The organism is Vibrio aquaticus (assembly GCF_003970385.1).
Lineage (GTDB): Bacteria > Pseudomonadota > Gammaproteobacteria > Enterobacterales > Vibrionaceae > Vibrio > Vibrio aquaticus.
Map to the genome: position 1 here is coordinate 1 of NZ_RXZH01000003.1, position 57,671 is coordinate 57,671.

51 protein-coding genes, 1 tRNA gene, 2 rRNA genes and 1 other RNA gene (1 of these 55 running past the window's edge) are annotated in these 57,671 nt (G+C 45.4%); 36 read left to right on the forward strand and 19 right to left on the reverse strand.

Features of this window, described 5'->3' with window-relative positions:
- The first annotated feature begins 23 nt into the window (after positions 1 to 23).
- The 3 genes from rrf (EJ063_RS09000) (at position 24) to rrf (EJ063_RS09010) (ending at position 452) form a co-directional block, all read left to right on the forward strand.
- Positions 24 to 139 (forward strand): 5S ribosomal RNA (rrf, locus tag EJ063_RS09000).
- 65 nt (positions 140 to 204) lie between these two features.
- Positions 205 to 280, forward strand: a tRNA-Thr gene (locus EJ063_RS09005).
- Between the two features lie 56 nt (positions 281 to 336).
- Positions 337 to 452 (forward strand): 5S ribosomal RNA (gene rrf, locus EJ063_RS09010).
- Positions 453 to 677: 225 nt separating this feature from the next.
- Here the strand turns inward: rrf (EJ063_RS09010) and EJ063_RS09015 are convergent.
- The 5 genes from EJ063_RS09015 to leuA form a co-directional block, all read right to left on the reverse strand.
- Positions 678 to 1,460 (reverse strand): DUF547 domain-containing protein, encoded by a 783-nt coding sequence (locus EJ063_RS09015; protein WP_126573967.1) that lies wholly within the window; start codon positions 1,458 to 1,460, stop codon positions 678 to 680.
- 122 nt (positions 1,461 to 1,582) lie between these two features.
- Positions 1,583 to 2,185 (reverse strand): 3-isopropylmalate dehydratase small subunit, encoded by a 603-nt coding sequence (gene leuD, locus EJ063_RS09020; protein ID WP_126573968.1) that lies wholly within the window; start codon positions 2,183 to 2,185, stop codon positions 1,583 to 1,585.
- 11 nt (positions 2,186 to 2,196) lie between these two features.
- Positions 2,197 to 3,594 carry a 3-isopropylmalate dehydratase large subunit gene (gene leuC / locus EJ063_RS09025; protein ID WP_126573969.1) on the reverse strand — a complete coding sequence of 466 codons (1,398 nt, stop codon included), beginning with the start codon at positions 3,592 to 3,594 and terminating at the stop codon, positions 2,197 to 2,199.
- 71 nt (positions 3,595 to 3,665) lie between these two features.
- Positions 3,666 to 4,757, reverse strand: a complete 1,092-nt coding sequence (gene leuB / locus EJ063_RS09030; protein ID WP_126573970.1) for a 3-isopropylmalate dehydrogenase — start codon at positions 4,755 to 4,757, stop codon at positions 3,666 to 3,668.
- A gap of 56 nt (positions 4,758 to 4,813) precedes the next feature.
- Positions 4,814 to 6,361: a 2-isopropylmalate synthase gene (leuA, locus tag EJ063_RS09035; RefSeq protein WP_126573971.1), complete on the reverse strand. Its 1,548-nt coding sequence runs from the start codon at positions 6,359 to 6,361 to the stop codon at positions 4,814 to 4,816.
- Positions 6,362 to 6,859: 498 nt separating this feature from the next.
- On the opposite strand from leuA, the gene EJ063_RS09040 reads away from it, so the two are divergent.
- The 6 genes from EJ063_RS09040 to ilvN all read left to right on the forward strand — a co-directional run bounded on the left by EJ063_RS09040 (position 6,860) and on the right by ilvN (position 14,409).
- A complete protein-coding gene (locus EJ063_RS09040) occupies positions 6,860 to 7,387 on the forward strand; it encodes a phosphatase PAP2 family protein (RefSeq protein ID WP_126573972.1) in 528 nt (175 codons plus the stop codon).
- Positions 7,388 to 7,390: 3 nt separating this feature from the next.
- Positions 7,391 to 8,437 (forward strand): MJ1255/VC2487 family glycosyltransferase, encoded by a 1,047-nt coding sequence (locus EJ063_RS09045; RefSeq protein WP_126573973.1) that lies wholly within the window; start codon positions 7,391 to 7,393, stop codon positions 8,435 to 8,437.
- Between the two features lie 383 nt (positions 8,438 to 8,820).
- Positions 8,821 to 9,780 (forward strand): transcriptional regulator LeuO, encoded by a 960-nt coding sequence (gene leuO / locus EJ063_RS09050; protein ID WP_126573974.1) that lies wholly within the window; start codon positions 8,821 to 8,823, stop codon positions 9,778 to 9,780.
- A gap of 163 nt (positions 9,781 to 9,943) precedes the next feature.
- On the forward strand, positions 9,944 to 11,752 hold the full coding sequence (locus tag EJ063_RS09055) for an AMP-dependent synthetase/ligase (RefSeq protein ID WP_126573975.1): 1,809 nt from the start codon (positions 9,944 to 9,946) through the stop codon (positions 11,750 to 11,752).
- Positions 11,753 to 12,188: 436 nt separating this feature from the next.
- A complete protein-coding gene (locus EJ063_RS09060; RefSeq protein ID WP_126573976.1) occupies positions 12,189 to 13,913 on the forward strand; it encodes an acetolactate synthase 3 large subunit in 1,725 nt (574 codons plus the stop codon).
- Between the two features lies 1 nt (position 13,914).
- Entirely contained in the window at positions 13,915 to 14,409 is a 495-nt protein-coding gene (gene ilvN / locus EJ063_RS09065) for an acetolactate synthase small subunit (protein WP_126573977.1), read from the forward strand.
- Between the two features lie 64 nt (positions 14,410 to 14,473).
- Here the strand turns inward: ilvN and serA are convergent, their stop codons facing one another.
- The 5 genes from serA to EJ063_RS09090 all read right to left on the reverse strand — a co-directional run bounded on the left by serA (position 14,474) and on the right by EJ063_RS09090 (position 17,846).
- Positions 14,474 to 15,703 (reverse strand): phosphoglycerate dehydrogenase, encoded by a 1,230-nt coding sequence (gene serA, locus EJ063_RS09070; protein WP_126573978.1) that lies wholly within the window; start codon positions 15,701 to 15,703, stop codon positions 14,474 to 14,476.
- A gap of 265 nt (positions 15,704 to 15,968) precedes the next feature.
- Positions 15,969 to 16,625: a ribose-5-phosphate isomerase RpiA gene (gene rpiA, locus EJ063_RS09075; RefSeq protein WP_126573979.1), complete on the reverse strand. Its 657-nt coding sequence runs from the start codon at positions 16,623 to 16,625 to the stop codon at positions 15,969 to 15,971.
- Positions 16,626 to 16,715: 90 nt separating this feature from the next.
- Positions 16,716 to 17,300, reverse strand: a complete 585-nt coding sequence (locus tag EJ063_RS09080; RefSeq protein WP_126573980.1) for a 5-formyltetrahydrofolate cyclo-ligase — start codon at positions 17,298 to 17,300, stop codon at positions 16,716 to 16,718.
- Positions 17,301 to 17,332: 32 nt separating this feature from the next.
- Positions 17,333 to 17,516, reverse strand: a non-coding RNA gene (ssrS, locus tag EJ063_RS09085) — 6S RNA.
- Positions 17,517 to 17,537: 21 nt separating this feature from the next.
- Positions 17,538 to 17,846 carry a cell division protein ZapA gene (locus tag EJ063_RS09090; RefSeq protein WP_126573981.1) on the reverse strand — a complete coding sequence of 103 codons (309 nt, stop codon included), beginning with the start codon at positions 17,844 to 17,846 and terminating at the stop codon, positions 17,538 to 17,540.
- A gap of 236 nt (positions 17,847 to 18,082) precedes the next feature.
- Here EJ063_RS09090 and EJ063_RS09095 point away from each other — a divergent pair, with 236 nt between their 5' ends.
- The 3 genes from EJ063_RS09095 to EJ063_RS09105 are packed head-to-tail and all read left to right on the forward strand — an operon-like array spanning position 18,083 to position 21,097.
- Positions 18,083 to 18,658, forward strand: a complete 576-nt coding sequence (locus EJ063_RS09095; protein ID WP_126573982.1) for a YecA/YgfB family protein — start codon at positions 18,083 to 18,085, stop codon at positions 18,656 to 18,658.
- 12 nt (positions 18,659 to 18,670) lie between these two features.
- Complete coding sequence (gene ubiH / locus EJ063_RS09100; protein WP_126573983.1) at positions 18,671 to 19,846, forward strand: 2-octaprenyl-6-methoxyphenyl hydroxylase; 1,176 nt, start codon at positions 18,671 to 18,673, stop codon at positions 19,844 to 19,846.
- Positions 19,847 to 19,870: 24 nt separating this feature from the next.
- Positions 19,871 to 21,097 (forward strand): FAD-dependent 2-octaprenylphenol hydroxylase, encoded by a 1,227-nt coding sequence (locus EJ063_RS09105; protein WP_126573984.1) that lies wholly within the window; start codon positions 19,871 to 19,873, stop codon positions 21,095 to 21,097.
- A 66-nt stretch (positions 21,098 to 21,163) separates the two neighbouring features.
- Here the strand turns inward: EJ063_RS09105 and EJ063_RS09110 are convergent, their stop codons facing one another.
- The 3 genes from EJ063_RS09110 to ygfZ form a co-directional block, all read right to left on the reverse strand.
- The gene (locus EJ063_RS09110) at positions 21,164 to 21,370 is read right to left on the reverse strand and encodes a DUF1107 domain-containing protein (protein WP_126573985.1); all 207 of its coding nucleotides are present in this window, start codon (positions 21,368 to 21,370) and stop codon (positions 21,164 to 21,166) included.
- A gap of 634 nt (positions 21,371 to 22,004) precedes the next feature.
- Positions 22,005 to 22,481 (reverse strand): aminoacyl-tRNA deacylase, encoded by a 477-nt coding sequence (locus tag EJ063_RS09115; protein WP_126573986.1) that lies wholly within the window; start codon positions 22,479 to 22,481, stop codon positions 22,005 to 22,007.
- Positions 22,474 to 23,442, reverse strand: a complete 969-nt coding sequence (ygfZ, locus tag EJ063_RS09120) for a tRNA-modifying protein YgfZ (RefSeq protein ID WP_126573987.1) — start codon at positions 23,440 to 23,442, stop codon at positions 22,474 to 22,476. Before ygfZ ends, EJ063_RS09115 begins: the two co-directional genes overlap by 8 nt.
- A 201-nt stretch (positions 23,443 to 23,643) precedes the next feature.
- Between ygfZ and EJ063_RS09125 the strand changes: the two genes are divergently transcribed.
- Both EJ063_RS09125 and EJ063_RS09130 read left to right on the forward strand, forming a co-directional pair.
- On the forward strand, positions 23,644 to 23,904 hold the full coding sequence (locus EJ063_RS09125; protein WP_126573988.1) for an FAD assembly factor SdhE: 261 nt from the start codon (positions 23,644 to 23,646) through the stop codon (positions 23,902 to 23,904).
- Entirely contained in the window at positions 23,852 to 24,271 is a 420-nt protein-coding gene (locus EJ063_RS09130; RefSeq protein ID WP_126573989.1) for a protein YgfX, read from the forward strand. The genes EJ063_RS09125 and EJ063_RS09130 overlap by 53 nt, the downstream gene beginning before the upstream one ends.
- A gap of 31 nt (positions 24,272 to 24,302) precedes the next feature.
- On the opposite strand, the gene nadB is transcribed toward EJ063_RS09130, so the two are convergent.
- The gene (nadB, locus tag EJ063_RS09135) at positions 24,303 to 25,916 is read right to left on the reverse strand and encodes an L-aspartate oxidase (protein WP_126573990.1); all 1,614 of its coding nucleotides are present in this window, start codon (positions 25,914 to 25,916) and stop codon (positions 24,303 to 24,305) included.
- Between the two features lie 410 nt (positions 25,917 to 26,326).
- Here nadB and rpoE point away from each other — a divergent pair, with 410 nt between their 5' ends.
- The 14 genes from rpoE (at position 26,327) to EJ063_RS09205 (ending at position 38,707) form a co-directional block, all read left to right on the forward strand.
- Entirely contained in the window at positions 26,327 to 26,905 is a 579-nt protein-coding gene (gene rpoE / locus EJ063_RS09140; protein WP_004415624.1) for an RNA polymerase sigma factor RpoE, read from the forward strand.
- A 25-nt stretch (positions 26,906 to 26,930) separates the two neighbouring features.
- The gene (locus EJ063_RS09145) at positions 26,931 to 27,545 is read left to right on the forward strand and encodes an RseA family anti-sigma factor (RefSeq protein WP_126573991.1); all 615 of its coding nucleotides are present in this window, start codon (positions 26,931 to 26,933) and stop codon (positions 27,543 to 27,545) included.
- Positions 27,542 to 28,507 (forward strand): sigma-E factor regulatory protein RseB, encoded by a 966-nt coding sequence (gene rseB / locus EJ063_RS09150; protein ID WP_126573992.1) that lies wholly within the window; start codon positions 27,542 to 27,544, stop codon positions 28,505 to 28,507. The genes EJ063_RS09145 and rseB overlap by 4 nt, the downstream gene beginning before the upstream one ends.
- On the forward strand, positions 28,504 to 28,974 hold the full coding sequence (locus EJ063_RS09155) for a SoxR reducing system RseC family protein (protein WP_126573993.1): 471 nt from the start codon (positions 28,504 to 28,506) through the stop codon (positions 28,972 to 28,974). Before rseB ends, EJ063_RS09155 begins: the two co-directional genes overlap by 4 nt.
- Before the next feature lie 126 nt (positions 28,975 to 29,100).
- Positions 29,101 to 30,894, forward strand: coding sequence for a translation elongation factor 4 (gene lepA / locus EJ063_RS09160; protein WP_126573994.1), 1,794 nt, complete (start codon positions 29,101 to 29,103; stop codon positions 30,892 to 30,894).
- A gap of 104 nt (positions 30,895 to 30,998) precedes the next feature.
- Positions 30,999 to 31,895, forward strand: a complete 897-nt coding sequence (gene lepB, locus EJ063_RS09165; protein ID WP_126573995.1) for a signal peptidase I — start codon at positions 30,999 to 31,001, stop codon at positions 31,893 to 31,895.
- A 148-nt stretch (positions 31,896 to 32,043) separates the two neighbouring features.
- Positions 32,044 to 32,721, forward strand: a complete 678-nt coding sequence (gene rnc, locus EJ063_RS09170) for a ribonuclease III (RefSeq protein WP_126573996.1) — start codon at positions 32,044 to 32,046, stop codon at positions 32,719 to 32,721.
- Positions 32,714 to 33,691 (forward strand): GTPase Era, encoded by a 978-nt coding sequence (gene era, locus EJ063_RS09175; RefSeq protein WP_126573997.1) that lies wholly within the window; start codon positions 32,714 to 32,716, stop codon positions 33,689 to 33,691. Before rnc ends, era begins: the two co-directional genes overlap by 8 nt.
- A gap of 82 nt (positions 33,692 to 33,773) precedes the next feature.
- Positions 33,774 to 34,502, forward strand: coding sequence for a DNA repair protein RecO (recO, locus tag EJ063_RS09180; RefSeq protein ID WP_167469894.1), 729 nt, complete (start codon positions 33,774 to 33,776; stop codon positions 34,500 to 34,502).
- Positions 34,499 to 35,230, forward strand: a complete 732-nt coding sequence (gene pdxJ / locus EJ063_RS09185) for a pyridoxine 5'-phosphate synthase (RefSeq protein ID WP_126573999.1) — start codon at positions 34,499 to 34,501, stop codon at positions 35,228 to 35,230. The genes recO and pdxJ overlap by 4 nt, the downstream gene beginning before the upstream one ends.
- 4 nt (positions 35,231 to 35,234) lie before the next feature.
- Positions 35,235 to 35,615, forward strand: a complete 381-nt coding sequence (gene acpS / locus EJ063_RS09190) for a holo-ACP synthase (protein WP_126574000.1) — start codon at positions 35,235 to 35,237, stop codon at positions 35,613 to 35,615.
- 144 nt (positions 35,616 to 35,759) lie between these two features.
- On the forward strand, positions 35,760 to 37,049 hold the full coding sequence (locus tag EJ063_RS09195; protein ID WP_244225176.1) for a porin family protein: 1,290 nt from the start codon (positions 35,760 to 35,762) through the stop codon (positions 37,047 to 37,049).
- A 10-nt stretch (positions 37,050 to 37,059) separates the two neighbouring features.
- Complete coding sequence (locus EJ063_RS09200; RefSeq protein WP_126574001.1) at positions 37,060 to 37,470, forward strand: hypothetical protein; 411 nt, start codon at positions 37,060 to 37,062, stop codon at positions 37,468 to 37,470.
- Positions 37,463 to 38,707, forward strand: a complete 1,245-nt coding sequence (locus EJ063_RS09205; RefSeq protein WP_126574002.1) for a GGDEF domain-containing protein — start codon at positions 37,463 to 37,465, stop codon at positions 38,705 to 38,707. The genes EJ063_RS09200 and EJ063_RS09205 overlap by 8 nt, the downstream gene beginning before the upstream one ends.
- 52 nt (positions 38,708 to 38,759) lie before the next feature.
- On the opposite strand, the gene barA is transcribed toward EJ063_RS09205, so the two are convergent.
- A complete protein-coding gene (gene barA, locus EJ063_RS09210) occupies positions 38,760 to 41,552 on the reverse strand; it encodes a two-component sensor histidine kinase BarA (RefSeq protein ID WP_126574003.1) in 2,793 nt (930 codons plus the stop codon).
- 176 nt (positions 41,553 to 41,728) lie between these two features.
- Between barA and rlmD the strand changes: the two genes are divergently transcribed.
- From rlmD to eno, 5 genes are all read left to right on the forward strand, one after another.
- Positions 41,729 to 43,048, forward strand: coding sequence for a 23S rRNA (uracil(1939)-C(5))-methyltransferase RlmD (gene rlmD, locus EJ063_RS09215; protein WP_126574004.1), 1,320 nt, complete (start codon positions 41,729 to 41,731; stop codon positions 43,046 to 43,048).
- A gap of 72 nt (positions 43,049 to 43,120) precedes the next feature.
- The gene (relA, locus tag EJ063_RS09220) at positions 43,121 to 45,340 is read left to right on the forward strand and encodes a GTP diphosphokinase (RefSeq protein ID WP_126574005.1); all 2,220 of its coding nucleotides are present in this window, start codon (positions 43,121 to 43,123) and stop codon (positions 45,338 to 45,340) included.
- Between the two features lie 322 nt (positions 45,341 to 45,662).
- Complete coding sequence (mazG, locus tag EJ063_RS09225; RefSeq protein ID WP_126574006.1) at positions 45,663 to 46,475, forward strand: nucleoside triphosphate pyrophosphohydrolase; 813 nt, start codon at positions 45,663 to 45,665, stop codon at positions 46,473 to 46,475.
- Between the two features lie 146 nt (positions 46,476 to 46,621).
- Positions 46,622 to 48,262 carry a CTP synthase gene (gene pyrG / locus EJ063_RS09230; RefSeq protein ID WP_126574007.1) on the forward strand — a complete coding sequence of 547 codons (1,641 nt, stop codon included), beginning with the start codon at positions 46,622 to 46,624 and terminating at the stop codon, positions 48,260 to 48,262.
- Between the two features lie 77 nt (positions 48,263 to 48,339).
- Positions 48,340 to 49,638, forward strand: coding sequence for a phosphopyruvate hydratase (eno, locus tag EJ063_RS09235; protein WP_126574008.1), 1,299 nt, complete (start codon positions 48,340 to 48,342; stop codon positions 49,636 to 49,638).
- 299 nt (positions 49,639 to 49,937) lie between these two features.
- On the opposite strand, the gene EJ063_RS09240 is transcribed toward eno, so the two are convergent.
- Positions 49,938 to 51,149 carry a multifunctional CCA addition/repair protein gene (locus tag EJ063_RS09240; protein ID WP_126574009.1) on the reverse strand — a complete coding sequence of 404 codons (1,212 nt, stop codon included), beginning with the start codon at positions 51,147 to 51,149 and terminating at the stop codon, positions 49,938 to 49,940.
- Positions 51,150 to 51,237: 88 nt separating this feature from the next.
- Between EJ063_RS09240 and EJ063_RS09245 the strand changes: the two genes are divergently transcribed.
- Positions 51,238 to 52,857: an ExeA family protein gene (locus EJ063_RS09245; RefSeq protein WP_126574010.1), complete on the forward strand. Its 1,620-nt coding sequence runs from the start codon at positions 51,238 to 51,240 to the stop codon at positions 52,855 to 52,857.
- Positions 52,850 to 53,602 carry a general secretion pathway protein GspB gene (locus tag EJ063_RS09250; protein ID WP_126574011.1) on the forward strand — a complete coding sequence of 251 codons (753 nt, stop codon included), beginning with the start codon at positions 52,850 to 52,852 and terminating at the stop codon, positions 53,600 to 53,602. Before EJ063_RS09245 ends, EJ063_RS09250 begins: the two co-directional genes overlap by 8 nt.
- 52 nt (positions 53,603 to 53,654) lie before the next feature.
- Here the strand turns inward: EJ063_RS09250 and EJ063_RS09255 are convergent, their stop codons facing one another.
- From EJ063_RS09255 to EJ063_RS09265, 3 genes are all read right to left on the reverse strand, one after another.
- Positions 53,655 to 54,266, reverse strand: coding sequence for a TIGR04211 family SH3 domain-containing protein (locus EJ063_RS09255; protein WP_126574012.1), 612 nt, complete (start codon positions 54,264 to 54,266; stop codon positions 53,655 to 53,657).
- Positions 54,267 to 54,444: 178 nt separating this feature from the next.
- Positions 54,445 to 55,704 (reverse strand): inorganic phosphate transporter, encoded by a 1,260-nt coding sequence (locus EJ063_RS09260; protein ID WP_126574261.1) that lies wholly within the window; start codon positions 55,702 to 55,704, stop codon positions 54,445 to 54,447.
- Positions 55,705 to 55,834: 130 nt separating this feature from the next.
- Positions 55,835 to 56,515: a TIGR00153 family protein gene (locus EJ063_RS09265; protein ID WP_167469895.1), complete on the reverse strand. Its 681-nt coding sequence runs from the start codon at positions 56,513 to 56,515 to the stop codon at positions 55,835 to 55,837.
- A gap of 206 nt (positions 56,516 to 56,721) precedes the next feature.
- On the opposite strand from EJ063_RS09265, the gene EJ063_RS09270 reads away from it, so the two are divergent.
- Positions 56,722 to 57,671: the 5' portion of a CYTH and CHAD domain-containing protein gene (locus EJ063_RS09270; protein WP_126574014.1), read on the forward strand. It continues 568 nt past the right edge of the window; the window shows 950 of its 1,518 coding nt (coding positions 1–950); its start codon is at positions 56,722 to 56,724; its stop codon lies off the right edge, out of view.

Consider the following 57,671-nt stretch of genomic DNA (forward strand, 5'->3'; position numbering starts at 1 on the left):
TAGAAATAGAGAGAAAGAATTTGCTTGGCGACCATAGCGATTTGGACCCACCTGATTCCATGCCGAACTCAGAAGTGAAACGAATTAGCGCCGATGGTAGTGTGGGGTTTCCCCATGTGAGAGTAGGACATCGCCAGGCTTTAATTTTATAAAAGAGCCCGTTTGAAAAAGCGGGCTTTTTTAGTCCTTACGGGACATCTTGATGCTGATATAGCTCAGGTGGTAGAGCGCATCCTTGGTAAGGATGAGGTCCCCAGTTCGAGTCTGGGTATCAGCACCATTTACTGTTTGTTTTAAGCTTTTTTTAGAGTTTAAACCAAAATGTAAAGAATTTTACTTGGCGACCATAGCGATTTGGACCCACCTGATTCCATGCCGAACTCAGAAGTGAAACGAATTAGCGCCGATGGTAGTGTGGGGTTTCCCCATGTGAGAGTAGGACATCGCCAGGTTCATATTTTAAAACCCAGTCTTCGGACTGGGTTTTGTCGTTTTAGGGGTGAAAAACACCTAGGGCTATGGCTAAACTAACGGGCGCCGAAGGAAAGAGTGCCGTTCCTAACTGGGAACTCTACCTTATATAAATGTCGCCTTGGCTTTGTAGTCCTTATTATCATTCATTACCTTAGGGAAGGTTGAGCAACCACTATTAACCCTTCCAAGGCTCTTGTTACGCTCTATTTCTTGTCATTTAAATCCCAGCTATATTCGTAGCTAAATTCCCCAGTGAAAGTGCTTAATTCTGGGCGATACTTCGCTAAGTGCTGGATCAATTCTTGTTTGTTGCCAAAATCATCTGCAAACCAGTCGTAAATTGATGACAGCTGAGTGTTCTTACCTGAAAGTAAAACCCCCTTATCACTATTAACAAATTCTTTAGCCGCTTTTTCCAACAAAGCTTCAGTGTTATCTGCAGTAAAGGCCTGTTCTTGGAGGTTTGGACAGCCCAAGCTTGCACAGTTCACTGCATAATGAGTTCGAGGGTCATTCCAAATTGGCCGAAGAATTCGGTGCTCAATATCGTTGAGTGTTAAATCTTTCCCCGCAACTTTTACCACGTCGTTTCCCCAAGGCCCAAAGCTAAATAACCCACCTAACTTGGTTATTGATTTAACGGGGTAGTCATCAAGGATTAAATCGACGGTAATCGCATTGTATAGGTTGACCCAATACGCATATTGCTCGTTTAGCGAATATTCACGAGGATCAATGTTTTCAAGCGATTCGATATACCGATTTAGCTTCTGCTTATCTTGGCTTGAGACAGAGCCGTATTTTACTAACGTATAGTCTCCATCTTTAACTAAATAGTTATCAAGAAAGTTCTGCCAATCTTGATGAGAAATCGTGGTTGTGTTTTTTTGATTGGACTGCTGCCAAAAAGACCACAATTCAGACTTAGGTGCCGCGAATAGATGAAATGAAGTAAGAGTCAGTAATAGAGCAACGATGCGTATCATTAGCCAAATCCTTTAGTCGAAAGCGCTTTAACTACTAGACCTAACTAAGCGCGAATTTGTTTCGTTAGAAACAAAAAAGGTTAGCCCAAGCCAACCTTTTTAGTACAGATTTCTAGTCTAGTTTACTTCAAGAAGCTAGGAATATTCGATTCAAACTCCGCAATCTTACCTTCATGCTGAAGTGTTAAGCCGATATTATCTAAGCCGTTAAGTAGGCAGTGGCGACGGAACTCATCGATTTCAAACGAGTACTCTTTACCGTTTGCTCGAACCAAATTAGCTTCTAGGTCTACTTCAACTTGTGCGCCTTCATTCGCATCAACAAATTGGAAGATCTCATCAACTTCTTGCTCAGTTAGACGAACGGGAACCATCTGGTTATTGATTGAGTTACCGTAGAAGATGTCAGCGAAGCTAGGAGCGATCATCGCTTTGATGCCGTAATCCGCCAGTGCCCATGGTGCATGCTCACGAGAAGAGCCACAGCCGAAGTTTTCACGAGCTAGCAAGATAGAAGCACCTTGGTAACGAGGAGCATTCATTACAAACTCTGGGTTTGGCTGCTCGCCAGCATCATCTAGAAAGCGCCAATCATGGAATAGGTGCTTACCAAAGCCTAGGCGAGAAACCTTTTGTAGGAACTGCTTAGGGATGATTGCATCGGTATCAACGTTCGCTGCATCTAGAGGTACAACCAAGCCTGTGTGTTGTTTAAAACCTGACATGACTATTCTCCTTATAATTCACGAATATCAACAAAGTGACCAGCAATCGCTGCCGCCGCTGCCATTGCAGGGCTCACTAGGTGGGTACGACCATCACGGCCTTGGCGGCCTTCAAAGTTACGGTTTGAGGTAGAGGCACAACGCTCATGTGGACCTAGACGGTCATTGTTCATTGCTAGACACATAGAACAACCTGGTAGACGCCACTCAAAGCCTGCATCTTTAAAGATTACGTCTAGGCCTTCAGCCTCAGCTTGTGCTTTAACTTGCTCAGAGCCAGGAACGATAAGCGCTTGCACGTTATCTGCCACCTTGCGACCTTTTGCCACTTCAGCTGCTGCGCGCATGTCTTCGATACGTGAGTTAGTACAAGAACCAACGAACACCTTATCTACCTTGTAATCAGACAGCGCTTTGCCTGCTTCTAGACCCATGTAAGCTAACGCTTTTTCAGCGGATGCTTTCTCTACAGGGTCTGCAAAACTTTCTGGAGCAGGGATAGGTTGGTCAACCGCAATTACCTGACCTGGGTTAGTGCCCCAAGTTACCTGAGGTTTTATGTCTGCGGCATTAAGCGTTACGACCGCATCAAATTCAGCGTCATCGTCTGTTTTTAGGGATGACCAGTATTCAATTGCTGCTTCTAACTCTTCGCCTTGAGGAGAGAATTTACGGCCTTTAATGTATTCGAATGTAGTCTCATCCGGTGCAATTAGACCGGCTTTAGCACCTAACTCGATTGCCATGTTACATACTGTCATACGACCTTCCATCGTAAGATCAGTAATCGCTTCACCACAGAATTCTACAACGTAGCCAGTGCCGCCTGCTGCTGTGGTTTTACCAATGATTGCTAGTACGATGTCTTTAGCTGTGATGCCAGGTGCAACCTTGCCTTTCACTTCGATTTTCATCGTTTTTGCACGTGCTTGTTTTAGCGTTTGAGTCGCTAGAACGTGCTCAACTTCAGATGTACCGATGCCGAATGCTAGTGAGCCAAATGCGCCATGTGTTGCCGTGTGTGAGTCACCACAAACAATCGTCATACCCGGTAGCGTAATACCTAGCTCAGGCCCCATCACGTGTACAATACCTTGGTATTTGTGGTTGATGTCGTAAAGCGTTACACCAAACTCTTCACAGTTCTTCGATAGCGTTTCCATCTGGATGCGTGCCATCTCGCCTGAAGCATTGATGTCTTTAGTTTGCGTCGAAACGTTGTGGTCCATCGTTGCAAATGTTTTGCCTACCTGACGAACCTTACGACCTTTTTCACGTAGGCCATCGAACGCCTGTGGTGAAGTTACTTCATGAACCAAGTGACGGTCGATGTATAAAATTGGGTTTTCACCCTCAGCGGCTACGGCAACGTGTGCGTCATAAACCTTTTCGTATAATGTCTTGCCCATTATCACTATCCTGTGTGTAGCTCCTGACAACGGCTTATCAGGAGCGAATAATTATTATCTGTCTGCGTAAATTAAGAATTTAAGATGTACTCAGCGATCTTATCGCCCATCTCTGAAGTCGATAGCGCTGGTTTGTCACCTGATAGGTCGCCTGTTAGCTCGCCTGCTGATAATGCCTGAGATACTGCAGCTTCAATGTCTTGCGCTGCAGCTTCTTCACCTAGGCTGTAACGTAGCATTAATGCTGCTGATAGAATCTGCGCTACAGGGTTAGCAATGTTCTTACCTGCGATGTCTGGTGCACTGCCGCCTGCTGGTTCGTATAGACCGAATTTGCTCTCGTTTAGTGATGCAGATGGAAGCATGCCCATAGAGCCAGTGATCATTGCGCACTCATCAGAAATGATGTCACCAAAGATGTTTGAACATAGCATTACGTCGAACTGTGAAGGATCTTTGATGAGCTGCATTGTTGCGTTATCGATGTACATGTGTGACAGCTCAATATCTGGATAGTCTTTTGCGATCTCTTCAACCACTTCACGCCATAGGATAGAGCTTTGAAGCACGTTAGCTTTATCGATAGAACACACTTTCTTGTCACGCAGGCGTGCAGATTCAAAGGCGATCTTAGCGATACGTTCGATTTCGAAACGGTGGTATACCTCAGTATCAAACGCTTTTTCGTTAGGACCTTCGCCTTCACGGCCTTTAGGTTGACCGAAGTAGATGCCGCCAGTTAGTTCTCGAACCACAACGATGTCAAAACCGTTGCCTGAGATATCTGCGCGCAGAGGAGAGAAGCTTTCTAGACCTGTGTGGATCTGTGCTGGACGGAGGTTACAGAACAGTTGGAAATGTTTACGCAGAGGAAGTAGAGCGCCGCGCTCAGGTTGATCGTTTGGTGGAAGGTGTTCCCACTTAGGGCCGCCAACCGATCCGAATAGAACAGCATCTGATTCTTCACACGCTTTAACAGTACTTTCTGGAAGAGGGCTGCCGTGGTTATCAATAGCGATACCGCCAACATCGTGCTCGTCACGAGCAAAATGAATACCGTGCTTTTTCTCGATGGCATCTAGAACTTTGTGTGCTTGAGCCATTACTTCTGGGCCAATGCCGTCACCTGGTAAAACGGCAATGTTGTATGATTTGTCTGTCATGTTAATCCTTTAATTTTTATATCTTCCAGGGACGACTCGCATCCCTGGAGTCTTACTTATACTGTTTCGATTTTCTTCTGTTTGATCTCAGCGATCTTATCAGCACGGTGAATGCTATTGATTACGTGAAGTAGCGCTTGACCAGAAGCTTCAACGATATCGGTAGACACACCGGTACCGTGATACTTGCGGCCCTTGTAGTTGGCAATAATGTCTGCCTGACCTAGGCCATCTTCACCTTCGCCTTTGGCGGTTAAATCGAACTTGTCTAGAACAATATCATAACCCGTCACACGATAGATACACTGATATAGTGCATCGACTGGGCCATTACCAACGGCAGCTTCTGATTGCTCTTCATCACCACATTGCAGTTTGATACTGGTGGTTGCCATTACACTGCCTGATTGCACGCTTAGGTAGTTCAACTTGTAGAAATCATCTTCTTCACGCAAGTTAGAGAAATGCATCAACGCTTCTAAGTCGTAGTCGAATACTTGGCCTTTACGGTCTGCCAGTTTCAAGAAGTCTTCGTATAGAGCGTCTAGGTTGTACTCTTCATCTTTGTAGCCCATGGTATCCATGTGGCTCTTAACTGCAGCTCGCCCCGAGCGGCTTGTTAGGTTTAGCGCTTGGTTCTTAAGACCGATCGACTCTGGAGTCATGATCTCGTAAGTGTTTTTATTTTTTAGCATGCCGTCTTGGTGGATACCTGAAGAGTGGCTAAATGCATTCGCACCTACAACGGCTTTGTTATCTTGAATCGGCATATTACAAAGCTGACTGACTAGCTTACTGGTGCGGTGGATTTCGTCATACTTCAAGCCAGTGTGAACACCTAGTAACTCTTGGCGAGTTTTGATGATCATCGCGATTTCTTCTAACGAACAGTTACCCGCTCGTTCACCGATACCATTGATGGTGCCTTCAACTTGGCGAGCACCCGCTTGTACGGCAGCGATTGAGTTTGCCACTGACATGCCTAAATCGTCATGGCAGTGCACAGAGATGATTGCTTTATCGATATTTGGTACGCGGTTAAATAGCGTCTGAATAATGCCACCAAATTCGTTTGGTACTGTATAGCCTACCGTATCAGGAATGTTGATAGTATTTGCGCCAGCATCGATTGCCGCTTCTACCATACGACATAAGTTGTCGATTGGAGTGCGTCCTGCATCTTCACAAGAAAACTCAACGTCATCGGTATATTTACGGGCATGTTTGACGGCTTTAACCCCCATCTCGACTACGTCATCGTAGCTACGACGCAGTTTGTCTTGAACGTGCACAGTAGATGTTGAAATAAAGGTATGAATACGGAATTGGTCAGCCACTTTTAACGCTTCAGCTGCAGCGTCAATGTCTTTTGCAACGGCACGCGAAAGACCACAAATACGGCTGTTTTTAATATTACGAGCAATGGTTTGAACTGACTCAAAATCACCAGGAGACGAAACAGGGAAACCTGCTTCGATCACATCTACACCGAGTCTTTCAAGTGCGTAGGCAATTTGCAGTTTTTCCTTAACCGTCAAACTTGCTGACAACGCTTGTTCGCCATCACGTAGAGTGGTGTCGAAGATAATGACTTGATCGTTCATGAGTGCTTCCTTAGTGATTTGATGTTTATTACATCAGTTAATCGTTTACTTCCATTACTTAGCGATAAAAGCTAGGTATAAAAAAACCCGCATCGGTGTGCGGGTTTTGTGTAATTCTGTGTGGTTATTTTTCTTCCACAGCCTACCCGCGCGATTATGTCACGATAAGGAGGAGGCGCAGCAGGATAGAAAAACGAGTCATCATTGTTAACGATTCCTGTAAAGGCGTTAAATAAACCACAAAATTAAGTTAACAAATTAGTACCGCACTCAGAGGTGAAGGTCAACTATAAAGTGACATTTTTATTCAAGTCAGATCAGTTGAAGCCATAATCCTACAAAATTAGCAATTTTAACCCCTGCTTTTATCATCTTTATCAATGGTGATTGGTGTGTGTTATTTATTCGCAACATGTCACCGAATCTCAGTCAAAGTTTCACGGACTTGTCACTAAATCTCATTAGCTTGAACGTACACCGTATATTAAGGAGTCGGTTATGCGTTCAATCGAACCCATCGCTAAGTTGGATCTGGCATTTTCGCTTTTTTGTTTGCAACACAAATTCCAATATCCCATTTCACGGATTAGCAGGGCGATGTCTCATACAGGGGATGGCCACCTCTACGCTGTGTTTGGGTTACTTGCTTTCATGTTTGGGGAAGAACACGGCGAGCTCTTCTTGATTGCCGGGCTTGTCGCCTTTGCTTTTGAGTTGCCTATCTATTGGGTCATAAAGAATACATTTAAGCGACGTAGACCACATGATTGTTCTGAACTCGTTACTTCATTCATCACACCGAGCGATCGCTATAGCCTTCCTTCTGGGCATACCGCCGCTGCATTCTTAATGGCTACTTTAGTGAACACTTGGTATATGGAAGTGGGCGAGTTTGCTTATGTATGGGCGATCTTGATTGCCAGTTCACGCATCTTTCTTGGGGTTCATTTTTTAACGGATGTGATACTCGGTGCGTTGCTTGGTTTTGGGTGTGCCAATTTAGCGATAAGCTTATTAGGAGGTTAAGCAATGAAAGTTCTCTATGGTGTGCAGGGCACAGGTAATGGTCATATTGCGCGAGCTCGAGCAATGGCTAAATCGCTCGAAAGGAAAGGGCTTGATGTGGACTACCTATTCAGTGGTCGTGATGACAGCAAATATTTCTCAATGCAGGAGTTTGGTGACTATCAAACTCGTCGAGGTCTCTCTTTTGTAACCGAACGAGGCCGAGTGAATTATTTGAAGTCAGCGTTCTCAAATAGCTTGTGGCACTTTTGGAATGATGTGAATCGCTTGGATTTGTCGAACTATGATTTGGTCATTAGCGATTTTGAGCCTGTATCAGCGTGGGCGGCCAAAAAGCAAAATGTCCCTTCAATGAGTATTAGTCATCAAAATGCCTTTCGTTATGATGTGCCCCTAAGAGGCGCGAATTGGTTGGACAAACGTGTCATTGAACACTTTGCCCCAGCCGATCATCGTATCGGTCTGCATTGGCATCACTTTGATCAGCCCATATTGCCGCCGATCATTCATGCGCCTGATGCTGTAAGTAAAGAAGAGCCGTTTGTTCTGGTTTATCTACCATTTGAGAGTCTCAGTGACATCTCTGAATTGTTATTGCGCTTTACGACTCAACCGTTTATCTGTTTTCACCCTGAAGTGGTGGAGTATCATCAGGTCGATAATGTTGAGTATTACCCATTAAGTTTGGAGGCCTTTCAATGCTACCTGAGTCGTTGCAAAGGGGTAATTGCGAACGGTGGGTTTGAATTGCCATCTGAAGCGATGATGCTTGGAAAAAAATTGCTGTTAAAGCCGCTGAATGGGCAGTTCGAACAAATGAGTAATGTGGCAACCTTAGAAGAGCTTGGCTTAGCGAGCGGTATGAATACTCTAGATGCAGCATTAGTGCGACATTGGTTAGATGAAGAACGAGGAGAAAGTGTCCGTTATCCTGATGTGGCGGCGGCTCTCGCTGATTGGATCATGGAAGGGGACTGGGAAGAGACCGCTCACTTGACTCAATCGCTTTGGGATAAAGTCGACTTTCCTAGTTATTTTACTCGAAGTTAGGTGTCAAACGTCAATTGAAATGGCATCTGTTATTGATGCTGTTTTTGTATCGCTAGAGTGATTAATAACCCTAAGGTATTAATCATACTCTTGTGTAACAAACGGAATTTATATCTAAAACGTATGGATTTAGTTGAAATACCTTCGTTTATCTTTTTTTACAAGGCGTCTAAGTAATTGTTATTAAATACGATAAATTTTTGATACGTAAAAAATACTGATTAATTGTCAATCTTGTTGCTTCTCGCTAAATGATTCGTTGATAGTACGGATTCGCGATTAAACATCCAAAAAATAAATATAACGGATGAGGCGAAGTTCGGTTTTCTATTCCAACTGATTTTAACGAACCATTTACGCTGAAGAATTGAAGAGGCTGCCTGATGATTGACAAGAAAGAATCTATGAGCGCTATTGCTAGCTACCGTATGGAAAGTACGTTACGTGGAGTAGATCTAAACCTATTAACTGTTTTTGATGCGGTAATGCAGGAGCAGAATATTACTCGTGCAGCTCATAACTTGGGCATGTCTCAACCCGCAGTAAGTAATGCTGTTGCTCGCCTAAAAGTGATGTTTAATGATGAGCTGTTCATGCGTCAAGGTCGCGGTATTCAGCCAACTCAACGTGCGCGCCAACTCTTTGGGCCTGTGCGTCAGGCGCTGCAATTGATCCGTAATGAGTTGCCAAGTTCAGTATTCTCTCCAGAGACTTCAACACGCTTATTTAAACTGGCAATCTGCAGCCCTTGTGATATGCGTTTTGCACCAAACATCATGTCGACGATTCATGAACAAGCGCCAAATGTGCAACTTCACCTAGACGCGGAATTTGATCGTCAGCTAGCAGAAAGAATGCGCTATCAAGAGATTGATTTTGTGATCGATTACGCTCGCTTTGATGAGCAAGGTTTCTCAAGCACTGAAATTTTCCAAGATGAGCTAGTGGTTGTGGCTTCAAAAGCTCACCCACGCATTCAGGGTATCGTTACCCCTGAGCTGCTTGTAAATGAACGTCACGCTAAGTTATCGAAAGTTCACGGTCAGCGTAGTTTCTCAGAGCAAGCTTACCGCGATTTAGATGTTCAGGCTTACTATGAAGGTACCAGCCTAAGCAATGTACTTTATGTTGTTGGTCAATCAGAGCTTGTGACGATTGCTCCTCGTTGGATGGTAGAAAATGCGGCGAATAAAGATCAACTGCAAGTGATTGAGTTCCCATTCGAGAACGGCAAAATTAGCGGGTTCTTGAGCTGGCATGAATCAAGTGAAAAAGATAAAGGTCACATCTGGTTACGTGATCAACTGATGATGATTTGTGGTGAAGTTGTCGCACTAGACTAACTGATAATCCAAGTTAAACAAAAACCTTGAATGGCCTAAGTCATTCAAGGTTTTTTACTATTTATATTGATAACTTTGACGCTCATCAGTTGCCTTTTCTAACCCGAAATGTACACTTGTGCGCTGATTAAAGCTTACAGGTGTAAGCTAAAGGTAGACAAAGATGGCCAACTTAGATTTTCATATCGTAAAACGAATTCGAGACCAAATTGCCAAAGGCGGCGACCGCATTGCACTTAAACATAAAGTCGGCAATATGTGGAACGGCATCAGCTGGAAGCAGTTTGGTCAGCAAGTTGACTCCCTTTCACTTGCTCTATTGGCTCAAGGAATCAGAGTTCAGGATAAGATTGGTATCTTTTCCAACAACATGCCGCAATGGACAGTAGCAGATTTTGCCGCACTTCAACTGCGTGCTGTCACTGTTCCAATTTACCCAACAAATACCGCTGCTCAGTCAGCATATATTCTACAAAACGCAGACGTTCGTGTTCTTTTTGTTGGCGAACAAGCACAATTTGATGCAGCGGTTTCTATCTTCGATGAATGTGAGCAACTTGAACTGATCGTTGCGATGTCGGATGACATAGACCTTGGAAGCTTTGAGAATGCGATTGGTTGGCAATCTTTTATCTCAAATACTCAGACTGATTTTCAGCAAGAGCTAGACCAACGTCTAGAACAAGCGAATTTTGATGACTTACTTACGTTGATCTATACCTCCGGCACAACAGGTCAGCCTAAAGGGGTAATGCTCGATTACGCGAATATTGGTTCACAGCTTGAAGGTCATGATGAGCGACTAAGTTTGTCTGAATCTGATGTGTCTTTATGTTTCTTACCGCTATCACACGTCTTTGAGCGCGCTTGGACCTTCTACGTGCTTTATAAAGGTGCGACCAACTGCTACTTGCAAGACACAATGCAAGTTCGTGATGCACTGAGCGAAGTTCAACCAACAGTGATGTGTGCGGTTCCTCGTTTCTACGAGAAGATCTTCTCAGCTATTCATGAAAAAGTGGCGAAAGCGCCGTTTATTCGTAAAGTTCTTTTCACTTGGGCGGTGAATATGGGAGCGAAGATGGCAGTCTGTCATCAAGAAGGTCGCAAGCCATCAATCATGCTTAAGAAATCTTATGCGCTGGCTGACAAGCTGGTTCTGTCAAAGCTACGTGCTTTACTAGGTGGTAAGATCAATTTTATGCCATGTGGCGGTGCAAAGCTTGATGAAACCATTGGTCGTTTCTTCCATGCCATTGGTATCAACGTTAAGTTGGGCTACGGCATGACAGAAACCACGGCGACGGTTTCATGTTGGGATGATAAGTGCTTTAACCCTGACTCTATCGGTATGTCGATGCCGGGCGCTCAAGTTAAGATCGGCGAAAACAACGAGATCTTAGTGCGTGGCCCAATGGTGATGCGTGGCTACTACAAGATGCCTGAAGAAACGGCGAAAACCTTCGATGAGCATGGCTTCTTAAAAACTGGTGATGCAGGTCACATTGATGAAAATGGCAATGTCTTCATTACTGACCGTATCAAAGAGTTGATGAAAACGTCTAACGGTAAGTACATCGCACCGCAAATGGTTGAAGGCACGATTGGTAAAGATCACTTTATCGAACAGATTGCTGTCATCGCGGATACGCGTAAGTTTGTGTCGGCGCTTATCGTACCTTGCTATGACTCACTTGAAGAGTACGCCAAAGAGCTTAATATCAAATACCACGATCGTGTTGAACTGATTAAGCATCACCAGATTGTCGAGATGCTAGAGACTCGTGTGAACGACCTGCAAAAAGAGCTGGCTAAGTTTGAGCAAGTGAAGAAATTCAAGTTGTTACCGAAAGCGTTCTCTATGGATGATGGTGAACTGACACCAACTCAGAAACTGCGCCGAAAAGTGATTAACGATAAATATCAGGACGAAATCGAAGAAATGTACAGTGATAAGCCAGAGAAAAAGTAGTTTTACTCTGAGTTAATTTTTCGATTGTTCAATAATCCCCCACCGCATAAAAAGTGCTGTGGGGGATTTTTTTCATCCTTAAGTATGGGACTTTGATACCAATAATGTTCTGATTTCTAGAATTCCAACTAATATTTTCAATTGAATTTGTGTTTGTATTTAGTGTTTGTATCTATTGTTTGTACGTTGATTAGGGCGTGTTTGCTACATTTTGTTGATAAACGGGATATTGTTTAAAGTGAGAGAGATATCGCATTAGACCCGATGCTAATAAAACGTTACATTTGTTGCTCAGCTTGTTTGATGTTATTTACAAACAAGACATAGCCGAAAAAGTGGAAGTATTTCGAATTAGGCTACGAATAAGACCTAGACTATGTAAAACCGGCCCAAGGTGTTGACCTTACACATTGGTAAACTGGTTAAGGAGAAAAATATGGCAGCAATGTTATCCGGCGCAGAGATGGTGATTCAGTCTCTGATCGAAGAAAACGTTGAACAGATCTTCGGTTACCCCGGTGGTTCTGTTCTTGATATCTATGATGCGCTTCACGCAAAAACAGACCAAATTAAACACGTACTTGTTCGTCACGAACAAGCAGCAACGCATATGGCAGATGGCTATGCGCGCGCAACCGGTAATCCGGGTGTTGTTCTTGTCTGTTCTGGTCCAGGTGCGACTAATACCATTACGGGTATTGCGACGGCCTACATGGACTCTATCCCTATGATTGTTATTTCAGGTAACGTTCCCAACAATATGATTGGTAACGATGCCTTCCAAGAATGTGACATCGTGGGTGTTTCTCGCCCGGTGGTAAAACACAGCTTCTTGGTGAAGAAAGCAGAAGATATCCCTGAGACAGTTAAAAAAGCCTTTTATATTGCGACAACGGGCCGACCAGGTCCGGTTCTGATCGATTTACCGAAAGACGTGATGAACCCGCAAATTAAGTTGCCTTACGAGTATCCAGAATCCATTTCGATGCGTTCTTACAAGCCAACGACGACTGGCCATAAAGGACAAATCAAAAAAGGTCTTAAAACGCTTCTAGAAGCAAAAAAACCAGTGCTTTATGTCGGTGGTGGTGCGGTTATCTCAGAAGCTGAGCAACACTTAACCAAACTCGCTGAAGCGTTAAACCTGCCTGTAGTAAGCACTTTGATGGGCTTAGGTGCCTTCCCTGGGACTCATAAAAATGCGCTCGGTATGCTGGGTATGCATGGTGTGTATGAAGCTAATATGGCGATGCACAATGCTGATCTTATCTTTGGTGTTGGCGTCCGTTTTGATGATCGTACGACCAATAACCTAGAGAAGTACTGCCCGAATGCCAAAGTGATGCATATCGATATTGATCCATCATCGATCTCTAAGAATGTAAAAGCGGACGTGCCGATCGTTGGTTCAGCTGAAAAAGTGCTAGAAGCCATGGTCAATTTGCTAGAAGAACAAGGCAGCACGAATGATCAAGAAGCACTTAACCGCTGGTGGGATGACATTCAAAGCTGGCGTGATCGTCAATGTTTGTCTTATGAAACCTCTCCTGAGCGCATTAAGCCTCAGCAAGTAATCGAAACGCTTCACAAGCTGACTAATGGTGATGCTTACGTAGCCTCGGATGTTGGTCAGCACCAAATGTTCGCAGCACTTTACTACCCATTTAATAAACCTCGCCGTTGGATCAACTCTGGTGGTTTAGGCACTATGGGCTTTGGTCTACCTGCTGGTATGGGGGTTAAATTTGCTAAGCCTGACGAAGAGGTTGTTGTTGTTACCGGTGACGGGAGTATCCAGATGAATATTCAGGAACTGTCGACGGCAATGCAATACGATATTCCTGTGAAGATCATCAACTTGAACAACCGTTTCCTTGGTATGGTTAAGCAGTGGCAAGACATCATTTACCAAGGTCGCCACTCAAACTCGTACATGAGTTCCGTTCCCGATTTTGCAGCTATCGCTGAAGCGTATGGGCATGTCGGTATTCGTATTGAAACCCCAGATCAGCTTGAATCTGGTTTGAAGCAAGCTCTTGATATGAAAGATCGTTTAGTGTTTGTTGATATCAATGTAGACGAAACCGAACACGTATACCCAATGCAGATTAAAGGCGAAGGTATGGATAATATGTGGCTAAGCAAGACGGAGAGAACTTAATATGAGACACATTATTTCACTACTCATGGAAAACCAGCCGGGTGCTTTGTCTCGAGTGGTTGGTCTGTTTTCTCAACGCGCTTACAACATTGAGTCTTTGACCGTATCACCGACTGATGACGAAACATTATCGCGTCTAAATATCACCACTATTTCAGATGATATGGAGCTTGAGCAGATTCAAAAGCAGCTCAATAAGTTGATTGATGTACTGAAAGTACAAGAAGTCACTGAACTGGACCACATTGAACGTGAGTTGATGATGGTAAAAGTGAAGGCGAGTGGCTTTTCTCGCGCTGAAGTTAAGCGCACCGCTGACATTTTCCGTGGTCAAATCGTCGATGTGACCGCTTCACAGTACACTGTGCAAATGGCGGGTACCAGTGAAAAGCTCGACGCTTTCATTCAGGCATTGTCTGAAGTGACCGAAGTGTTGGAAGTAGCGCGAAGTGGGGTGGTTGGTATTGCCCGCGGTGAGCGAACACTAAAAGCTTAAGACATTGAACCCAATAAAAAACCACCGAATGTTCGGTGGTTTTTTTGTGTCTGCATTAATGCAGTTAGTGCAGGATACGAGCACGGATTGTACCTTCGATGCTCTTTAATTTTGCTAGCGCTTCTTCAGAACGCTCAGTTTCCACATCAATAACTACGTAGCCAAAATCAGCCGCTGTTTGTAGGTATTGACCTGCGATGTTGATGCCTTCTTCTGCGAAGATGGTGTTGATCTGAGTAAGGATACCCGGACGGTTCTGGTGAATGTGCAGTAAACGCGAACAATCACGGTGCTCAGGCAGTGATACTTCTGGGAAGTTAACACTTGAAAGCGTCGAGCCGTTATCTGAGTATTTCGCCAGCTTACCAGCCACTTCCACACCAATGTTTTCTTGTGCTTCTTGTGTTGAACCACCGACGTGCGGAGTCAGAATCACGTTATCGAACTTCTGCAGTGGCGACTCAAATGGGTCAGCGTTAGTTTTTGGCTCTGTAGGGAATACGTCAATCGCTGCACCAGCAATGTGACCAGATTCTAAGCTGTGACATAGCGCTTCAATATCCACAACGGTTCCGCGCGCGGCGTTGATGAAGATTGAACCAGGCTTCATACGAGCGAACTCTTCAGCACCCATCATGTTTTTCGTTTCTGGTGTTTCTGGTACGTGAAGGGTGATGACATCACATTTGTTAAGCAGTTCGCTCATGGTGTGAATTTGCGTTGCGTTACCCAGTGACAGCTTGTTCTCAATGTCGTAGAAGTAGACACGCATACCTAAGTTTTCAGCAATAATACCTAGCTGAGTACCGATGTGGCCGTAACCGATGATACCAAGGCGTTTACCGCGAGCTTCATACGAGTTGTCGGCACTTTTTTTCCAGATACCACGGTGCGCTAGTGCGTTCTTTTCTGGGATACCACGAAGAAGAAGAAGTAACTGACCAAGTACCAACTCAGCCACACTACGAGTGTTTGAGAACGGTGCGTTAAACACTGGAATACCGCGCGCAGCAGCAGCGTTAAGATTCACTTGGTTGGTACCAATACAGAAACAGCCAATCGCAACCAACTTTTCTGCAGCATCGATGACTTCTTGGGATAGGTTAGTACGAGAACGGATACCAATGAAGTGAACGTCTTTTACCGCTTCTAGTAGCTCTTCTTCAGGAAGGGAACCTTTATGGTATTCGATGTTGGTGTAACCTGCCGCTTGAAGTACTTCTACAGAAGATGGGTGAAGACCTTCGAGCAGGAGGATCTTAATCTTATCTTTTTCCAGTGAAACTTTGGCCATTATCTTCGTCCTTAAAGTGGGGAAATTGGGGCTTAACTGGCGCACAAAGTATGTAGTGTAATAAAAGCAAACGTTTTGCTACCTAATACGGTGACGCAAACGTTTTCCTTGTGCGTCTTCTGCTCACTAAGTTAACAAAAAAAATACAGTTTGGGTAAGAAAATTACGGAATAAGCAATAATTATTGGAGAAATAAACAGCAAAACGGCACCAAAGGGTGCCGTCTGTAATGAAATAACAAGTTTAGGAGCGATTCGCTCTGTTATTACTCTTCGATTTTTGCGCCTTCAGCCGTACCAGTGATAACCACATCAGCACCACGGTGAGCAAATAGACCAACAGTCACAACGCCAGGTAGCGCGTTGATCTTATCTTCTAGATCTTTAGGGTTGGTAATCTTCAGACCATATATGTCTAGGATCACGTTACCATTATCAGTCGTGCAACCTTCACGGTATACTGGGTCGCCACCAAGCTTCACTAGCTCACGAGCAACGTAAGAGCGAGCCATTGGGATAACTTCAACAGGCAGTGGGAATTCACCCAGTACGTCGACTGCTTTGGTGTTGTCTACGATACAGATGAACTTGTCTGAGATAGCCGCTACGATTTTTTCACGTGTTAGGGCAGCGCCGCCGCCTTTGATCATTTCACGATCAGCGTTGATTTCGTCAGCGCCATCAACGTAGATGTCTAGACCCGCAACTTCGTTACAATCGAATACTTCGATTTCCAGTTCTTTTAGACGCTCAGTTGAAGCGACAGAACTTGAAACCGCACCTTTGATTTCCTCTTTCATTGTACCTAATGCATCGATGAAGTGATTGACTGTTGAGCCAGTACCTACACCTACAATACTGCCTTTTTCGACATACTTAAGTGCAGCCCAGCCAGCTTCTTTCTTCATTTCATCTTGAGTCATGCTCATCTCCTAAAAGAGGTTATATTAACGATTGCGCGGCGATTATAGCCTTATCCTTATCATACTTGAAGTCAGGAATGAGCGAACCGATCACCACTGCCAAATCTTGGTTGGAGTCACAATTTTAGGTAGGGGGACGTCCCACGATTCAATGGGTAAAGAATCTACGTGTTGGCAATCATGAGCGAGGCCGAGTGGTTTGGGGCCTTGTTTGGTTTTGAACCAGGGTTCGAGTGTTCGATCATAATATCCGCCTCCCATACCAAGTCGGTGACCAGAAGAGTCAAACGCGACAAGGGGAGTGCAAATAAGATCGAGCGATGAGGTTGGAATGATTTTTCTTTGCTCGAGTTTTGGCTCGGAAATATTGTACTTATTCAGCACCATTGAAGAATCAGGCGTGTAGTGCAGAAACAGCAAATGGCCTTTGGAAAATGGGTGAATCACGGGCAAATAAACCTGCTTGCCTGATTGCCACAGTCTTTCAATGAGTGGTTTTGTGTCGATTTCGCCATCAGCAGATAAATACAGGGCAATATGCTGGGCTGATTGTACTTCTTTAAGGGCAAAAAAACGTATCGCGAGTTCTAACCCTGCTTGGTGCTGGAAGTCTTGAGGCAGTTGATTGCGTTTGAGGCGAATTGCCTGCCGGAAGTCTTGTCGGGAAAGTGTCATGTTAATACCCATTCTTAAGGGTATTCAAAGGAGGATACCCCAGAGTGCCGTTGGAGATTTTTGACCCATGAACCAGCTGGTTCAGGGCGGATCAGCAATGGTTACCGTAGGCTTCTCGGTACATGCCGAGCTTGCTCAATAGCAACCAAGTACTAACCCTTAAAGATTGCTTATCGGCTCAGGGACGTAATCCCCTAACGAACACTCCAGGGTAAATTCTTGTGTTGTTTGTAAAGGCTATTGCTGTCCTGGCTTCGCTTTACTGATCGCACTGTCTAATGATGCAGAGAGCTGTTCCATTCGCTCGAGCAGTGCGTTTTGTTCTTGCTTTTCATCGCTGTTACGAGTTTCTATCTCATGACAAAAGTTTAAGGCAACAAACGTCAGAAGTTGAACTTCATTAGTAATCTTAGTCTTTTCTGCCATTTCTTTCAGGCGGTTATCAAGACGTAGTGCAGCATTAATGAGAGATTCTTCTTGTCCAGCTGGGCAGTTTACCCGTGTTAGCTTACCTAAGATTTCAACTTCTACCGCTTGATTACTCATATCGACTCTATATCTGTTGTCTAAGGTGATAAAGCAGACAATCACCGAGGGAGAAACTATAGAAAAACCCCAATTAAGATTCAAGCTTTTCAGGAGCCTCATGTGTAAATCAGCGCACAATAACACAGTAATTGGGCAATTTGAGTAAAAGCTATCCACAATTGCGTAATCGCTCGTTTTCGCCTGCTTTGGTAAGTGATACGATTGAACTTATTTATTTCAATTAGGTCCTGCCAATGAGCAACAAACAACTACCAGACTATCTGACATTTGCAAGTGAACTTCAGTCTTCAGGATTAGCCGTGAATCCTGCTGAACTTCATGGCCTATTAACCGGTATGTTAAGCGGTGGTCTAAGTTTGACTGATAAAAGTTGGCAGCCAATGGTTTATGATTACGTTAGCGAAGGCATGGGCTGGCCGAGTAAAGCGCTTCAACTGGCTGAAGCTGCGTTGGATGCTACCATTAGTGAGTTGACTGGATCGGGTATCGACCTTGAACTACTGCTCCCAGATGAAGAAGCAAGTGCTTCACTGTTTGATGTTGCCGATGGTCTTGCCGAGTGGGTGAATCACTTTATTTCTGGCTTAGGTCTTGTCAATGCTGAGCTAAAGAAAGCATCCAGTGACGTAAAAGAAGCCCTGACTGACCTAGAAGAGATCGCCAAGCTTGGCATTGATGAGGATGACGATCTGGAAGAGCAAGCACAGTTGTTGGAACAGGTTATCGAGCATGTCAAAGCGTGTGTATTGACGATTCACGCAGAGTTCGGTCAACGTCCAACAGAACAAGCGTCTCCAACGATTCATTAAGCAGGTACACCGATGAAGCAGTTTGATGTCGTCATTGCTGGTGGCGCAATGGCAGGAATGACCTTATCCTTGGCCATTAACAAGCTTGCTCAGGCTCCGCTGTCGATAGCGGTGATTGAGCCATACCCGGTTGATCATCAAGCACACCCTGGCTTTGACTCTCGCTCAATTGCGCTTTCCTTTGGCACGGTTAATCTCTTGAAGCAACTCGATTTGTGGGAGGATATTGCGCCTGTAGCAACGGCTATCGAACATATACATGTGTCAGATCGCTCTCATGCTGGGATGACCAGCATCTCAACTCAAGAATTGAGTGTCGACGCTTTAGGCTATGTGGTTGAACTGGCTGATGTTGGGCGCATTTACCATCGTAAGGTTGAAAAGAGCGCTAAGATTGAGCTGATTCAAGCTTCAGTCGAAGAGGTTAACCGTCAGACTGATAGCGTTGAGTTGCTTCTTTGCAATCAGCAGAAAATTGACACGAAGCTCTTAGTTGCAGCGGATGGCGCGATGTCAGCGTGCTGCCAGCAAGTCGGTTTACCTTTATCGGAGCATGACTTCGAACAAGTGGCTGTGATCGCAAATGTGACCACTCAGCAAGCGCACAATGGTCGTGCTTTTGAGCGTTTTACCGATTCTGGACCGGTAGCCCTGTTGCCGATGTCTGAAGGGCGAATGTCTTTGGTATGGTGTGTTAAGCCAGAAGAAGCGCCAACCATCATGCATTACACGGATGAAGAGTTCTTGTCTGCCTTACAAACAAAGTTTGGTTGGCGTTTAGGTGTGTTAGAAAAAGTCGGTCAGCGGGCCAGTTACCCATTGTTGCTTCGTTATCGTCAGCAGAATGTATCGCATCGGTTTGCGGTGATCGGTAATGCTGCGCAAACCCTACACCCAATTGCCGGGCAAGGGTTTAACTTGGGCATTCGAGATGTGGCTACTTTGGCAGAGACTATCGCAGCGCACGCTCAAGACCCTGGGTGTTACTCAGCACTTAAACAATTTAAACATGCGAGAAAAGACGATCGTCAGGCGACGATTACGTTGACCTCATCACTGGTTCATATTTTCTCGAATGACTACTTAACCATGCGAATTGGCCGAAACTTGGGTTTATTTGCAATGGATAACGTTGCGCCACTAAAAACACCCCTATTGAGTCGTACATTAGGTTTGGTGTCTCGCTAAATCAGCAACAAGGATAAGAATAAGATGATGCAGAGTGTAGATATTGCGATTGTTGGCGGAGGCATGGTTGGCCTTGCGTTGGCGGCTGCGTTTAAAGAGACAGATTTACGTATCGCGGTGATCGAGAGTCGTGAGCCTGATAGTGAACTCGGAGCTTTACCCGATGTTCGTGTCTCTGCCCTTAGCCGATCGAGTGAAGCTATCTTACGCAACTTAGGTGCATGGCAGGGCATTATGCAACGTCGAGCGGCTCCCTACCGCGCAATGGAAGTGTGGGAGCAAGACAGTTTTGCCCGCATTGAATTCGAAGCTCAGAAGCTCGCTCAACCTGATCTTGGGCACATTGTAGAAAATCGTGTCATTCAGCTAGCGTTGCTGGAACAGGTAAAGCAGCAAAGCAATGTCTCCCTCTTTATGCCAGCGAAATGCGCTTCTATGGCTGTGGGTGAGAGCGAAACGTGGTTAACGCTTGATAACGGCCAGGCCCTAACGGCTAAGTTAGTGGTAGGTGCTGATGGAGCAAATTCTTGGGTGCGTAAACAACAAGATATTCCATTGACCCATTGGGACTATGGACACAGTGCGATTGTTGCCAATATTCGCACTAAAGAGGAACATGAGCGAGTCGCTCGCCAAACGTTTACTCCGCAGGGCCCACTAGCATTCTTACCGCTTGATGAAGACAACTTAAGTTCTATTGTTTGGTCAACCGAACCAAACCGAGCGGAGCGCTTGATTGAGATGTCGACGTCGGCATTCAATAAAGCATTGACCGCGGAGTTTGATAATCGACTCGGCTTATGTGAAGTCGTTGGTGAGCGTTTCGCTTTTCCACTGAAGATGCGATATGCGCGAGACTTTGTTACGGAACGTGTGGCTTTAGTGGGTGATGCGGCTCATACCATTCACCCGTTAGCAGGGCAGGGAGTTAACCTTGGTTTGCTGGATGCAGCCAGCTTAGCTCAAGAGGTGATTGAGCTGTGGCAAAATGGTGAAGATTTTGGCACTAAGCGCAATTTGCGTGGATATGAACGTTGGCGCAAAGCTGAAGCCGCTAAGATGATTGCGGCAATGCAAGGGTTCAAAGACCTGTTTGAAGGCAGTAATCCAGCGAAGAAATTGATTCGCGGTATTGGTATGAAGTTGGTGGGGCAATTGCCAGGTGCAAAAGATGAGATCATGAAACGTGCACTGGGTCTGACCGGAAACCTACCTAAGCTTGCTCATCGTACAACAGCGAAATCTGAATAGTTGAAATGAACTAAAAAGCAAAAGGGTTGGCCAATGCCAACCCTTTTTAATTCTGTTTGAAGACGATCAAGCGTATGCGCAACGTAGTCTCATCACTTCTCGATTAATTTCTTTAACCGCTTTGAAGTGTCTAGTGTCAGCACGTTCAGGCAAAATCAGTTTGCCATTATCGAACTCAAATTTCCCAACCCCGTAAATGTAAATTCTTCCCTTGAATAGCCGACTAATGTGTTTAGCAATCATACCTGGTGTATAGCGCTTAAACAGTCTCATACATGTGTCCTTATGTTTAGCAAGCACTGCAATTGTACTAATTATCCACCGTCTATTTTGTGATTATGGTGGTGGAATATGCAGTAGAAAAAAGCCTATTTGGATATCTGTGCTGTTGCGAGCAAATCTACGGATAAATATCCAATTTATTGTGATAGTTACCTCATTTATGTTCTAGTTTTTGAACCCGCTGAGGAATATGGGCTTTATTAAGCCTCATAAATATGACAGTTACTTTATAGAATAGTTTAACTTTTTCGTGAGATGTAACTTTTGGGTGAATTCTAGGCAAAAAAAGGCCCGCTTAGTGGCGGGCGAATAGTCACAGATGCATTACACAAAAAGTGGATGTCCTGAAACAATCAGTGGATTCACTTTTCTGTTGGAGAAGGTATACACGCAGCTAAGAGTCACATACTTACTCATTTTAGCCAGTGTCAAACAACATGCTGTTTGAACTTTAACCAACGCACATAGATTACTGTAAAAAAATGCCAATGACTACTTATGCTTTGTTTTTGAATAATAATTTAATGATTGGTGATTGTCATTGCGACAGCGATCTATCTATCAATGCAATTACATGCAACATTTGATCGAAAACGAGTGAGCCGCAGGGGGCTCACTCTAACGTTTAGTCACGACAAATGTCGGCAAGTTGAGGTTGGCATAAAGAGAGCAAGTCATCACAACTGAGTGCAATACCCGCCATATTGGATCCGCTACTGATGGTGACTTCTGGCTCGTTTAATATTTGCTGATCAAAGACGATGGTCATTGGTGTGCGAAGCAGTAAAGGCACGACGGTCCCAGCTTGATAACCCGTCAGGCTTGCGACCTCGTTCATCGACACACAAGTCATGCGTCGCCATTCAAGTAGAGCGCGTACCTTTTTAGGATCGACCGACTGGTTACCAGGCGCGCATGCGATGGCGTAGCGGTTACTCATATCTCTAAGCACGATACATTTGACCATCTGCTCTTCCCGAATGCCTCGCTGCTTTGCTGCGTCTTCAATTGTCGTCGCAGGTGTCTGGTGAGGCAGCAGGCGATAATTCACCTGCTGTGAGTCGAGAAATTGAGTGATATGGGTGGAGAATAGATTACTCATTGTCTTCCAACGAATAAGGCAGCGGCGAGAGAGTCCACATGTGATCTGTTTGATCTTTTAGGCGCAGTTGAACGTCATCATCAAGATTATTCGGCAGTACAACGAGTGCCAGGGCTTTATCATCACTGAATCGGTAGCTCGCGAGCACTTTGCCGGCACTGCGCCAGTTTTCACCCACGGCACGTTCTAGTTCTGCGTTGTGTTCAATGTCAGCTGCGGCATTGCCTTCTACGATAAACAGCGCACGCTTATTCATACCACGATACTTAGCGCGCGCAACGGTTTCTTGTCCGGTGTAGCAGCCTTTACTAAAGCTAATTCCGTCAACCGCTTGAACGTTTAGCGCTTGTGGAATGTGTTCAATTTGTTGTTCGGCATTCAGGAGCGGAGTGCCTGCTTGAATGTCAAAAAGTGTCCAAAGTGATTCTGCTACTTTCACCGCTTGTGTCGATGAAATCAATGTTTCGGCCGCTGTGTTGGTAAGAAGAAGCAACCAACGCTGAGCATCAATTTTAATTGCACTGCCGCCTTCGACAGGGCGAACATCGTCATCACTATCTGTCATAGAGTCGATAAAAGATTGGGCTTGAGTACCCATAACACCCAGAGCAATATCGCTGCTTTCCGTGATCTCTACCTTAGAGAAAATTGCGTACTTTTTGAGTTCGGCCAACTCTTTTTCAATGAGGGACTTTGGTTGGAACATCGCATAGCCACCATTGTGGTGGAAGAAGCGGAATACTGACCAGACCTTACCTTTTGCATCACAATGTGCGCCGAAGGTGGATGATTGTGCGTCTAAGGTGACGACATCACAGGTTACCTGACCCTGAAGGTAAGATTTTTTGTCATCGCCAGTTATAGCAATAGCACCCCAAGAGGTTAACGGAGCGATTGCTAGCTCGGGTTTTGGGTCTGTTGATGCTAAATCTAAAACAGCAAAGTCTTTCTGCCAATCCATGAGGGTTACCTAATCAAATGTGAATAGACGTATGTTATCGCTGAACCCTAGTGATAAACAACCTTTAGAGTTATGTGTCATTTCACCGTTCGGAGTTACGGAAAATGTCGACCTTGTTCTGGAGTGTGACTGGCGTACTAGTTGTAAGGCGTTTTGCTTGTTACACTCGGCGCAAATCAACCGATTAGGTGAGGAATTAGAATGTATACCGCAGAAGAAAAAGCGCGTATTAAATGGGGATGTCGTCGAGGAATGCTAGAACTCGATGTTGTGATCATGCCATTTTTTGAAGAGTGTTTTGAAGACCTGAAAGAGAATGAACAGCGTGACTTTGTGTCGCTATTAGAATGTGATGATCCTGATCTTTTTACTTGGATCATGGGCCATGGCCGCAGCGAAAATCTAGGTCATGCCTCTATGGTTGATAAAATTGTCGCCCACAACCTCAGCAAAGTGCGTTAGGCTTTTTCTAACCCAATCCTATTTTGCACGTCTGGCCAATATATTCCTTTTCATATTGGCCAGTAGTTTAGTCCTCTTATCTGAGCTTCCCCTGGCTGCAGCCATACCTCTTATCGCTATCGTCTTTCAGCTATCCATACATCAGGGTGTATTTGCCCAAGCGCTTGTTGGTGATGTGCAATTTCATTCCTGTTCATCCTATGAATTTGGAGACGAGCGTTACTCCATCAAAACGGTGCTTTTTCTTTTAATGCCAGTGGTGCTTGTGATTGTTACCCAAGATAACCGTAGGGTGCTGTTATGGCGTGACAGTTTGCCTGATGACCAATATCGTCAATTGGTCGTGATGTTAAAAAGGGAGCAATGAGCTCCCTTAAATCACAAATGGTGAGTAAGCGTTATTTCAGCTTTTCAGGCACTAAAATCGTAGGGCTGCTTTCTTCCGCGAGTTCTGGGTAATCCAGCGTGTAGTGAAGGCCACGGCTCTCTTTACGTTCCATGGCGCAGCGAACCATCAGCTCGGCAACTTGCAGTAGGTTTCGAAGCTCAAGCAAGTTATTCGATACTTTGAAGTTGCTGTAATACTCGTGTGTTTCTTGCTGCAGTAACTGGATACGGCGCAACGCGCGCTCTAGTCGCTTATCAGTACGCACAATGCCCATGTAATCCCACATAAACAGACGCAGTTCGTGCCAGTTATGTTGAATGACGACCTCTTCATCTGAACAGCTTACTTGGCTTTCATCCCAAGCTGGTAGTGCTGGTGGCAGGGTCGCATTGGCTAAATTTTCGATGATGTCATTCGCCGCAGCCCATGCGTAGACCACACATTCAAGCAGTGAGTTTGAAGCCATACGATTTGCGCCATGCAGGCCGGTGTAGCTGACTTCACCAATCGCGTATAGCTGTGAAAGATCCGTTTGGCCTGTTTTATCGACCATAACACCACCACAGGTGTAGTGTGCAGCTGGAACAACAGGGATGGGTTCCTTGGTCATGTCGATGCCGAGATCGAGTAAGCGCGTGTTGATGGTTGGAAAGTGCTTCTCAATAAAATCAGCAGGCTTGTGGCTGATGTCTAAGTACATGCAGTCGGCACCAAGGCGCTTCATTTCAAAGTCGATCGCACGAGCCACCACGTCACGAGGAGCCAATTCTTCTCGCTCATCGAAATCGGGCATAAAGCGAGAGCCATCAGGGCGGCGTAAATATGCGCCTTCACCACGTAGAGCTTCCGTTAGAAGGAAGTTTCTTGCTTCAGGGTGATAGAGGCAAGTAGGGTGGAATTGGTTGAACTCAAGGTTTGCGACACGGCAACCTGCTCGCCAAGCCATTGCAATACCATCGCCAGAAGAGACGTCAGGATTCGATGTGTATTGGTAAACTTTAGACGCACCGCCGGTTGCGAGAACCACGTACTTTGCACGTACGGTCTCAACCTTTTCATCATTACGGTTCCAAATATAGGCCCCGATAATTTTGTTTTGATCGCCACCGACTTTATCTTCAGTGATCAGGTCAAGGGCATTGTGACGCTCTAAGACGGTGATGTTTGGGTGATTATGAACGTTATCTTGAAGAGAGGTTTGCATCGCCATGCCAGTTGCATCTGCGGCATGAAGAATACGACGGTGACTGTGTCCACCTTCGCGGGTCAAGTGATAGCGAGGTGCCTCGTCGCTGTCGTTTTCCTCTCGGTCGAAAGGGACACCCCCATCAATTAACCACTGAACACACTCTTTTGCATTCTTGGCGATAAACTCTACTGTGCCTTGTTCGCAAAGACCGGCTCCGGCAATCAGCGTATCCTCTACGTGTGATTCAATACTGTCTGATTCATCGAATACCGCAGCAATACCACCTTGGGCATAATAGGTTGCCCCTTCGCTACGAGGCCCTTTGCTAAGGACGATAACTTTGCCATGTTCAGCTACGCGTAACGCCAACGATAGACCGGCTGCGCCACTACCCACCACTAACACATCACATTGATGTTCACGGTTTGCGTTCATAAAACTTTTAAATTCCCGAGTTAATATGGACCACCTCTGACTTTGTCTAAAACGGCAAGACATCACAGTGGTCACTGAGCGATCCCGCTCTAAAACCTGTCATTGAATTGTCAATGCGACTCTATAAACTGAAGAGTCAATCCACTATAGTAACACTGAGTGAATCGCTTTGCATCGAGTGCAATTCTGTGCAAAGAGCATTGCATTTCACGACTCTCGTCCTCACAATTTACCTAACAGGTAGATTGATGCTTCATTGTGTAAAATTTGTTTGAAGAATTATTGAACTTATATTTTTTTGCTTGGTCACAATAGTGCTCAAGTAAGCAGTGGTGTCAATACTACATTTCGCATAATTAATGCTCATGTCTGAAAGGGCAGAGCGAATAACAATAGGAGTACCCGCTCGAATGAACGAGCAGCTGACCGATCAAGTATTAATTGAGCGAGTTCAGAATGGGGATAAGCAAGCATTCAATTTATTGGTAACCAAATACCAGAACAAAGTCTGCAACCTTATTTCTCGCTATGTGAATAATCCTGGTGATGTTCCCGATGTAGCACAAGAAGCATTTATTAAGGCGTATCGAGCGATCCCAAGTTTTCGTGGAGAAAGTGCCTTCTATACTTGGTTATATCGGATTGCCGTTAATACTGCGAAAAACCACCTTGTAGCTCAAGGGCGTAGGCCGCCAGCGCAAGATGTGGATACTGAAGATGCTGAATATTACGAAACGGGTAGTGCGCTAAAAGAAATTTCGAACCCTGAGAACCTTACGTTGTCCAATGAATTGAAACGTGTTGTTTTCAGTGCAATCGAAGCACTGCCAGATGACTTAAAAACCGCGATGACGTTGCGTGAGCTTGACGGCTTAAGCTACGAGGAAATAGCAGCGGTTATGGATTGCCCTGTAGGAACGGTACGCTCGCGTATCTTCCGCGCTCGTGAAGCGGTTGAGAAAAAAATTCAACCCCTTTTGCAACGCTAGACCAGTAACATTAATGGTGAAAATAATGGCTGACAAAGAGAAACTTTCAGCACTCATGGATGGAGAGTTGGTTGATAAAGCACTAATTTCAGAATTAGAGCAAGACCAAGATAGCCTACAATCATGGCAAAACTACCATTTGATTGGTGATGTAATGCGTGGTGAGGCCCCGGAAAAACCGGAGTGGAACATTGCTGAAAGCGTAGCGCTGGCACTTGAAGATGAGCCTGCACACTCCGCAGTAACTCAGTTGGAAGAGCACCGCCGTGTTGAATCTCAACCGACACCGGCTCAAGCACGCAAGCAATTACCAGCTTGGCTAAGCCAGTTTGGTCAAGTCGCGATGGCTGCGTGTGTGTCTTTGGCGGTTATATTAGGTGTTCAGCAGTATGGTGGTAGTAACCCTGCCGCGCCTGAGGCTGATGTCCTGCCTGTTTTGCAGACCATTCCGTTTGCAGGTAGCGCGGAGCCAGTGAGCCTGACTCGTTCATCGGTTGAACAAACACAACATAATGATGCGAACGTGCAAGAACAACGTCATCGCATTAATGCGATGTTACGAGACTACGAATTACAACTACGCTTAAATAGTGAAAACGCTGTTGAGCATAGTGATAATCCTGAAACGGTAGTTGAATGAAAAAAATTCTGATCAGTGCGCTGACACTGTTCAGTTTGAACACACCACTAGCCTTTGCAGAAGAAAACACTGCAGAGGCTTTGTTGTATCAAATGAACGAGGCAAGTCAGCAGCTTAATTATGAGCTTTCTTACATTCTGATAAAGAAAAACAGTATCGAGCCTTTACTGTATCGCCATGCTGTCTCTGAAGAAAAGCAGCTCGCCCATTTAGTCTACTTAAGTGGCCCTGTGCGTGAAGTGATTCGCCGTGGTGACGAGGTGAGCTACATCGAACCTGGTGTCGAGCCTTTCACGATCGAATCGGGCAATATGGTAGCCCCAACAATCCCTCTCCTAAATTCTGATGTCGACCAGTTGAATGACTTTTATGACTTCGTTCAAGTTGGCCGCGCGCGCGAAGCAGGTGTGGCATGTCAGGTGTTACGTATCGTGCCAAAAGATGGTCAGCGATACTCATATGTCTTATGGGTAGATGAGAAGAGTAAATTACCTTTACGAGCTGATCTGGTTGACCGAGATGGTGAGGTGCTAGAGCAGTACCGCACCATTTCTTATGCGGTTAATGACCATATTGAACAAGCGTTAAGTGGCCTGAACAAAGTGAAGTTGCCGGAAGTGTTATCTTTGCCAAAAGGTCAAGTCGACAATGCAGATTGGAAGGTAGCGTGGATTCCTAATGGCTTTGAGCCAAAAGAGCTTAACCGTTACCGTATGAATGATACTGATCGTATGGTCGAGAGTCAGGTGTACAGCGATGGCTTATTCAGCTTTTCAGTTTATATCTCTCAAAGTGACAACCTTTCACTGAAAGGGCAGCTTGTACGTCAAGGTCGCCGAACGTTGCATAGCTTCGTCAGCGGTGAACATGAAATCTCGGTGATTGGGGATATTCCACCGGCAACGGCGAAGCGTATTGCTCAATCGGTGACATTCTCTCAAAACGAGAGTACCACCCAATGATGACCGCTCTCGCTACGGTTTCGGACGTCAGAGCCGCCTCTGTCGGGTTTGACGTTGAACTTTCTTGTGAGCAACAAACCAGTTGCAGCAGTTGCTCTTCGCAAAAAAGCTGCGGCACTGGAATCGTCTCTAAAGCCGTAGGCAATAAGTCCTTGAATTGGCAGCTCAACACGGAAAAACATGTTAAGCCGGGCCAAGTGGTAGAAATCGGGTTACCAGAGAAAAGCCTCTTGCAATCAGCGGCTGTGGTTTATCTTATCCCCTTGTTTGCCCTGATTATTGGCGCTTTTATCGCACATTGGTGGATTGCCCCTATTTTCGCACTGGGAGAAGGCCTCGTGATTCTGTTTGCTGGCTTCTCAACCGCTGCGGGAATCTACATAGCAAAAAGATTGTCAGTGAGATTAGAGCAGCAATCTTCCCAGCAAGTCATCTTGCTTCGTATATTAGGTGAGCCAATTAGCTAGTGCGAAGCGGCTAGAAATTGGGTAGAATCTGCCAACTTGATTGAAATACCGTGACTCGTGGCGTTTTGCCAATAACAGAAGCGGTATTTTTTGTCCCTATTTATAAGAGTTTAGTCACCCCAAATCATGAAGCACATTCGTAACTTTTCGATTATCGCCCACATCGACCATGGTAAGTCGACCCTATCAGACCGTTTGATCCAAGTATGTGGTGGATTGAGCGACCGTGAAATGGCCGCCCAGGTTCTCGACTCTATGGATCTTGAACGTGAACGTGGTATCACAATCAAATCACAGAGTGTGACGCTAAACTACACGGCGAAAGATGGTGAAACATACCAGCTTAACTTCATCGATACTCCAGGACACGTTGACTTCGCATACGAAGTATCACGTTCTCTAGCGGCTTGTGAGGGTGCGCTACTGGTTGTTGATGCGGGTCAGGGTGTAGAGGCTCAAACTCTTGCTAACTGTTACACCGCGATTGAAATGGATCTAGAGGTTGTGCCAATCCTAAACAAGATTGACCTTCCTGCGGCTGATCCTGAGCGTGTATCAGAAGAAATTGAAGAGATCGTTGGTATCGATGCAATGGAAGCCACTCGTTGTAGTGCGAAGACAGGTATCGGTGTTGATGACGTTCTAGAAAATATTGTTTCAGCGATTCCAGCGCCAGAAGGTGATCCTGAAGCGCCGCTACAAGCATTGATCATTGACTCTTGGTTCGATAACTACTTAGGTGTCGTTTCTCTGGTTCGAATTAAGAACGGTTCTCTTAAGAAGAACGACAAGATCAAAGTTATGAGCACAGGTCAGGTTTGGGGTGTAGACCGTCTTGGTATTTTCACACCTAAGCAAGTAGATACTGATGTGCTACGTACTGGTGAAGTAGGTTGGGTTGTTTGTGGTATTAAAGACATCCTAGGCGCGCCAGTAGGTGATACGCTAACACTAGCTAAAAACGGCAGTGATAAAGCGCTACCAGGCTTTAAGAAAGTAAAACCTCAGGTCTATGCGGGTCTATTCCCTGTTTCTTCTGATGATTACGAAAGCTTCCGTGATGCACTAGGTAAACTAAGCCTGAATGACGCATCGCTATTTTATGAGCCAGAAAACTCAGCAGCACTTGGTTTTGGTTTCCGTTGTGGCTTCCTTGGTATGCTACACATGGAGATCATCCAAGAGCGTCTAGAACGTGAGTACGATCTAGACCTGATCACTACAGCGCCAACGGTAGTGTACGAAGTTGAAGAAACTAACGGTAACACGCTATACGTCGATAGCCCGGCGAAGTTACCAGCGGTGAACGATATTGAAGAAATCCGTGAGCCAATTGCTCGCTGTAACATCCTAGTCCCATCGGACTACCTAGGTAACGTAATCACACTGTGTGTTGAGAAACGTGGTACTCAGGTTGATATGGTTTACCACGGTAACCAAGTTGCAGTGACTTACGATATTCCTATGGCGGAAGTGGTACTCGACTTCTTTGACCGTTTGAAGTCAACGTCACGTGGTTACGCATCTCTTGATTACAACTTCCAACGTTTTGAAGCATCGAGCATGGTTCGTGTTGATGTACTTCTTAACGGTGACACGGTTGATGCCCTAGCGATGATCACTCATAAAGATCAGTCGCAAACTCGTGGTCGTCAGTTAGTAGAGAAGATGAAAGAGTTCATCCCACGTCAGATGTTTGATATTGCTATTCAGGCAGCGATCGGTAACCACATCATCGCGCGTTCAACAGTGAAACAGCTGCGTAAGAACGTAATCGCGAAGTGTTACGGTGGTGACGTGAGTCGTAAGAAGAAGCTACTGAAGAAGCAGAAAGAAGGTAAGAAACGTATGAAGCAGATCGGTAACGTAGAGCTGCCTCAAGAAGCGTTCTTAGCAATTCTTCACGTAGGTAAAGACTAGAGTTGAACTACTCTGATTCTGGTCTGTCATAAGACGTTAGATAATAAAATAAGTGAAAGGGTTTCGGCTCTTTCACTTTCGTATTTTTGAGATAAGGGAAGTCAATGGCGAACACATTTTCACTCATCCTTGTGATTGTTACTTTGGTAACAGGTATTGTCTGGGTGCTAGAAAAGCTGGTTTTTGCAAAGAAACGCCAAGCCAAAGTGGCGGAAGTCGAAGCGCAAACCAATGGCTTAGACGCTGCTGTTCTTGAAAAAGTGAAGACTCAACCGTGGTGGATTGAAAATAGCGTCTCTATTTTCCCAGTCATTGCGGCTGTACTCGTATTGCGCTCTTTTATCTATGAACCGTTTCAGATTCCATCTGGCTCTATGATGCCAACACTGCTGGTGGGTGATTTCATCTTGGTAGAGAAATACGCTTACGGTCTGAAAGACCCAGTGTGGCGTACGCAGCTGGTTGAAACAGGTAAACCTGAGCGTGGTGATACCGTGGTATTTAAATACCCACCTCAGCCAAGCATCGATTACATCAAACGTGTCGTTGGTCTACCGGGTGATACGGTTCGCTACAACAGCAAAAAAGAAATCTGTATTCAGTCTCCTGGTGAAACATCATGTAAGCCAGTAAAACTGTCTAACGTTGAAGAAAGTCAATTTATTCAAAATGGTATCCCACTGATTCAACTTGATGAACAGTTGAGTGAGCAGGGCCACCAAATTCTGGTCAACCCACTGCGCCGCGATCGTGTTGAATTGTATCAACCACGCAATGGTGTGAATGAATGGGTTGTACCAGAAGGTCAGTACTTTGTGATGGGTGATAACCGTGACAACAGTGCTGACAGTCGCTACTGGGGCTTTGTTCCGGAAGCAAACCTTGTAGGTAAGGCAGTCGCTATCTGGATCAGCTTCGAATTTGAGCGCGCCGAAGATAGTGTATTACCTTCATGGATTCCAACTGGTGTGCGTTTTAACCGCATCGGTGGCATTAACTAAATTCTCTTCATATTTGAAGCTGTAGCGTTGTTGACGGCGTAAATTCACCCTAATCACATAGAAAACCTATGCTCATAGGGCTGAATTTACTTGTCGCCTAACTACCACTTCAACTATTTTGAGAATGAACACAAATTATTGAGAGAGCATGAATTCTCCTACACCAAAACTAGAGAAGAAGATCAGCTATCAGTTCAATGATGCTGATCTCATCGGTTTAGCGCTGACACACCGCAGTGCTAATGGAAAACATAACGAGCGTCTTGAGTTTCTGGGCGATTCAATTTTAAGTTTTGTCATTGCTGATGATCTTTATCACCGTTTCCCGAAAATTAATGAAGGGGACATGAGCCGCATGCGAGCGACACTCGTTCGTGGAAATACGCTGGCGGAGCTAGGTCGTGAATTCGAACTAGGAGATCACTTAAAATTAGGTCCAGGTGAATTAAAAAGTGGCGGTTTCCGCCGTGATTCAATTCTTGCTGACGCTGTTGAAGCCATCATTGGTGCTATCTACCTAGATAGCGATATTGAAGTGGTTCGTGGCATTATTCTGAGTTGGTACAAGACCCGCCTTGATGCAATCAAGCCGGGCGTATCACAAAAAGATCCAAAAACTCGTCTACAAGAGTTCCTTCAGGGTCGAAGAAAGCCGCTGCCTGCGTATACAGTGACTAATATTAAAGGTGAAGCACATAACCAAGAGTTTACGGTTTCGTGTGACGTAGCAGGTATTGGACAACCTGTTATTGGTAAAGGCACCAGCCGCCGCAAGGCAGAACAAGCGGCTGCTGAACTAGCACTAGAGCAATTAACCAATGACTGATTCAACGGACAACAACGAATTTGATATTGATGCGTTTTTCTCAACGAGCACTGAAAAGCCGAGCTCACCAGAAGAACAGCACTGTGGTTTTATCGCGATTGTTGGTCGCCCAAATGTGGGTAAATCAACGCTTCTGAACCGAATTTTAGGTCAGAAGATTTCGATTACTTCGCGCAAGCCGCAAACAACACGCCACCGTATTATGGGTGTTGACACCGAAGGCGATTATCAAGCGATCTATGTGGACACTCCAGGTCTTCACATTGAAGAGAAGCGCGCGATTAACCGCTTAATGAACCGTGCAGCCAACTCATCGCTAAGTGATGTAAACCTAGTGTTCTTTTTGGTTGATGGCACACACTGGACGGCTGATGATGAGATGGTCTTGACCAAGCTACAGAAATCAAACTTCCCAGTTGTTCTGTGTGTCAACAAGGTAGATGTTGTGCAAGACCGCAACGAAGTCATGATGCATATGCAAGAGATGTCGAGCAAAATGGACTTTGTTGATGTTGTGCCAATTTCGGCTAAACACGGTAAAAACATCGAAGTTTTGCGTAAGCATGTACGTGACCATTTACCAAAAGCGACGCACCATTTCCCAGAAGAGTATGTGACAGACCGCTCTCAGCGCTTTATGGCGTCAGAGATTGTGCGTGAAAAGTTAATGCGTTTCACTGGTGAAGAGCTGCCATACTCGGTAACGGTTGAGATCGAACGTTTTGACTACAATCCAGACACAGATGGTTTCCACATCAATGCACTGATTCTTGTTGAACGTACAGGTCAGAAGAAGATGGTGATTGGTAAAGGCGGTGAGAAGATCAAGACGATTGGTCGTGAAGCTCGCCTCGACATGGAAGAGCTGTTTGGTCGTAAAGTTTACCTAGAAACTTGGGTGAAAGTGAAATCGGGTTGGGCGGATGATGAACGTGCACTGCGTTCACTAGGCTACATTGACGATTTATAATTAGCGAGCGGCGATGATTGCTCGCTCCTAATGAAGAGTAATAAAAGGAGCCAAGAGGCTCCTTTTTTCGTATGGAATTAACATGTCTTCCTCTGAAGGTTTACAACGTTGCTTTGTTTTACACCGACGGCCGTATAGCGAGTCGAGCCTAATCCTTGATGTATTCAGTGAGGAGTATGGTCGTGTCACCTTAATGTCGAAAGGTGCCCGTAGTAAACGTTCGAATCTAAAAGGCGCACTTCAGCCTTTTACCCCATTACTGCTCAAGTGGTCGGGTAATGGGTCGATGAAAACTTTACGCCAAGCCGAGCCGATAAGCTTAGGTTTGCCACTCACCGGTATCAACCTTTATTCCGGCATGTACGTGAATGAACTGATTGGTCGTGTGTTAATGGCAGAGGTCCCGATGCCGGCACTTTTCCATGATTATTTGCATGCTCTGACTGAGCTCGCTCAATGTGACAACCCGGAACCTGCACTTAGACGATTTGAGTTGGCGATGCTTTCAGCAATGGGATACGGCGTGGACTTTCTACACTGTGCGGGGACGGGAGAAGCGATTGACCCGACCATGACCTATCGCTACCGTGAGCAGAAAGGATTTATCGCGTCAGTACGCCATGACAACTTAACGTTCCGAGGTGATGAACTGATCGCCATTAGTGAACGTAGATTTACCACAAAAGAACAACTTAAAGCGGCAAAACGCTTTACACGTATAGCCTTAAAGCCGTATCTTGGCGGCAAACCTTTAAAAAGCAGGGAATTGTTTATGTCGATGATTCCCCGAGCACGGAGTATTGGAAAATGAGCTCAATCTACCTAGGTGTCAATATCGACCATATCGCCACGCTACGTAACGCGCGTGGTACAAAATACCCAGATCCGGTACATGCTGCTGAGATCGCAGAGCGCGCTGGAGCTGATGGTATTACGATCCACTTGCGTGAAGATCGTCGTCATATTGTGGATCGTGATGTTCGTATTCTGCGTGAAACGTTACAAACGCGTATGAACCTAGAGATGGCAGTCACTGATGAGATGGTTGAGATTGCGCTAAAAACCAAGCCTGAGTATGTTTGTCTCGTCCCTGAAAAACGTGAAGAGCTCACGACTGAAGGCGGTTTGGATGTGGCTGGTCACCTTGAAAAAGTGAAAGCAGCAACAGAAAAACTAACGGCTGCCGGTATTAAGGTTTCGCTATTTATTGATGCTGATCGCGAGCAAATCGATGCGGCTAAAGCGTGTGGTGCGCCATTCATTGAGCTTCACACTGGTCACTACGCGGATGCAGAAACAGAAGACGATCAACAAGACGAGCTGAAAAAAATCGCGGCGGGCGCAAGCTACGCGGCTGATCTCGGTATTACCGTCAATGCAGGTCATGGCCTGACGTACCACAACGTTTCTCCAATTGCGGCTATCCCAGAAATTTACGAACTGAACATCGGTCACTCTATTATTGGTCGCGCGGTCTTTGATGGCCTACATAAAGCGGTTGCAGATATGAAAGCGATCATGGTTGAGGCGCGTAAGTAAGCCAATGGCGATTGTCGGCCTAGGTACAGACATTGCTGAAATTGAGCGAGTAGAGAAAGCGCTTGCTCGCTCTGGTGAGGCCTTTGCGAAGCGAATATTAACCGAGTCTGAGTTTGAAACCTTCTCTGGCTTAAAGCAGCAAGGGCGCTATTTGGCAAAACGTTTTGCCGTTAAAGAGGCGGCATCAAAAGCGTTAGGCACTGGTATCGCACAAGGTGTGACGTTTCATGACTTTTCTGTCTCTAACGACGAACTTGGCGCGCCAGTTTTAACGCTGAGTAACAAGGCAAAACAAATAGCCCAAAGGAAAGGTGTGAACCAGACTCACCTCTCAATATCGGATGAGCGACATTATGCAGTCGCCACCGTTATCTTCGAACAATAAGCGACCTTAGGTCGCTTTTTTATTGCCTGTGATTATATTTTGAGCTTGGATTAATAACACTTTTATGAGTTATTGGTATACTTGTAACTATAAAAAATAAGAATGAATTTGTTGCCTAGCGTTTAGACACAAGGACAGCAGTCTATGCTTACCCTTTTTTATAAGTTCGTAGCTCGCCGGTGTATTGCACTTGGGCTTTTGAGTTTACCCACGCTTGCTTTCGCAGTGGATCTATCGTTTTCGGGCTTCGGCACATTAGGTTATACCTATGAAAATGAAGACGACTTAGCGTATCGCCGAGATATCACACGCACAGCAGATCTTGATACGAATGGATCCTGGGTTGTTGATTCTAATCTCGGGATTCAACTTGATGGTCAATTCAATCGACATTGGTCATTTACCACTCAGCTTCTACTCGATAAAAGCGTCTCCTATGATTTGGATGAGCTGACAGAATTTGCCTTCGTGCGCTACTCTCCTAATGCCAGTTGGGATTTCAGAGTCGGCCGAATTGGGGTGAATACCTATGCCGCAGCGAATAGCCGCCATATTGATTACGCTCATCTGTGGGTTAGGCCTCCTCAAGAGCTGTACGGCAGTATTGTGTTCAATGCGTTGGATGGCATTGGCGCCACCTATTACTCAAACAACCCCAATTTCAACTGGAAAGCTTCTCTAGAGTTTGGTCAAAACCAAGAACGAGGAGAAACGCCACTGAATAGCGAAGCGTATTCGACTGATCTAGAAGAAGTACTCAGCCTTTCCTTTGAAGTCGACAACCACCCTTGGAAGTGGCAGCTGTCTTATGCCTACATTGGTTCCTTGACGGTCAACCACGGCGATCAGATCAAAGCGATACAGAATGGTTTGTCTGCGCTTGCGACCAACCCCGCTATATCAACGTTTTTCCCACTAATCAGTGCAGAAGCGCTCTCTGCCCAAGAGGCATTTACCATTGATGAAGAACAAATTGATTACTTGCAAGCTGCCATTATCTATTTCGATGGGCAGTGGACGATGCAGGCTGAACTCTTCAATATTGATGCCGAGAAAGGGTCTATACCCCAAGGTTATGGCGGTTATGCCCTGCTTGGCCATACTTTCGATAGCCTTACCCCTTATGCCATATATGGCCATTTTAAGTCAGACACCTCACCCTTTAAGTTAACGCAGGATTGGAGCGTAGCGGGTAGCGATGCTGCACTGCTTCAACAAGGAGTTGAGAGTGGCATCAACTCAGTTCGCATTGATCAAGAAACCTATTCTATCGGGGTACGTTGGGACTTCTCTCCGTCGATGGCAATCAAAGCTCAGTTTGATCACGTCAACATTCACCCTTATGGCTATGGCCTTTGGTCTTCATCGTTGGATCACCTTGATTCTACGACGAAGGTACAAGTCTTTAGCCTGAATATGAACTTTATCTTTTAGGAGGCTGAACATGAGAAGTTTTAGCCTCTGTTTATTGTTAATGACCACTCAAGCTTTTGCCGATATCTACGTTGTTGTCAGTGAAAAGAGCCCAATGAGCCACTTCGAGATAGAAGAGGTTGCTGATGTCTATTTAGGGAGAAAGAAGACCTTAGGATCGACTTATGTGGATCAGGTTTTGGATCGTACAGGAGAGGATCGCAAGCGTTTCTTTAGCGCTGTGACCAATATGACAGAAAGCCAAGTCAACGCGTATTGGGCGAAGCTCAAATTCTCTGGCAGCATGCGAGCACCAGATAAAGTCTCATCCGATCAAGGGATGCTTGAGAAGATCATAGAGAACCCTCAAGCCATTGGCTATATGACAAAGGAGCCGCCGGCAAGCTCTGGGGTTAGGGTAGGGCTGCATATCCATGAGTAGAACGAAGCTGACCTCACTTTCCACCAAGCTACTTAAAATCATTACGATCTTAGCAATGTTCTATCTCGTCCTGATCCTATTGGTGATGATTCCTTTCGGTTTTGTTCAAGCGGATCGCGATCATAAAGATCTAGAAAAAAAGTTAGTACTTTCTTTGTCTGGATCGGCGGCGATTGCGTTGTACGTTAATAATGCGGAAATTGCTGACGAAGTCATCTCCGCTTTGTTACTCCATGAAGAAATTGATGCGGTTCGACTTGAAGGAGATGACGGTATTTCGTTTTCTTCTAATCAGTTAATCCTAGAGCAGAAGCAGTGGGCGCTATCAAACGTCTATCGTCTCTATTCACCCACCGACGGAAAACCATTAGGCAAGCTCTATATTCACAACAACTCTGCGGCGTTGCAGGAAACGGCGCTGAAACAAGTCTTTAATCAGGTGATGTTTATTTTAATCCAGTTCCTGATTACCGTCGTGACCTTAGTTATGGTGTTTAAGCGCATTATAGGTCGGCCTTTGTCTGAACTATCAGAAGCGCTCAACACGACCACTCCGGAAGAGGCCAAGAAAATTCCAGTGGATATCGAGAATAAAACCAATGAACTCGGTGTGGTCATACATAGTGTGAACACCTTTATTGAGAACTCCCGTCAAGCCATTCAAAGAGAAAGAGAATTGCGCGCTCAAATAGAGCATTGGGAGCATTACTATCGAAACATGGCTGAACAAGATTTTTTAACTGGGATTAAAAACCGTTTAGGCTGTGAAAAGTATTTAGAACAAGCATCGCGTTCTAGTCAGTTTATTGCTTTATTACTGGTTGATTTGGATGGCTTTAAGGCGATTAATGATACCTATGGGCACGCCGCAGGGGATATGATTTTAAATGAGATTGCGAATCGATTTTCAGAGATCCAATCCAACAGCAACATCCCGGGTGTTGTAGGCCGGATGGGGGGCGATGAATTTGTTATTTACTTGGTACTACAAAAAAATGACCATCAACTCTTGAGTCGAATTGCGCAGCAAGCCGTTGAGTCAGCTAATCAGCCCATGACTTACAAGGCGCAAACTGTCCAAGTTGGGTGCAGTATCGGTGTTGCGGTTCAACCTAGCCAAGGAGTGGAAATTGAAAAACTGCTTCATAGAGCTGATCAGGCAATGTACCAAGTGAAGCAACAAGGGAAAAACCATTTCCATTTTTACAATGGCTCTTATTCAACAAAGGCGCATTAATACACTTTGATTAATGCGCCTCAAGTCAGCTGTGCTTTGGTGGAAGCGTTATCTAATTGTTGTCGAGGTAAGGCTTTGCACTTGCTACAACCTTTTCCATTTCATCTTGCAGCTCGAACAGTTCTGGCTCAACATCTTCAATACTTGCTCCTGAGCGGAGTTGTTTCTCTATGGTGGCACACACGCTCTTCAACCTAGGCACGCCACAGTATGAACTGCTGCCATGCAGTTTATGAACGTGATGAATGAGCTGCTCGATATCAAAATGATCATCTTCCAGTGCGCCATCGACAATCGCATTCACTTCAGGGATGTAATCCACCAACATTTGCAGCATATCTTTGGCTAAATCTTCTTTGTTTGCCGACTGCTTTAAGGCCGCCTGCCAATCAATGATGATGTTCGAATACTCTTCTTGTGCTGTTGGTTCTGGCTGGTGGTCTAATGTTACTGAAGTATTCGCGAGATCGAGCTTTTCTAGATCTTGTTCATTCGTATGCGGATTCCAGTGCATCAGCACTTGCTGTAAGACATGCTCTTCAATGGGCTTGGTGAGGTAATCGTCCATACCAGCGTCAAGCAGACGGTCTCGCTCGCCACTCATCGCGTGCGCAGTCACCGCGATGACCGGTGTGTTGGCATTGAGTGCCAGTTTCTTGATTTCACTGCACGCGGTGACTCCATCCATTTGTGGCATTTGAATGTCCATCAAGATGATATCAAAGCGCTGTTCTTTGGCTTGTTTCACTGCGTCTAGACCATTGGTACAAGTCACGACTTTCTCGACACGCTCATGAAGCAATGCACTGATCAGTTTCAAGTTCGCTGGGTTGTCATCGACCGCCATCACCGTGAGCGGCAGCGTTTCATCATTGACTGATTGGGTTTCAAGTAGAGGGACATTCTCTTGATTTGCCGCTAAGGTTTGCAGAAGTTTTCTGCGTGACAGTGGTTTAGTAATACAGTGAATATGGTATTTCTGAATCAGATGATCAGAGAGTGCCAAGGTCGTACTCGGCGTGCCGACCACAACATTAGAGGCACATCGCATCGCATGCTCGACCCATTGTTGAACGGTTTCCACATCGTTTTCTTTATTCGGCGACAGGTTCAGGAGTACGTAGTCATAGCTTTCAGTTTCATCCGGCAAAGAAGAACGATAGGTGACAATCAATCCTTCTTGAACCAGAGTCTGTTGAATCACAGAGGCGGCTTGCATATTTGGCTCAACCAGAAGAAGAGAGCGTTGCTGTAATGCTTGTGTTTCAATCAGATCGCTAACAGGCATATCGGTAGAGGATAGGCGCAGAGTAAACCAGAAGGTTGAACCTTGGTGGAGGCGACTCGTCAGGCTAATCTCACCGCCCATTTGGCTAACCAGTTTCTGGGTGATGACCAGACCAAGGCCTGTACCACCGTAGCGGCGAGAAATACTAGCATCCGCTTGGCTAAAGGCTTGGAAAAGTTGCGACTGCTGACGTTCAGAAATACCAATACCGGTATCACGAACCATGAATTGCAGTTCAATCGAATCTTCTTTTTGTGAACGCAGCTCAACACTAATATCAATGTTGCCTCGCTCTGTAAACTTGATCGAGTTACCCACAAGGTTGGTTAAAACCTGCTGAATGCGCAGTGGGTCACCGACAAGTCCGGCAGGCACTTTTGGATCTATTTTAAGTGTGAGCTCTAACCCTTTTTCATGGGCGCTGGTGGCCTGTAAGCTCACCACTTCTTCTAGTGACGCTTGGAAATCGAACGGAATGTTTTCTAACGCGAGTTTCCCGGCTTCTAGTTTCGAGAAATCGAGTATGTCGTTGATGATGTTCAGTAAGTTATTGGCTGAACGTTCGATCGTTTGCAAGTAATCGGTTTGACTATTGGTCAGTGTGGTTTTGAGCATTTGGCGGGTAAAGCCAATCACGCCATTAAGTGGTGTTCGCAACTCATGGGACATATTCGCTAAGAATTCAGATTTCACACGTGCCGCCTCTTGGGCACGTTTCTTCGCGATGTCTAACTCAACGTTCTGAATTTCTAACTGCTCTAAGGTTTCTCGCAGGTCAGATGTTGCTTGGTCGATACTATGCTGCATTTCAACGTGATACTCAGAGAGCGACACCGCCATCGAGTTGATACCGTTTTTCAAAGAGTCGAGCTCACCATGCATCTTCCCTTCGATACGAACATCAAGATGGCCTCGGCGAATACGGTCGACCATGTTTTTCATGTGAGAGATTGGTCGAGTCACATCGTGCATCAAGCGAAATGCGAATACGGCAGATAACCCTAAGCCAATCAGCAACACTAAGAAAGCAGAGAAAATCTCTTGGTACTGTTGCAGTCGCAATGACGAGAGATCAAGCTCAATGGCGATATAACCAAGCGCTGGATTGTTGCCTTGCCCCTCTCCTGTGGCTGCGAAGCTAGACTCTGCAATGACAGGTGCGCGTAATATCAGGGTATTTTCTTGCAGATCGGAACTGACAAGCAATGGAATTGGCTCATTACGCGGAAAGGTTAGCAATTCAAAGTTGGGGTGGAAGTTTGAGGTAACGAACAGCTCGTGATTGTAGTCAAACACCGCGATACTGCGGACAAACTGGGAGTTCTTACGATGTGCGTAGCTGATGATACGGCGCACCGATTCGCGGCTGTTATTTTTGAGACCATCTTCGCTGGCGATCGCTAGGGGCTCAATAATACTCAGGCCAGAGTTGATGACCTGCTTTTCAAGATCGTGATAGCGGTTGAACGAGAAAAAGGCACTGAGCAGCAGCCCAATAATAAGCGTTGGCGCTAAGGTTAGCGTAATAACGCGGGCACGTAAGCCATATCTTGTCATTATTGTCTAAACATCGTGGTGTGGATATGGGAAAATAACTTCCATATAACAGAAGCCGTCGAATTACTTAGCATAATCAACTCAGTCGGCTCAGACAATGATTCAAGTATAAAAGCTTGGAATCGAACAGCAATTCGAGCAATAGGCCGCAAGGTCATCAAACATAGGCACAAAACATGGCGCGTTTTTTCCAACCGAAGAAGAAAACTCAACTCAATACCAAGCATCAGTCTTTTACGATTGAAAAGTTGGATCACCATGGTGCAGGGATGGCCTACCAAAACAAAAAACCAGTTTTCATTGAGGGGGCGCTACCCGGTGAGCAAGTACTTGCTCAATTGACTGAGAGCAAAAGTAAGTTCTCTCGTGCAAACCTGATTAAAATTCAGAAAACCAGTGAGCAACGTATCAAGCCATTCTGCTCTCATTACCAAGAGTGCGGTGGTTGTAATATGCAGCACTTAGGTTTAGAGGCTCAGCAGGATTATAAACAGCAAACTCTCAGCCAATTGATGAGTAAATTCGCCGGCCAACGAATCGCATTGGAAGCGCCTGTATTGAGCGAGTCTAAAGCGTATCGACGCCGTGCTCGTATTAGCTTGAAGTTCAATAAAAAAACACGTCAGCTCGAGTTTGGTTTCCGCAAAAAACAGAGTAAAGACATTGTCACGGTTGATCATTGCCCGGTATTGGATAACGATCTTGATGCTTTGCTGACACCATTGCACCAATTGCTTGCTAATTTTTCACATCAAGACAGTTTAGGTCATGTGGAGTTGGTGAAAGGCGACAATACCAAAGTGATTGTCTTACGCCATTTGAAAGCATTGAAAGAGGAAGACCAGCAGGCATTGGAAGCATTTGCTCAGCAGCATCAAGCAACGTTGTACCTTATGCCTGAAACCGATCAGCTGAATCGAGTCGTGGGTAACTCTGCGCATTACACGGAAGCGGGTGTGACCATCCCATTTGAACCAAATAACTTTATTCAGGTCAATCAAGGGGTCAATCAATCAATGGTTGAACAGGCTCTTAACTGGTTGTCGCTTAGTGAAAACGATCGCGTACTCGACTTATTTTGTGGTTTAGGCAACTTTAGCTTGCCGATCGCTCAGAAAGTACGAAGTGTGATTGGCGTGGAAGGTGTCGATGTGATGGTTGAGAAAGCGAGCGAGAATGCCGCGCTTAACCAAATCGAAAACGCGCGCTTTTATCAGGCGAACCTTGAGCAAGATTTCTCTGGTCAGCTTTGGGCTGAGGAAAAATTTGATAAAATCCTGCTCGATCCAGCACGAGCTGGAGCGAGTGGCATCATTGAACACATTTCTCAACTCGGAGCCTCACGAGTTGTGTATGTTTCGTGTAATCCTGCTACCCTTGCAAGGGATTCACAGAGCTTGCTAAATCAAGGCTACAAGTTACAAAAATTAGGTATGCTCGATATGTTTCCGCATACCAGTCATTTAGAATCAATGGCACTATTTGTAAAGGATTAAGCGAACTTGCCCTACATGAACATAGTGACTGTAGGGCGGGTCGAATATAAAAAGAATAACAGGACGAAAATAATGGTTGCGGTAAGAAGCGCACATTTAAATCAAGACGAACAGTTTGAGCTAGATAAATGGATTGCTAGCCTAGGACAAGAACCAAAAGTCGCAAAGCGCCTAAAAGAAGTTTACTTACGTGGTGAATCGATCTTAGAAGGGAACGAACAAGGCTCGCTATTGTTGTGGCGTGGTCGAGAGATGATCGAAATTCTCATCACCCTTTCAATGGATAAAGCCACGTTAGTTGCTGCTCTGTTGTTCCCACTGGTCTCAAGTGGCGCCTATGACAGAGAGCAGTTTGAAGAAGACTTCGGTCAAGAAACCATAAAACTGATTGATGGCGTTGAAGAGATGGCGGCTTTAGGCCAGCTAAACGTCACAATGGAAGGCAGTGCGGCTTCTGCTCAAGTGGATAATGTTCGCCGCATGCTCCTTGCGATGGTGGATGATTTCCGTTGTGTCATCATTAAGCTTGCAGAACGAATTGCTAACCTTGTTGAAGTAAAACAAGCGCCAGAAGAAGTTCGCCAAGCGGCCGCGAAAGAGTGTGCCAACATTTATGCGCCTCTGGCTAACCGTCTTGGTATCGGTCAGCTGAAATGGGAAATGGAAGACTACGCATTCCGTTACCAACAACCTGACACCTACAAACAAATCGCTAAGCAGCTTTCTGAGCGCCGTATTGTTCGCGAGCAGTATATTACCGACTTTGTTGATGACTTAACGTCAGAAATGAAGGCTTCTTCTATCAATGCAGAAGTGAGCGGTCGTCCTAAACACATCTACAGTATCTGGCGCAAAATGCAGAAAAAAGGTCTCGCTTTTGACGAGCTCTTTGACGTACGCGCCGTGCGTATTATTGCTGATAAGCTGCAAGACTGTTATGCCGCACTAGGGACAGTTCACACCAAATACAAGCACCTCCCAAGTGAATTTGATGACTATGTGGCTAACCCGAAGCCCAATGGTTATCAGTCGATCCACACCGTTATTCTAGGCCCTGAAGGCAAAACCATCGAGATCCAGATTCGTACCAAAGATATGCACGAAGACTCTGAGCTTGGGGTAGCCGCGCACTGGAAATACAAAGAAGGTGGCGGCGGTCGCAGTGGTTACGACGAGAAGATCACTTGGCTACGTAAGCTGCTTGATTGGCAAGAAGAGATGTCAGATTCAGGCGAAATGCTTGATGAAGTTCGAAGCCAGGTGTTTGATGACCGAGTGTATGCGTTTACGCCACGTGGTGATGTGGTCGATCTACCTATGGGTGCTACTCCTCTCGATTTTGCTTACCACATCCACTCTATGGTTGGTCACCGTTGTATTGGTGCCAAAGTGGCAGGCCGTATCGTTCCGTTCACTCATAAGCTAGCAATGGGCGATCAAGTTGAGATCATCACAGCCAAAGAGCCAAACCCATCGCGCGACTGGTTGAACCCATCCACTGGCTTCGTTACCTCTGGTCGTGCTCGTGCCAAGATCAACGCATGGTTCCGCGCTCAAAGCCGCGAAAAGAACCTCGAAGCGGGGCGTGAGATTCTAGAGCAAGAGCTAACCAGGATTGGTGCAACGCTAAAAGATGCCGAGCAATATGGTCTTAAGCGTTTCAACATGAATACGCCTGACGAGCTTTATGTCGGGGTTGGCAGCGGTGATTTGCGTATTAACCAAATCATCAACCACATCAATGCCCTGGTAAACAAGCCAACAGCGGAAGAAGAAGATCAGCAAGCATTAGAGAAACTTCAGGAAGCGGGAAATAAAGCGCCAGCGCAAAGCCGACCGAAGAAAGATGCGGTTGTGGTTGAAGGTGTCGATAACCTGATGACGCATCTAGCACGTTGTTGTCAGCCAATCCCAGGCGATGACATCGCAGGCTACATTACTCAAGGCCGAGGCATCTCTGTTCACCGCGCTGACTGTGAGCAGCTAGAAGAGCTTCGTCATCACGCGGCAGAACGTATCATTGATACTGTATGGGGTAGTGGCTTTGTTGGTTCATATATTTTGACAGTACGTGTCGAAGCAATGGAACGCAGTGGGTTACTAAAAGATGTAACCACCTTGTTTGCCAATGAAAAAATCAAAGTCACCAGTATGAAGAACCGTGTTGATTACCGTACACAAATGTCGATCATGGACTTTGATTTAGAAGTGACGAACGTTGAAATCTTAACTCGAGTGTCTAAGCGTGTTGAGCAAATCAAGGATGTAATGAGCGTTAAACGCCTAGGCTAACTTTCACGTTGTACTTGTCACTTTTACTGCGTTAACTGCGTTTTCTTGCTCCATCACATAGGCGAGCTATGCTCAGGAGTCGCGAAAACTTGTTGCCTTGTTAAAGTAACAATTACTTAGTGAAAGCAAAAATGAATGCTGTCATTCCCTACAGTGAGGAACGAACGTGATAGGGAATCTCTTAAAGTAATGAGAGACCTCTAAGTCGTTCAGGCTTGCTGTGAAAGATGACAGACAAAATTAAAGGTGAGTGGTTTAGGCTGCTCACCTTTTTATTTGAATGAAAGTTCTTTAGATAAATGATTTAAAGGAAGATTTGAAAATGAGTCACCCAATCGAACAGTTAGAACAGATCATGACCAAGTTACGTGACCCAGAAAGTGGTTGCCCGTGGGATATCAAGCAAAGCTTTGACACCATCGTGCCGTATACCATCGAAGAAACTTATGAAGTGGTCGATGCGATTCAAAACCGCGACTGGTCGAATCTCAAAGAAGAGTTGGGTGATCTACTCTTCCAAGTTATCTTTTACAGCCAAATGGCGAAAGAGCAGGGTTTGTTTGATTTTTCCGAAGTGGTAGAAAGCGTCAATGAAAAATTAACTCGACGTCATCCTCACGTGTTTTCTGATACCAAATTTGAGAATGATGAGCAAATAAATGCCAATTGGGAAGCGGAAAAAGCCAAAGAGAAAGCCAAAGTAGGCAAACAAGAACAAAGTATTCTAGACTCAGTACCAGCTTCACTACCGGCGCTTTCTCGTGCTACAAAAATACAGAAAAAGTGTGCCAAGTTTGGCTTTGATTGGGACTCATTGGGCCCAGTGGTCGGCAAGGTTCAAGAAGAAATCGAAGAGGTGATGGAAGAGGCGCTGCAAGTTTCCGTTGATGAGAATAAAGTTGAATTGGAACTTGGCGATTTACTCTTTGCTACCGTAAATTTGGCAAGGCATTTGGGTAAAGACCCTGAAGTGGCTCTGGCTAAAGCCAATTTGAAGTTTTCCAGACGTTTCAAAGGCGTTGAGGCGATAGTGGCAGAGCAAGGTAAGCAACTGACTGATTTCAATCTAGAACAATTAGACAGTTTCTGGGATGAAGTGAAAGCGAATGAAGCGTTAGAGAAAAGAGTCGAATAACGCGAGACTCGAATTTGATTTGAAGCAAAAAATAAAAAATTGCAGTGTGATAGATTTCACGTTGTAGCGGAAAAGGGCTTCTGGTATATTTATATCCCGTCCAGAAGAAATCCATTTTCCCTCATTCAACCAATTTCAGGTTAAACATGACGACAAATTACATTTTTGTTACTGGCGGGGTTGTATCCTCTCTAGGTAAAGGTATTGCAGCAGCATCTCTTGCGGCTATTCTAGAAGCTCGTGGTCTTAAAGTGACTATGATGAAGCTTGACCCTTACATTAACGTTGACCCAGGCACTATGAGCCCAACTCAACACGGTGAGGTGTTCGTCACGGAAGATGGCGCTGAAACTGACCTTGACCTTGGTCACTATGAGCGTTTCATTCGCACCAAGATGTCCAAGCGCAACAACTTCACTGCAGGTCGTGTTTACTCAGACGTTCTAGCGAAAGAGCGTCGCGGTGATTACCTAGGTGCAACAATTCAGGTTATCCCTCACATCACTAACGCAATCAAAGATCGTGTAATTTCTGGCGCTGAAGGCCATGATGTTGCGATCGTTGAAGTAGGTGGTACGGTTGGTGATATCGAATCTCTACCATTTATGGAAGCGATTCGTCAGCTAGCTGTAGAACTAGGCCGTGAACGCGCAATGTTCATGCACCTTACTCTAGTTCCTTACCTAGCCGCTGCAGGTGAAGTGAAAACTAAGCCGACTCAGCATTCTGTTAAAGAACTGCTATCTATCGGTATCCAGCCAGACATCCTAGTTTGTCGTAGCGATCGCATGATCCCAGCGAACGAACGTAAGAAGATTGCTCTATTCTGTAATGTTCAGGAAAAAGCAGTTATCTCAATGAAGGACGTAGATTCCATCTACAAGATCCCTCAACTTATCAAAGCTCAAGGTCTTGATGATCTTGTATGTGCTCGTTTCGGCATTGACGCTCCTGAAGCTAACTTGTCTGAATGGGAACAAGTAATCTACGAAGAAGCGAACCCAACGGGTGAAGTAACGATCGGTATGGTTGGTAAGTACATTGAACTACCAGACGCATACAAGTCAGTGAACGAAGCGCTGAAACACGCAGGTCTTAAGAACCGTCTAAGCGTGAAGATCAAGTACGTAGATTCACAAGATGTTGAGTCAAAAGGTGACGAAGCACTTCAAGGTCTTGACGCAATTCTAGTTCCTGGTGGCTTTGGTGACCGTGGCGTAGAAGGTAAGATCCTTGCTGCAAAATTCGCACGTGAAAACAAAGTACCTTACCTAGGTATCTGTCTAGGTATGCAAGTGGCACTGATCGAATACGCACGTAACGTTGCGGGTATGGAAGGTGCACACTCAACAGAATTTAACAAAGAGACGAAGTACCCAGTGGTTGGTCTAATCACTGAGTGGGTTGATGGTGAAGGTAAAGTTGAAGAACGTACTGAAACCTCTGACCTAGGTGGTACTATGCGTCTTGGTTCACAGCTATGTCACCTAGAAAAAGGCACTAAGGCTCGTGAACTTTACGGTAACGCGACAATTCATGAACGTCACCGTCACCGTTACGAAGTGAACAACGTTCTTCGTCCGCAGATTGAAAAAGCAGGTCTGAAAGTATCAGGTCTATCTGCAGACAAGAAACTGGTAGAAGTCATTGAGAACCCAGCTCACCCATGGTTTGTAGCGGCTCAATTCCACCCAGAGTTCACTTCAACACCTCGCGATGGTCACCCATTGTTTGCAGGTTTCGTGAAAGCGGCTGGTGAATATCAACGCGGCGAATTCGAGAAGTAAAGGATACGGGCAGTAGCGTTAGTCGTGCTGCTGCCCTTAATTTTGACATTATATATTCAACGAGAAGGAAACATTCAATGTCTAAGATCGTTAAAGTTCTAGGTCGTGAAATCATCGATTCACGTGGTAACCCAACTGTAGAAGCTGAAGTACACCTAGAAGGCGGTTTCGTAGGTATGGCTGCTGCTCCATCTGGCGCATCAACTGGTTCACGTGAAGCTCTTGAGCTACGTGACGGCGACAAAGCTCGTTTCCTAGGTAAAGGTGTTCTTAAGGCTGTTGAAGCTGTAAACGGCGAAATCGCTGAAGCTCTAGTTGGTAAAGACGCGAAAGATCAAGCTGCAATCGACGCAGTAATGATCGACCTTGACGCTACTGAAAACAAATCTAAGTTCGGCGCAAACGCAATCCTAGCGGTTTCTCTAGCAAACGCTAAAGCTGCAGCTGCTGCTAAAGGCATGCCTTTATACGAGCACATCGCTGAACTAAACGGTACTGCTGGTCAGTTCTCTATGCCTCTACCAATGATGAACATCATCAACGGTGGTGAGCACGCAGACAACAACGTTGACATCCAAGAGTTCATGATCCAACCAGTTGGTGCTAAGACTCTTAAAGAAGGTCTACGTATCGGTGCAGAAGTATTCCACAACCTAGCTAAAGTTCTTAAGTCTAAAGGCTACAGCACTGCAGTTGGTGACGAAGGTGGTTTCGCTCCTAACCTTAAGTCTAACGCTGAAGCTCTAGAAGTTATCGCAGAAGCTGTTGCAGCTGCTGGTTACGAACTAGGTAAAGACGTTACGCTAGCTATGGACTGTGCTGCATCTGAGTTCTTCGACAAAGACGCTGGCATCTACAACATGAAGGGCGAAGGTAAAACTTTCACTTCTGAAGAGTTCAACCACTACCTAGCTGAGCTAGCTAACCAGTTCCCAATCGTTTCTATCGAAGACGGTCTAGACGAGTCTGATTGGGCTGGCTTCAAGCACCAAACTGAACTACTAGGTGACAAGCTTCAACTAGTAGGTGACGATCTATTCGTTACTAACACTAAGATCCTTGCTGAAGGTATCGAGAAAGGCGTAGCTAACTCTATCCTTATCAAGTTCAACCAAATCGGTTCTCTAACTGAGACTCTAGCTGCAATCAAGATGGCTAAAGACGCAGGTTACACAGCAGTAATCTCTCACCGTTCTGGCGAAACTGAAGATGCAACTATCGCTGACCTAGCGGTAGGTACAGCTGCAGGTCAAATCAAGACTGGTTCTATGAGCCGTTCTGACCGTGTTGCTAAGTACAACCAACTTATCCGTATCGAGGAAGCTCTAGGTGAGCGCGCTCCTTTCAACGGTCTTAAAGAAGTTAAAGGTCAGTAATCTCTCGTAGATTATTAATCTAAGCTTTGAATGCCTCGCTTATGCGGGGCATTTTTTTGCCTAAAATTCGTCATTCCATAGAGCGACGTAGGAGAGAGTAGGGAATCTTCTCAAACATTCGACTCGCTTTATGAGATCCCCAACTCGTTCGTTCCTCACTCTTGAGGATGACTGGGTCACATTGAGCGTCATTCCATAGAGCGACGTAGGAGAGAGTAGGGAATCTCCTCAAACATTCGACTCGCTTTATGAGACCCCCAACTCGCTCGTCCCTCACTCTTGAGGATTACAGCAGTTGATTAAGCCTCTAGAATAGCCTCAACTCTGCGCTTTTCCATCTCAGTGCGAATATCTGCGCCTTTAAAACCATCTTTGATAATGTCTTGCACATTGACCGCTAAAGCCGCTTGATAAGCGTCAGCGAAGATTTCTCTTTGTGGGTAATCAATCTCTTCATGACCGGTTCGACCACGACTATCAGCCATACAGCACAGCAGAATGTCTTGTAAGCGTTCCGGCTTGCGCCACACATCGAACTTATTGAGCACTTTGAGTTTGGTCTCAGGGCGAAGTTCAGCCGCTCGATGAATATTAGAGTGCTGTTCGCACACCATTAAAGCTAAATCGCGAAATTCGTTAGGGACACGTACTCGCTCACATAACGCTTTAATGATTTTTAGACCGGTATGGCAATGAAGTTTATGGCTAGGCCATTCTGATTCAGGCGTAATGCCTTTGCCCAAATCATGCACTTGAGCGGCAAAACGTACGGCTAGAGAATTACTTAACTTAGCCGCTTGCTCAGCTACCAACAGGGTATGAAGTCCCGTATCAATCTCTGGATGCCACTTTTCCGGTTGAGGCACACCAAACAATGCATCAAGCTCTGGCAGGACAACCTTTAATGCATCGCAGTCTCGAAGTACTTTTAAGAATGTTTGTGGGCTTTGGGTTGAGAGAGACTTATGCCACTCTTGCCACACGCGCTCTGGCGTTAGGTGAGTCAATTCGCCAGAATCGGCGATCTCACGCATTAAACTCAAGGTTTCAGGTGCAACGGTAAAGCCTAAATGATCGAGCTTAGCGGCAAAGCGAGCCACACGCAGCACGCGCAGAGGATCTTCGGTGAATGCATCAGAGACATGACGTAATACGCGATCTTGAAGATCTTGCTGCCCACCAAAGGGATCAATAACATTTCCTTCAGCGTCTTGAGCCATGGCGTTGATCGTTAAGTCACGGCGCAGCAGGTCTTCTTCTAGGGTAACATCCGCAGCGAAGTAACATTCAAAGCCGGTATAACCTTGGCCGACCTTGCGCTCAGTACGAGCGAGGGCATGTTCTTCTTTTGTCTTTGGGTGAAGGAACACGGGAAAATCTTTTCCGACCGCTGTGTAGCCTTTATCGAGCAGTTTATGAGGCGTAGATCCAACCACAACCCAGTCTCTGTCGTAGACGTTAATATTTAGCAGTTGATCGCGGACTGCGCCACCGACAAGGTATCTTTGCACCGAGTGATCCCTTTTCTTGATAATGCCATTGGCTAATAGAGCCAGCAATGGTACTTTTCTTAGCAGCAAATTCCCAGAGACGAGACGTATGTATCAACAACATTTTGCACTAACAGAGTTGCCCTTTTCGATTGTGCCTAACTCTCGTTTCCTTTACCAAAGCCGCCGCCATAAAGAGGCCATCTTCCAAATCCAGGCGGGGTTAGGCGAAGGCGGTGGTTTTGCTATGTTGACTGGCGAGGTTGGTACCGGAAAAACCACCATCGCTAAATCCATACTGAAAACTTTAGCAGAGACAACTCGTGCTGGGCTTATTCTTAATCCAACCTTCTCCAATCATGAGTTGCTCGAAGCGATTTGTGATGAGTTTGATTTGATTTATGAGCCACAATCTTCTTTAAAGCAGCTCAATCAACAGATTCATCAATTCTTACTAGATAACCACGCTAAACGCATTCAAACGTTATTGGTGATTGATGAAGCGCAACATCTTTCTGCAGATGTATTGGAGCAGCTGCGTCTCTTGACTAACCTAGAGACAGAGAGCCAAAAGCTGCTCAAAGTACTCTTGATTGGTCAGCCGGAGCTGCAACAAAAGCTCAAGATGCCTCAGTTACGTCAACTTGCTCAGAGAATGACGGGGCGCTACCACCTTCTTCCGCTTAATCAGGATGAAACGCGTGATTACGTCAAGTTTCGACTGACTTTAGCTGGTGGCTCCCCGGAGTTATTTTCCGCACCATCGATAAAATATATCGCCAAGCACACGACGGGGATTCCACGCCTGATCAATTTGGTGTGTGATGCGAGCTTAAAGCAAGCTTATAGCTTAGGTGAGTCACAGCCGTCGAATGCTACGGTACAAGCCGCTTGCGACGATGTAATGAGTTTTCAAACAGGCTCAGTGAATCCTCCTCAAACGGCGGTTCGTCATTCGTTTTCGATAAGACCATTAGCCGTCGCTTCAGTTATGGGAGCGATACTTGCCGCAGGCGCTTATTTCTATACGCCAACGTTAGTGACGCCTTGGGTCATTGCATCCGTTCATCAACAATACCCTCAAGTCGAGAGTCTCACACAAGATAAGTTGGTTTTCCCTAGTGAGGTCAAGGCATTGCTGAATCAAGGCATTAGCCTAGAAGGGGGGATCTCAGAACTTTATCAAGTATGGGGGTATAAAGCTTCGGTACTCGATCAGCTTTGTTTGGATGAAAATGACAGTTTGTTTCGTTGCCAACGTTCACAAGCTAACTTAACTGAGTTGGTTCAAATAAATCGCCCTGTGTTGCTAACGTTGGACATCGATGGGCAGCCGCGTTATGCGGTGCTTTATTCAGTCTCGAATCAGAATGTCGAGCTGTTCATCAATGGCCAGCTAGTGATATTTGAGCGCGATTGGCTGTCATCCGTTTGGCAGGGGCAATATCGCCACATTTGGCAAAGCCGATGGAACGAAACTTTGAAAGAGGGAATGAGAGGTGAACCGATCGCTCTGTTGGATAGAACCTTGTCCAAGGTACTCGGAGAGCCAGATTCAAGCAACAATCTCTTTGATGCAGAATTGAAACGCAAAGTGGAGCTGTTTCAACGTTGGCAAGGATTAACGGTCGATGGGATCGCAGGTCACCGGACTTTACGGATTTTAGAAGAACTCGCTCAGCAAGATGCGCCAACCTTGCAGCGCGTAGAGGAGAATTCAAATGTCTAAAGTGATGCAAGCGTTAGATCAGTCTGAGCGACTCAATCAATCTTTACATCGCTCAACACACTCTGCGCATCCGCTATCTTTACCGGCGGCGCAGTCATCATCTTCGTGGCTTAATGTGTTGGCAGTCATCTTACCTCCTATTCTTGTCGGTGGGGGGATGACCTATCAGACCTACCATGACTATCTCGCAGCTTGGCGAACAGACAACATTGCAGAGACGATCTTGGTTGAAAAACCATTCGAATTTAACGTAGTCTCAGCGCCAGACTTTGGCAGGCTAGCAACAACCTATAAAGTACAGACAGAGCCGAGTGAGACTTTACTTGAGAGTGTTGTGTCAGCGCCGCAACCAGTGAATAGTGAGCCAGTGTTTGAAAACCAAGACAACAGCGATGATGAGCTTCTTGACGGTCTCGATCTGTCGCAGTTGTCTCCAGAGTTAGCGCAGCGATTTCAATCTGCTCTCACTGAGAAAGTAGAGAGTAAACCAGTAGCGACGAATGCGAGTAACTTAGCGCAGAATGCCGAGCAGTGGTATGGCAAACTGCCCCCTTTGAATTTTCAAACTCACGTGTTCTCGAGTAAGCCGAGTAAACGTTGGGTGAAAGTCAACGGTGTTGAATACAGTCAAGGAGATTGGCTTAATGATGATATCGAACTTGTGGCGATTGAACAGCAATCGTGTTTGATTCGTTTTCAAGGTGAGCTAGTTGAAGTGCCGGCCCTGTATGATTGGCAAGGTTAACAAGCATTAAAAAGGTCGCTCCGGCGACCTTTTTAGTATTCGTATGTTGAGCTTATGACCAGCCTGATGGCGAGCGTTTTCTGCGTGGAATGATATGAGGAAGAATCAAACCAAATAGAAGGCCAAGACCAGCAACACCACCACCGTACATGAAGTATTTCAGCAGTAGGTCGTCTTTTTGTGTGTCGAGCTTAGCACGCAGTTTACGCACTTCTTCTTGAGAGGCTGAGAGCTGCTGACTCATGTCGCTGTAGCCCTGCTCTAGCTCGTTAATTTGACTATTGCGTGTTTCCAGCGAATCCACTAGACCTGCTTTTTCTTGATCAGCATTTGAGCGGGCATTGGCTAATTTCTCTTTCACTTCAGAAAGCTCTTTCTCAAGTTTTGGTAGACGTAACGCCATGCTTTCTTGGTTGCTAATAAAGCGGCTTTCTACCCAACCTTTGCGGCCTTTACTATCTTGAACCTGGGTGTAGCCAGAATCTTTGTTTGTCGAGAGTAGCTTCACTTTATCGCCAGCATCCACACTACCGATAATACGGAATTGATTGCTAGGGCCTGAATGCATGTAAGTAAATAGCTTGTCTGAAATATAACGGTCTTGAGCAAATGCCGCAGGAACAGCAAGCATTGATACTAAAACTAAGCACACCAGTTTTTTCACGGTAAATCCTTTAACAGTCTTAAGGGCTGGAAACCCATAACCCAATATCTTCATTTTTCTAACGTCAAATAGTAAGTAGTTTCGTATCTGACTGCAACAAAGAAGGGAGGCTGAGCCTCCCTTTCTGTGGTTTTGAGTCAATAATAACAGTGAGCTTACAAATCACTGACCTTATTGATTAAGCAAACATTGCTTGGATTGCGTAGAAGAATACCACTGCCAATAGCGCACCTGCTGGTAGCGTTACGATCCAAGAAGCAACGATATTACGAACTACGCCAAGGTTTAGCGCTGCGATACCGCGAGCAAAACCAACACCTAGAACCGCACCAACCAGTGTTTGTGTAGTCGAGATTGGTAGACCAGTACCTGACGCAAGAACAACCGTACATGCTGTCGCTAGCTGAGCAGCGAAACCACGGCTTGGCGTAAGCTCAGTAATGCCAGTACCAACGGTTGCCATTACTTTGTGGCCGAGTGTTGCAAGACCAACAACGATACCAAAGCCGCCAAGAGGTAGAATCCACCAAGCGATAGTGCTCTTACCGGTGATTTCACCCATGTGTTCAACGGTCGATACAACCGCAGATAGAGGGCCAATCGCGTTTGCTACGTCGTTTGAACCGTGAGCAAATGCCATCGCACACGCTGTGATAACCATTAACACGCTGAAAATACCTTCAACGCCAGCAAAACCGTGGTCATCTTCGCGGTTAGAGAATTTCTTCTGAATGTAGAAGTAGCCACCAGCCATCACAAGTGCAGAAACCGCTGCAGCCCACATCCAAGCTTCACCATTTGAAAGGTGTAAGCCAACGTGCTTAAGGCCTTTCTTAATGGTTACCAGAGCGATAACCATGGTTGTGATGAACATGTAGACCGGAACAAAACGCTTTGCGTTGAAGAGCGGTTTTTCTGTATCAAAGATTAAGCGCTGAGCACTGACAAAGATAACGTATGCAAAGAAACCAGAGATAACAGGCGTAATAATCCAGCTACCTACAATACCTTGAACTGAGGCCCAGTCCACGGCTTCTGTACCGACAGACACACACGCAAAACCGATGATCGCACCGATGATTGAGTGAGTGGTTGATACTGGCCAGCCCATATAAGACGCTAGCAATAGCCATGTACCTGCGGCAAGAAGCGCAGACATCATGCCGTAGACAAGAACGTCAGGCTGATGAGCGAATAGGGACGTTTCAATTACACCTTTACGGATAGTGTCGGTTACTTCACCACCTGCTAAATATGCACCCGCAAATTCAAAGATCATCGCAATGATGATTGCTTGTTTTACGGTTAACGCTTTAGAACCTACTGATGTACCCATCGCATTGGCTACATCGTTTGCGCCAATACCGATCGCCATCAGAAAACCGAAAGCGGCTGCAATAATAATCAGGACAGTGCCGTAGTTCGCAAGGATATCCATCGTAATACCTAGTTGTTGATAACAAGCGGAGCAAAATTTAAGCACGACAAACCCCTTCAGCGAGTCAGTATTTATCGCCTAGTAGGGGAGTGTTCGAATTAGATGCTCTTCGTTATTTGGTTAACTTATTTTATGAGCGAGACAACATTACTTCCAGACGCGCACCAACACGTTGCGCCTGATCAGCAATACCACCTACCCACTCTAGAATTTTGTAAAGGAACATCACATCAATAGGATTTAGATCTGCTTCGATAGCCATTAGCTGCTGACGAAGTTGAATCTGCATCGCGTCTGTGTCGTCCTCAATCACATCCAGTTGATGGATCATTTCAGCCACAAGTGTTACTTCACGGCCTTTAAATCCAGTTTCCAATAACTCATCAAGCTCATTGATAACTTTTTGCGCTTGCTCAGCTGCGTCTAAACAACGTTTAACATACGCAATGAAGTTTTCTTGAAGAGGTGCAGGGATAGTCAATTGACGGCCATATACTCGGCCAGCAATGTCTTTTGCAAGGTTTGCGAGTTTGTCTTGCTGCGTTAGTAGCTCCAACATGTCACTACGATCGACAGGCATAAACAAACCACGAGGAAGTTTAAGACGAATTTCGCGCTTTAATACGTCGGCTTCTTTCTCTAGGTGAGAAATCTGTGAACGGATCTCTGCTGCTTTCTCCCAGTCGCCCTTTGAACTGACTTCAAAGAAGTTAACTAGGTGTGAGCAACATTCATTTACACACACAACGTGGCGCTGCAAAGGTTTAATAGGGGACTTTGCAAATAACCCCATAATTGTATTTACTGGCATGGTCATTCAACCCAATTAATATAACCTAAAAACTAACATACACCATTTCATGGTGAAATGTTGAACGATGGCTATAAAGGCGCGCATGTTAACCCATTAAATCACTCATTTAAACTGTTTTAGATCATCATTACGGCGATATTTCTTTCTTGCCGAGTAAGAAAATTGGCAATATCCTGTCTGTATCTGCTTTGAAAGGTATAGCTATGGAAACCGAGATAGAACTGAAGTTTTTTGTTTCTCCTGAATTTTCAGAGACATTACGTAAAAAAATCTCTGAAACCAAAGTACTTCAGCACAGCTGTCGAGAGCTTGGTAACATCTACTTCGATACGCCTGATAACTGGCTGCGTCAGCATGATATTGGCATGCGTATTCGCCGCTTTGATGATGTTTATGTGCAAACAGTAAAGACGTCTGGGCGAGTGGTGGCAGGATTGCACCAAAGACCGGAATACAATGCTGAACACGACAGTGACGATCCGGATTTAACCCTTCATCCTGGTGATATTTGGCCTCAAGGTAAAGATGTTCAAACCTTGCAGTCCGAGCTCACCCCTCTTTTCTCTACCAACTTTACTCGCGAACAGTGGTTGATTGGCATGCCTGATGGGAGCCAAGTCGAAGTGGCATTTGACCAAGGTAAAGTTGAAGCAAAGGGTCAAGAAGATCCGATTTGCGAGGTAGAGCTTGAACTGAAATCGGGTCAAACCGATGCGCTTTTTACTTTGGCCCGTAGCTTCTGTGAAGAAGGCGGCATGCGTTTGGGTAATCTAAGTAAAGCCGCAAAGGGTTATCGCTTAGCAATGGGATACACTGGCGACGAAGTCAAACCTTTGGCCTTAGTGAAGACAGCGAAAAAAGACACGGTTGAATCGTGTTTCATCAACTCGCTCGAACATGCGCTTTCTCATTGGCACTACCATGAGCAGATCTATTCAGAGCGTGACTCAATAGAAGCCTTGTATGAAATCAAACACGCCATCAGTTTTATCCGACAAATTTTAACTGTGTATGGTGGTGTTGTACCACGTCGTGCCAGTGCGATATTGCGCCAAGAACTTAAGTGGTTAGAACAAGATTTAGAGTGGTTGAACGAGTATGACTACCTCGAAGATCTGCTTGAAGACAAAGGTCATGCTTTACGTAAGCTCGA

Bases quoted from the DNA above. Each gene is read 5' to 3' on its own strand.
- EJ063_RS09015 (WP_126573967.1), bottom strand. From the start codon at position 1,460: ATGATACGCATCGTTGCTCTATTACTGACTCTTACTTCATTTCATCTA.
- leuD (WP_126573968.1), bottom strand. From the start codon at position 2,185: ATGTCAGGTTTTAAACAACACACAGGCTTGGTTGTACCTCTAGATGCA.
- leuC (WP_126573969.1), bottom strand. From the start codon at position 3,594: ATGGGCAAGACATTATACGAAAAGGTTTATGACGCACACGTTGCCGTA.
- leuB (WP_126573970.1), bottom strand. From the start codon at position 4,757: ATGACAGACAAATCATACAACATTGCCGTTTTACCAGGTGACGGCATT.
- leuA (WP_126573971.1), bottom strand. From the start codon at position 6,361: ATGAACGATCAAGTCATTATCTTCGACACCACTCTACGTGATGGCGAA.
- EJ063_RS09040 (WP_126573972.1), top strand. From the start codon at position 6,860: ATGCGTTCAATCGAACCCATCGCTAAGTTGGATCTGGCATTTTCGCTT.
- EJ063_RS09045 (WP_126573973.1), top strand. From the start codon at position 7,391: ATGAAAGTTCTCTATGGTGTGCAGGGCACAGGTAATGGTCATATTGCG.
- leuO (WP_126573974.1), top strand. From the start codon at position 8,821: ATGATTGACAAGAAAGAATCTATGAGCGCTATTGCTAGCTACCGTATG.
- EJ063_RS09055 (WP_126573975.1), top strand. From the start codon at position 9,944: ATGGCCAACTTAGATTTTCATATCGTAAAACGAATTCGAGACCAAATT.
- EJ063_RS09060 (WP_126573976.1), top strand. From the start codon at position 12,189: ATGGCAGCAATGTTATCCGGCGCAGAGATGGTGATTCAGTCTCTGATC.
- ilvN (WP_126573977.1), top strand. From the start codon at position 13,915: ATGAGACACATTATTTCACTACTCATGGAAAACCAGCCGGGTGCTTTG.
- serA (WP_126573978.1), bottom strand. From the start codon at position 15,703: ATGGCCAAAGTTTCACTGGAAAAAGATAAGATTAAGATCCTCCTGCTC.
- rpiA (WP_126573979.1), bottom strand. From the start codon at position 16,625: ATGACTCAAGATGAAATGAAGAAAGAAGCTGGCTGGGCTGCACTTAAG.
- EJ063_RS09080 (WP_126573980.1), bottom strand. From the start codon at position 17,300: ATGACACTTTCCCGACAAGACTTCCGGCAGGCAATTCGCCTCAAACGC.
- EJ063_RS09090 (WP_126573981.1), bottom strand. From the start codon at position 17,846: ATGAGTAATCAAGCGGTAGAAGTTGAAATCTTAGGTAAGCTAACACGG.
- EJ063_RS09095 (WP_126573982.1), top strand. From the start codon at position 18,083: ATGAGCAACAAACAACTACCAGACTATCTGACATTTGCAAGTGAACTT.
- ubiH (WP_126573983.1), top strand. From the start codon at position 18,671: ATGAAGCAGTTTGATGTCGTCATTGCTGGTGGCGCAATGGCAGGAATG.
- EJ063_RS09105 (WP_126573984.1), top strand. From the start codon at position 19,871: ATGATGCAGAGTGTAGATATTGCGATTGTTGGCGGAGGCATGGTTGGC.
- EJ063_RS09110 (WP_126573985.1), bottom strand. From the start codon at position 21,370: ATGAGACTGTTTAAGCGCTATACACCAGGTATGATTGCTAAACACATT.
- EJ063_RS09115 (WP_126573986.1), bottom strand. From the start codon at position 22,481: ATGAGTAATCTATTCTCCACCCATATCACTCAATTTCTCGACTCACAG.
- ygfZ (WP_126573987.1), bottom strand. From the start codon at position 23,442: ATGGATTGGCAGAAAGACTTTGCTGTTTTAGATTTAGCATCAACAGAC.
- EJ063_RS09125 (WP_126573988.1), top strand. From the start codon at position 23,644: ATGTATACCGCAGAAGAAAAAGCGCGTATTAAATGGGGATGTCGTCGA.
- EJ063_RS09130 (WP_126573989.1), top strand. From the start codon at position 23,852: ATGCCTCTATGGTTGATAAAATTGTCGCCCACAACCTCAGCAAAGTGC.
- nadB (WP_126573990.1), bottom strand. From the start codon at position 25,916: ATGAACGCAAACCGTGAACATCAATGTGATGTGTTAGTGGTGGGTAGT.
- rpoE (WP_004415624.1), top strand. From the start codon at position 26,327: ATGAACGAGCAGCTGACCGATCAAGTATTAATTGAGCGAGTTCAGAAT.
- EJ063_RS09145 (WP_126573991.1), top strand. From the start codon at position 26,931: ATGGCTGACAAAGAGAAACTTTCAGCACTCATGGATGGAGAGTTGGTT.
- rseB (WP_126573992.1), top strand. From the start codon at position 27,542: ATGAAAAAAATTCTGATCAGTGCGCTGACACTGTTCAGTTTGAACACA.
- EJ063_RS09155 (WP_126573993.1), top strand. From the start codon at position 28,504: ATGATGACCGCTCTCGCTACGGTTTCGGACGTCAGAGCCGCCTCTGTC.
- lepA (WP_126573994.1), top strand. From the start codon at position 29,101: ATGAAGCACATTCGTAACTTTTCGATTATCGCCCACATCGACCATGGT.
- lepB (WP_126573995.1), top strand. From the start codon at position 30,999: ATGGCGAACACATTTTCACTCATCCTTGTGATTGTTACTTTGGTAACA.
- rnc (WP_126573996.1), top strand. From the start codon at position 32,044: ATGAATTCTCCTACACCAAAACTAGAGAAGAAGATCAGCTATCAGTTC.
- era (WP_126573997.1), top strand. From the start codon at position 32,714: ATGACTGATTCAACGGACAACAACGAATTTGATATTGATGCGTTTTTC.
- recO (WP_167469894.1), top strand. From the start codon at position 33,774: ATGTCTTCCTCTGAAGGTTTACAACGTTGCTTTGTTTTACACCGACGG.
- pdxJ (WP_126573999.1), top strand. From the start codon at position 34,499: ATGAGCTCAATCTACCTAGGTGTCAATATCGACCATATCGCCACGCTA.
- acpS (WP_126574000.1), top strand. From the start codon at position 35,235: ATGGCGATTGTCGGCCTAGGTACAGACATTGCTGAAATTGAGCGAGTA.
- EJ063_RS09195 (WP_244225176.1), top strand. From the start codon at position 35,760: ATGCTTACCCTTTTTTATAAGTTCGTAGCTCGCCGGTGTATTGCACTT.
- EJ063_RS09200 (WP_126574001.1), top strand. From the start codon at position 37,060: ATGAGAAGTTTTAGCCTCTGTTTATTGTTAATGACCACTCAAGCTTTT.
- EJ063_RS09205 (WP_126574002.1), top strand. From the start codon at position 37,463: ATGAGTAGAACGAAGCTGACCTCACTTTCCACCAAGCTACTTAAAATC.
- barA (WP_126574003.1), bottom strand. From the start codon at position 41,552: ATGACAAGATATGGCTTACGTGCCCGCGTTATTACGCTAACCTTAGCG.
- rlmD (WP_126574004.1), top strand. From the start codon at position 41,729: ATGGCGCGTTTTTTCCAACCGAAGAAGAAAACTCAACTCAATACCAAG.
- relA (WP_126574005.1), top strand. From the start codon at position 43,121: ATGGTTGCGGTAAGAAGCGCACATTTAAATCAAGACGAACAGTTTGAG.
- mazG (WP_126574006.1), top strand. From the start codon at position 45,663: ATGAGTCACCCAATCGAACAGTTAGAACAGATCATGACCAAGTTACGT.
- pyrG (WP_126574007.1), top strand. From the start codon at position 46,622: ATGACGACAAATTACATTTTTGTTACTGGCGGGGTTGTATCCTCTCTA.
- eno (WP_126574008.1), top strand. From the start codon at position 48,340: ATGTCTAAGATCGTTAAAGTTCTAGGTCGTGAAATCATCGATTCACGT.
- EJ063_RS09245 (WP_126574010.1), top strand. From the start codon at position 51,238: ATGTATCAACAACATTTTGCACTAACAGAGTTGCCCTTTTCGATTGTG.
- EJ063_RS09250 (WP_126574011.1), top strand. From the start codon at position 52,850: ATGTCTAAAGTGATGCAAGCGTTAGATCAGTCTGAGCGACTCAATCAA.
- EJ063_RS09260 (WP_126574261.1), bottom strand. From the start codon at position 55,704: ATGGATATCCTTGCGAACTACGGCACTGTCCTGATTATTATTGCAGCC.
- EJ063_RS09265 (WP_167469895.1), bottom strand. From the start codon at position 56,515: ATGCCAGTAAATACAATTATGGGGTTATTTGCAAAGTCCCCTATTAAA.